We start from the raw sequence: 57671 nt of genomic DNA, 5'->3' as shown, positions 1-57671 counted from the left end.
ATATAAAGTTTAACAAAGTCCCTTAACTGCCCAGTTTGTGTTGCATAAAGAATTGCACCTGTATGAGAACCATTCACCACAGGAGCACTTGCACTTGGTGCAATTGGCACTGGAATCATACTGACATTTGTACCTGCTTTTGACATTTTATCGTACAGATCATACGTCACAGTATAAGGTACATTGGTATCATAAACCCCTTGAATGATCAGAATTGGTTTATTCAGTTTTTTCGTTGTTGGCTGGCTATAGTCGTTGAGGAACTTCTTCACAACCTCATCTGTTTCAAACTCTTCCCGATTAATTCCTGGATAGTCTATAACTTTCTTGTCTGGATTCGCTGCTATAAAGGCTTGAATATCTTTGCTGTATTCATCCTGGATTTCATCCAGACATTCAGTTTTTGCCAAATCGGCAATGGTCTTGGCTTTGGCACTACCAAACATATTCTGGTAATTGAATGTTGGTTCATAAGCTGTAATTCCAACCCCAGCCAATGCGGCATAAGACAACAATGTCGCATAGGTTTCAATCGCAACAGGCTGTGACAAGCCATTGATTGCAGCAGGTGCAACATTCAGGATAATTTCGCCTAAGCTTGATGCTGGTGCACCAGCAACCGCACCTTTATAGCTTGCGTCTGCATTGGCATATTCAGCAACACCCAATGAAGCCTGTCCGCCTTGTGACTGGCCTACAGACATCCACGCGCCATTCAGTTTGGTGCCATAGTGCTCTTTGGCTGCTTTTACTGCATAGATTGCAGATTTAGCCTCGCTCGGCAGGTGCAGGTAAGGATGTTCACCCTCTCCTCCCAAGCCCTCATAGTCAGGCGCCACGATTACATAACCCTGACCCAATAGCTCCTTGGCAATATAGTCATTGAATCGATCACCCAATCCTGCATTGCTTGGTGCACATTTATCAGCTCCACCCAATGTGCCATGCGTCCATACGATCACCCGATAACCATCTTTAGGTGGAGCAATCGTTGGAAAATAGACAAGCGCTGAGGTTTCAACAGTCTTACCCAAAACGTTTGGCATTTTATATTTAATGACTTTAACCGAACTCGCTTCAGCCACATCTTTCAAAGTGTCTGCTTCATTTACATACGCTGTTTCTGAAACATAAGATGATGGTGTAGAGGGTTGTGAATTATTATCACTACCGCCGCCGCCATTATTACATGCAGTTAAAAATAATGAAGCTGTTAACGTAGAAATTGCTAAAGTAATATTAGACCGTTTCATAAAATATCCTTTTAGTCCTTGTCTTTTTTATACATGACGCTACACGCCATTCTATTAATACATAAAAAAAGTGCCCTGCATAGGACACTTTTCTATTCATTCATTATTTCAGCTTATGAATTCTAAAAAAATTCCGATAAAAATAATCATTCCAACCCAACGATTGTGACGGAATGCCCAAAAACAGATTTGAGGGTTCCGATCTTTTGTTTTGAACGCCTGATAAATAAAATCTGCCGCAACCACAAGCAATGCAATCAGCCCAAAAGGAATTAGAATATTTTCCAGATAAAATGCCGTCCCAATCAATCCAAGACTAATTGCCTGTAACAAAGCAATAATCTGGATATCGTAACGGCCAAACAGAATGGCCGTCGATTTCACCCCAATTTTCAGGTCATATTCACGATCAGTAATCGCATATTGAGTATCATAGGCCACTGTCCACGCCAAATTGCCAAAATATAAAAACCAGCAGGTTAAATCAGGTGTTTGCCCTACTGCGGTATAGGCCATGGGAATTGACCATGAGAATGCAGCACCCAAAAATACCTGAGGTAAATGGGTATAGCGCTTCATAAAAGGATACATAAACGCCAAAAACAATGCACCAAATGACCAATAAAAAGTCTCTAAAGGCAAGAACAACAACAGACAGGCACTGGCCACAACCAATCCCAAAAATACAAAAACTGCCTCACGGGCACGAATAATCCCTGTGGCTAAAGGACGGGTTTTGGTGCGTTCTACATGAGCATCGACTTTACGGTCGGCAAAGTCATTAATGGCACAGCCTGCTGCACGCATAAAAATCACGCCCAGCGTCATTACCAGCAGGATTTTTAAATCAGGAATACCTTTAGATGCAATCCATAACGCCCACATGGTGGGCCAAAATACCAGTTCCGTACCAATCGGCTTATCAAAACGGCAGAGATAATAATAGGCTTGCAGACGTTGTCGCCATGTGGTGTGTTGCACTGTTTCCATGCTGATTCCTTAGAGTCAATGCTGACGAATAAACTGTTCAAACGCTGGCAGAAATGTTTCCTGCACAATAAATTTGCAGCCATGCCAAGTATAGCAACTTTGTCGTGTCCAGCCCTCTTCCAGATGAATCACACGTCTTTCGCAAGATGGATTGGTTCTTTGAAATAAAAACCAGCCAATCGGCTTATTACCAATATGTTGAAACAAACGGGCTTTTTTTTGCAGACTTAGAATTGGAAATATACTTTTAGCTTTTACCCATGCCTGTTCTTCACAACCATATAAATTGGTTTCTCGTACCCATGCAAGGTGATGGTATGGCATCTTCATCCATCGACTATCCGCAAGCGTTAAACGTTGGTACTGTTCTTTGATGCGTTCAACACGAAACTCACCACCTGCCAAATCTGTCAGTTGTTGAGTGAGTGAACCTGAGGCATACAACCATTTTTTTAATTCAGCATGAAGCTGTTGTTCCCTTGTTCTGTTTGGTCGTAAATTTCGCATGCTTGGCTCACTAAAAACATCGGGATTAGTTTACCTGAATTTTTTATTAAAAATGTATGAAATTCAAATTGAAACAGAAACATAAAAAAAGTCCGCCGAAGCGGACTTTTCTGATTTTGGATGTATTACAGGCTGTAGTACATATCAAATTCAACTGGGTGAGTCGTCGTATTAAGACGACGTACATCTTCAGTTTTAAGTTCGATGTAAGCATCTAACATTTCTTTAGTGAATACACCGCCTTTTAATAAGAACTCATGATCCGCTTTAAGAGCATCAATCGCCATTTCCAAGTTATGAGCAACTGTAGGGATTTTTGCTTCTTCTTCAGGAGGAAGGTCATACAAGTTCTTGTCAGCAGCTTCACCTGGATGGATCTTGTTTTGGATACCATCAAGACCAGCCATTAACAATGCAGCGAAACCTAAGTATGGGTTCATTAATGGATCTGGGAAACGTGCTTCGATACGCTTGCCTTTAGGGCTAGAAACGTAAGGAATACGGATAGAAGCAGAACGGTTACGTGCTGAGTAAGCAAGCATAATCGGAGCTTCGTAGTGTGGAACTAAACGCTTATAAGAGTTTGTACCAGGGTTGGTAATTGCATTTAATGCACGCGCGTGCTTGATGATACCACCAATGAAGAACAATGCCATTTCAGACAAACCAGCATATTCATCACCAGCAAACAGGTTCTTGCCATCTTTAGAGATAGACATATGAACGTGCATACCAGAACCGTTATCACCTACCATTGGCTTAGGCATGAATGTAGCAGTTTTACCATATTGATGCGCAACGTTCCAAACTGCATATTTGAACTGCTGAACTTCGTCCGCTTTACGAACCATGGTGTTGAAGCTCACACCAATTTCTAATTGGCAAGAAGCAACTTCGTGGTGATGTACTTCTACACGACCAGGGCCCATGATGTCTTCGATACGTGCACACATTTCAGCACGCATATCTTGATGAGAATCAACTGGAGGAACTGGGAAGTAACCGCCTTTCACACGTGGACGGTGACCAGAGTTACCAGCTTCATAATCTTTACCAGTCGACCATGCAGCTTCTTCAGCGATCAATGTGTGGCGTGCGCCAGACATGTCGATATCCCACTTCACTTCGTCAAAAACGAAGAATTCTGGTTCTGGACCAAAGAATGCAGTATCACCGATACCAGTAGATTTTAAATATTCTTCAGCACGACGAGCAATCGAACGTGGATCACGCTCGTAACCTTGGCCAGTAGATGGCTCGATTACGTCACAAGTTACAACAACTGTTGGCTCAGCAAAGAACGGGTCAAGAAAACCTGTTTCAGCATCTGGACGTAAGATCATGTCAGACGCTTCAATGCCTTTCCAACCAGCGATTGAAGAACCATCAAACATTTTACCGTCTTCAAAGGTATCTTCATCAATGGTGTCAGCTGGGTAAGTGACGTGCTGCTCTTTACCCTTAGTATCAGTAAAGCGAAAATCGACCCATTTTGCGCCACTTTCTTTGATGAGTTGAAGGACCTTGTTCGCCATGCTCATTTGCTCCAATGAAATTTTTGTGCACCTGTTAAGTGCGTGTTAGTTGTTGATATATAATTAGCAATTACCATACCAACAATTTTAAAGCATACCTAAAACATTGAAATTCTTTGCAGAAAAAATGCTTTAAGCTCCATGTCCCATGTCTACTATAATGTTTGCTTTCACAAATGCACCATATTTATACATTTCCACCTCAGCTCGTCTCCAAAACAGACACAATGAACCAAAACAGTGCAAAACATATAACAAAGAACCAATGTAGTGCCAATTACGCCATCTTTGGATGGTATAAATTGGCTTTTTATATCATTCTTTTCAGTTTGATTCCAATCAATTCAATTCGACTTTCAATTTAGGTATCCCATTTTTTACTAAACCCTTAAATTAAAAAAGTTTATTGTGCATTTTTCTGTCTTTTATTTACACATTTTTATCCTCATCCAAATCATCATTACTCGAAATATTCAGCATTGCCCATTTATTTTTTGCTATGATTATTTTCCTCTATCATGAGTGAATATTTTTATTCGTTATAGCGATTAAAAAATAAGACAAGCTGATAGATTTATTTAAGATCACAACACAATAAAGTGTACATTTTTCAAAAGGTTAAAGTCATGCTTCTGATGATCGACAACTACGATTCTTTTACCTACAACATCGTTCAGTATTTTGGCGAGTTGAAACAGGAAGTAAAAGTTGTTCGTAATGATCAAGTCACATTAGAGGATATCGAACGATGGCAGCCTAAATATCTGGTGATTGGTCCTGGCCCATGCTCCCCAACTGAAGCAGGAATTTCCATTCCAGCCATCAATCATTTTGCAGGAAAAATTCCCTTGCTGGGCGTTTGTCTAGGACATCAGGCGATTGGTCAGGCTTTTGGTGGCAATATTATCCGTGCCAAAACCGTGATGCATGGTCGTTTATCAGATATGCACCATAGCAATAAGGGTATTTTTAGCAATTTACCCTCGCCTTTTGCTGCGACACGTTACCATTCATTAGTGATTGAACAGGAAACACTGCCAGATTGTCTTGAAGTGACCTGCTGGACCAATCAGCCAGATGGCACGATTGAAGAAATTATGGGTGTAAAGCATAAAACGCTTGCTGTTGAGGGGGTTCAGTTTCATCCAGAGTCCATCCTGAGCCAGCATGGACACCAGATTTTTAAGAATTTTTTAGAGATTTATGCATAAATGAACATTCAACAGGCATTGAATCATATTACCAAAAACATTCATTTGACCCAGCCGCAAATGGAAGATGTCATGCGTAGCATTATGCAGGGTGAAGCCACCGACGCCCAGATTGGCGCGTTGATGATGGGTTTGCGCATGAAAGGCGAAAGTATTGATGAAATCACGGCGGCGGCACGGATTATGCGTGAGTTTGCCATCAAGATTGATGTCAGCGATATTCCCCATTTGGTTGATATTGTGGGAACAGGTGGTGATGGCCAAAACCTGTTTAATGTCTCCACTGCCTCAAGTTTCGTGATTGCTGCTGCGGGTGCGACTATCGCAAAGCATGGCAATCGAGGTGTGTCCAGTAAATCTGGTTCATCAGATGTATTGGAACAGATGGGTATTCAGCTTGATCTGGATATGCAACAGACTGAACGTTGCATTCGTGAAATGGGTGTGGGTTTCCTGTTTGCACCGAATCATCACAAGGCCATGCGTTATGCTGTGGCACCACGTCGTGAACTGGGTATTCGTAGTATCTTTAATTTATTGGGTCCTTTAACCAATCCTGCTGGTGTCAATCGTTTTGTCATTGGCGTGTTTTCAGATGAACTGTGTCTTCCAATCGCTGAGGTCTTAAAACAGTTGGGTGCGGTACACGTCATGGTGGTGCATTCCAGAGACGGTCTGGATGAAATCAGTCTGGCTGCACCTACCACAGTCGCTGAACTCAAAGATGGTGAAATTACTGAATGGACACTGACGCCTGATGAAGTTGGGATTCCATCACAGACACTGACGGGTTTGGTTGTGAACAGTTCACAAGAAAGCTTGCAGTTGATTAAGGATGCTTTGGGCCGTAACAAATCAGAAATCGGTGAAAAAGCAGCCAACATGATTGCACTGAATGCAGGTGCAGGTATTTATGTGGCAGGCATGACCAAGACCTATAAACAAGCCGTTGCGCTGGCGCAGGATATTCTCTATGGCGGACAGGCCCTGGAAAAAATGAGTATTCTGGGTGAATTTACCAAAACATTGAAACAATATCAGGCAGACTAAGGATTTCTCATGATCAATATTCAAAATACCATTTTAGGTAAAATTGTTGACCGCAAACATGAGGAACTGGCAGCACGCTTAAAACAACGTAGCTTGCAAGATGTTGAACAGTGGGCGAAAGAAGCAACACCAGTTCGTGGTTTTGCCAATGCATTACAGCATAAGCGTCCTGCTGTGATTGCTGAAATTAAGAAAGCGTCACCATCCAAAGGTGTGATTCGTGCAGACTTTAATCCTGCTGAAATTGCACAGCAGTATGAACAAGCTGAAGCAGCATGTTTATCTGTTTTAACTGATGTGGATTTCTTTCAGGGTGCCGATGAAAATATTGTGATCGCCCGTAACCATTGTGCCCTGCCCGCTTTACGCAAGGATTTTTTGATTGATCCTTATAATGTGGTTGAGGCACGAGCCTTACATGCAGATTGTATTTTATTGATCGTGGCGTGTTTGTCTGATCAACAGCTAGAAGAAATGTCTAAAACAGCATTTGAACATCAACTGGATGTATTAGTTGAGGTGCATGACGAAGATGAACTGGAACGTGCCTTAAGGCTGTCTGAACAATGCATTTTGGGTGTAAATAACCGTAATTTAAAAACCTTTGATGTGGATTTAAATACTTCATTGCGTTTAAAGAAATTGCTACCAGCTTCTCGTGTGTTGGTCACTGAAAGCGGTATTGCCACACCTGCTGATGTGGAAATGATGCAGGCCAATGATATTCACACTTTCCTTGTTGGTGAAAGTTTTATGAAACAGCCTCGTCCTGATTTAGCGTTTGGTGAATTGTTTGGAAAACCTGAGCAGATTTAAATCACTATATATTGAGAAAACTGAGTTAATATAACTAATATTAACTCAGTTCTTTTATTATTTACTCTGACCAGTTAAAACATAAAATTCAGTTAAACCCTTTCTATCAAATAAATCTGTTTGCTTTGTTGATGATACTAATAGATTATCAATATCGCCTTTAGGTTCATCCCATAATGGATGATTAAATAATCTATCTAAACATCCCTTAATCCTTTCTTTTTGATCATTACTCATAACTTCCCGATATAGTAATTTCTTACGTTCATCATGTGTTATAAAGTTAAAAGCCATACCTAGAATACTTTCCAAATAAGGAGACCAAGTTGATACAGAACCTTTATGCCAAATTCTACGAGCCTTTAATTCTACATTTGTTAAATCTTTTCCACGAATATTATGCACCCAATGATTTAGATAACCACAATCTACTAATAAAGAAGCTAGCTCCTTAAAGTTTTCAAGTTCTGAATCACGATAATCAGTAATAGATTTAAAGTTTGCTGAAGATGGTTCTAAAAATAATGTATTTGAAAAAATTGTTTTTTTAAGTAGATCAATTGACAAGGCATATGCAGCATCTTTTGATGCTTCAGCAATAAATAGCTTTAATGCGGAAAGTTCAATAGCATTATCCATAATAGCACTTTTTAGCATTTGTTTAGCATCAGTTTTACTCTGTTGTTTTTCGGCAACCAGAAACTTAATGAAATTTTCCTCAGAATGCTGCCCTACTGCTTTCATCTCTGTAAATTCATCTAACATTTCTTTATAAATGACAGATAAACGATCTAATAAAGTTGAAGTATAGAATGGTATTTGCTTATGTTTAGAATGAGCCTCAAGATTAGTCATCATCAGGTCATCAAAAAGTTTTTTTGCTTTTAAAGGATCATCTGGTGATACATAAACTTTAATATCAACTTCACTCATATTATTTAATACTTGTCCTGCAAGCTTATGCTGTCCATCAAATAACTTAAACTTATGATCAATTAACCTTGCAATAGAAGGAGCTAACTGTGGATGATCTTTCAAATGATTACGTAAAGAAATTAATCTTTTATAATCAATTACCCTAGGTTGCAACCCTTCTTGATCATCATTTTCGAGCCATTTTATTGGAATGCGCCCATAAAAATACCCAACTTTTAAAATTTCATCAAAAAGTAAAGTAAATGTCCTTTCATCAGTTCCATCATCTACTACAATCTGATTGTCTTTTTTAGAAAAGCAAATATTTTTGTGTGAAATATCTTTAAGTTCAAATATATCTTGTAACTTAATTTTATTTTTCTTGGCATTAAACAATTGCTCAAGTTTTAAGTTATCTCGAACTTCATACAATGTTTGATCAGATTTCCTCCGATTATAATATTTTTTCACAATTCGAATGTTTGATAAATCAGTTTCGCCTTGTTTTGCATAGGGTAATATATGATCATATTCAATATCATCAATATTTAATGTAATAATTTCACCCGAGATAAAACATCTTAATATTCCATTTTGATCACTTTGTTGCTTTTGAACTTGTAATTTTTCAGAATCTGATAATTGTCTTTTCATCATTGACCTATTTAAAACTCATCTTTTGTTCGTATGTTACTATAATTACAAGTAAAATTACATTGAATGCAATATAATGACGCAGACAAATTTAGATTTTTCGAGACCTATGAGTAACGATTCTTCCCTCTCCAAGTCACAGCAACAATTGTTAAAACAATTTAAAAAGCAAATTTCCAACCCTCAATCCAGCGCGGTTGCCAAACAGGCTGAGTCAAAAAAAACTCAGGTTGCTGTTGAAGAGCTGGAAGATACCGAGCTTTTTAAAAAAGCACTGGTCGGTGTAAAACCTATCGCCAATGATAATATTGCCAATACCAAAACCACCCGCAGCAAAAAAGTGGATGCCCAGACATTGGCAAAACGGGCCGCGGCTGAGGGTTCTGCCGAACAGGAACATACTGAGATTTCAGATACCCAGGCCATCCTGAATCCTGTTTCAAGCCAAGCTTCTTTAAGCTATCGGATTGCAACCTTGCAGCATAAAGTTTTTGAGGATTTAAAAGCAGGCAAAATGCGCTGGTTTGAGGCAGTCGATTTGCATGGCTGTACCGTTGAGCAGGCACGGTCAGCCGTTTTGCAAATTATCCAGATTGCAAAAGATGAAAATCAGAATGTCATTAAAATTGTACATGGCAAAGGTCCAGAAGCGATTTTAAAAACCTATGTCAATGGTTGGCTGAGACAACACCGTGACGTGCTGGCTTTTGTCAGCGCACCTGAAAATCAGGGTGGTACAGGTGCAGTTTTGGTGCTGCTGAAACGTGCTGAAAAAAATCCAAAGTACAATCAGTAATCGGCAATTGCATCAAAACTAAGTTTTTTAATCGTTTTCTGATACAATTGCCGTTTTGTTCAATCCACCTAAGTGAACATTGTTATGTCTATGCAGCAATCGTACGCAAATATCTTAACTGCCGTTGGTGAAGATTTAAATCGCCCAGGCCTAAAAGATACACCCATGCGTGCGGCTAAAGCTTTTTCTTTTTTAACTTCTGGCTATAGCAAAACGCTTGAGGAAGTGACCAATAGTGCGGTTTTCCCATCCGATAACCATGAAATGGTATTGGTCAAAAATATCGAGTTTTATTCATTGTGTGAACACCATCTGCTGCCTTTCTATGGCCGTGTGCACATTGCGTATTTACCTGAAGGTCAGGTGCTCGGTTTATCCAAGTTTGCCCGCATTACAGAAATGTTTGCCCGTCGTTTACAGATTCAGGAAAACTTGACCCAGCAAATCGCAGAAGCGGTTGCTGAAGTGACTCAGGCACGTGGTGTTGCTGTGGTGATTGATTCAGCGCATATGTGCATGATGATGCGTGGTGTTGGCAAGCAGGAATCCACCACCCGTACTGTTTCGTTTATTGGTGATTTTAAGACGGACAAGGAAACTCGCCGTGAGTTTTTAAGTGCGGTTCCTGAAAGTTATTGATCTGAGTATTTACCATGTCATCCATTTATCTCGCTGGTCAGGGACAGCTTACTCAGGGTGAAGCCAGTATTGACCACCCTCGTCCTGATCGCTTGGTTAAAGGCAACCCAGAACGCCTGACCTATAGCTTATATGAACATCCTCATATGAGTTGTGGAATTTGGCAATGTGAAGTGGGTGCATGGAATATTGTGTTTGCTGACAATAAACAGGAATTTTTTCAGGTGATTGAAGGTGTTGTACGTATCCATGATGCACAGACCAATACGTTTATTGAAGTGGCTGCTGGAAATGCAGGGATTATTCCACCTGCATTTATTGGCACATTTGAAGTGGTTGAAGCGGTTAAAAAGTATTATGTGATTGTGGATGTTTGATCAATTCTGCATGCCTTGATCAAATGCTTTTCAAGTCTTAGAAAAACCAGGGCGAATTCAAACATGAGGTGCGATAGTTTCAAAATCCTCAAGAATACATAAAGCATTGTTGACTAATGCAATCGCCAAGTCCCATCTTGATCACGTTTCCCCAATATCTTGAGCACCAGAACCAGACTCAGTAATAACAGTAAATACCAGGAACCCAGTTTCCCCCAGCCCACCATATGCCATGCATCAACCTGACTTGGATAAAGCCAGATTTTATAGAAAGTACTGATATTTTCAGCAATCCAGATCAGGAATGCGAGTATCAGCAAAATCGGCAGCATCGGAACCTTGAAACGATGTTGGGCGAGTTGAAAATACAGTTTTGTTTTCCAGAAAATCACCACACTCCAGATAAATAATCCCATACGAATATCAGGAATAAAGAATTTGGTCATGAAATTTAAATAAGACAAAACTGCCAGGCACAACATATTGCCAAACTGGGGGAGATTTTCAAAAGACACCTGATACAGGCGGAGTGACCTTGCAAAAAAGCTGCCGACCGCAGAATACATAAAACCCGCAAATAATGGCACCGTAAGCAACTTAAAGATGGCAGGCTGAGGATATTGCCATGATGCAATTGCAGGATGCGTCAGAAAAATCTCCATCCCCATCGCCATAATATGGAATAAGGCAATGACCTTGGCTTCATCCCAGGATTCAAGTTTTAAATACAGCAGGCAAATCTGGATCATCAGCGCATAAAACAACAAATAGTCATAACGGTAAAAACCGTAATATTCCTGGCTTCCCATCGGTGCAGTCATTGCAAAAGCAATTAAAAGCAGCAATCCAAATAAGGCAGCCGAAGCTGCCGTACTGATAAAATTTATTGGTAATACAATCAACTGCACAAAACTGATCCTAGCTGGTTTAGCCTTGAAATGCCTTTTAAATATCAGCCTAGATATTTCGCGCTATATTCATGTACGGTATCCACAAAAATCTTTGGTTGGGCTGGATCGACCCATTGGGTAATACCATGCCCTAAATTAGCAATATAACCTGTTTTTTCACCATTGCTGTAGGCATCATCCAGCATGGCTTTGACCGATTTTTCAATGGATGCCGTCGAACCATAAAGCGTAGCTGGGTCAATATTCCCCTGCAAGGCGGCTCGTTCTGCAACCACGTCTCTTGCAGTATAAAGTGGCGTTGTCCAGTCCAGTCCAAATGCATCTGCACCTGTTGTCAGCATGGCTTCCAGCCATTGTCCACCACCTTTGGTAAAGACAATAATCGGAATACGGTGGCCATCTTTTTCACGCTGAAGCCCAGCAATGATCTTGGTCATATAGTTCAATGAAAATTCAATATATTCCCGATGTGCCAGCGCGCCCCCCCAACTATCAAAAATCTGAATGGCCTGTGCGCCTGCATCAATCTGTGCATTGAGGTAATCAATCACTGAGTCGGCTAAATGATCAAGTAAGGCATGTAACACTTCTGGCTGTGCATACATCATATTCTTGATAAAGCGAAATTCCTTGCTGGAACCGCCTTCCACCATATAAGTGGCTAAAGTCCATGGGCTTCCAGAAAAACCGATTAAAGGCACTTGTCCGCTTAAAGCAGATCGAATGGCTGAAACGGCATTCATAACATAGGCCAGGTCAGACTTGGCATTGATTTTCGGCAGGTTGGCGACATCCTGTTCCGTACGTACTGTTTTATGAAACTTTGGCCCTTCCCCCGTCTCAAAATACAATCCCAATCCCAGCGCATCAGGCACGGTTAAAATATCAGAAAATAGAATTGCGGCATCCAGTTCATAACGGCGTAAAGGCTGCAAAGTAACTTCACAGGCAAATTCTGTATTTTTACATAGAGATAGGAAATCCCCTGCCTGTGCGCGAGTTTCTCGATATTCTGGTAAATAACGCCCTGCCTGACGCATCATCCATACAGGTGTGGTGTCTACAGGTTCACGTAATAAAGCTCGTAAAAAACGATCATTTTTCAACGTTGTCATGACCAATCTCTAAATTCTTTCATGTGGAACGCATCATAACAAAGTTAGCCTGGAATTTATAATTTCAATTCCATACAAACATTACACCTTTAAACAAAAATTTCGCTTTGACACAAAACTGCTACTGCAAGCGTAATTATTTTCTGTAATACTTGTAATATGTTAGGGTCTGTCAACATTTCAGCCATGCCTTGCGTTATAGGCTAAAACGACATAAACAAGGCATGAAACGCAGGCAATGGTGACTCCCTTGTCAAGTTTCATAACGCAGTTTAGGGAATTTTTAGCCATAACCCTGCGGGACAGGGACATTTTTTGCCGCTACTGCGTTATGCCTTATTCATTTAGAATAGCTAAATTTCATAAGTCATGCCTTGTACCGTCTAAAAAATGTCTTCTGTCGCAAGTATGTGTGAAACGTTGACAGACCCTCAATCTCAATATGAATAATTCTTAAGGTTAAATTGCATGTTTGTTCGCTCATTACTCGCTGTGAGTTTAAGTTCTATTCTGATTAATGTTGCTTTAGCTGCACCAACAACTGAGCAACCTTTAAATCCCAAAAAAATTTCGACCTCAGTTGAAGATCCAATTGATCCTTTAGCAATTAATGTTGCGTCATCTTCAAGTGCGGTTGCGCAGGCAGCCTCAGAACCACAGGCGGCTTCTGAACCACAACCCAATAATGCCGCCTCAACCGTTTCCCAGAATCTGGAAAAAGCCCCAGATTCAGCAGCAACATCCAAGTCAGTGTCTACAAGCTGGAACCTAGACTCGCTTAATAATGCCGAGTGGTCTGAGAATATGCCAAAAGGCCAATCTCCTGCTTATGCACGTGCCCATGTCATGCTGAACAATGCACATGCGTCACCAGGTGCGATTGATGGTGCCAATGGTAAAAACACGCTGAAAGCGATTGCGTCATTCCAGCAAATGAATGGCATCACCCCAACAGGTGAACTCACCAAGGAAACATGGGATGCACTGGTTTCCAAGCAAACCAAACCAGCCTATGTTGAATACACCACAACCGATGCTGATTTTAAGGGCCCTTATGCAGACTCAATCCCATCAGATTATGCGCTGCAAGCTAAAATGAAAGGCCTTTACTACACACGCGTGACAGAAATGCTCGGTGAAAAGTTTCATATGGATGAAAAATTCCTGAGACAGTTAAACCCAAACGCAACATTCAAAAAACCAGGTGAAAAAATCGTTGTTGCCAATGTGCGTAACGACTTGCCTGAAGACATCCATTTAATCGTGGCACATAAAGGCGCAAAACAGCTTTATCTGTTTAATAGCCGTAACCAAATGATTGCTTCATTTCCTGCGACAATTGGCAGTGCTGACACGCCTTCTCCAACAGGTACCTATAAAGTGGTCGGTGTTGCGAAAAACCCATACTATAGCTACTCACCATCCAACTTTGTTCAGGGGAAAAACCTTAAGCCACTGACCTTGCCACCTGGTCCCAACGCACCTGTGGGCAATATCTGGATTGGTTTAAGTAAAAAATCATTTGGTATTCATGGTACGCCAAACCCATCATTAATTTCCAAGACCGCCTCACATGGTTGTATCCGTTTAACCAACTGGGATGCCAATGACTTGGGGAATAAAGTCCGTTCAGGTGTAACCGTAAAATTCCTTGAATAATTTCAGGGTTATTCCAAGTAAATTAAAACCGAATATTGTTTACTAATATTCGGTTTTTTAATTGCCAAGTTTTATTCAACAATAGGCAATGGTTGATAGTAAATTTGATTACGGCCTAACTGCTTGGCCCGATATAATGCCTTGTCCGCAGTCTGAATCAGGAAATCCTGACTGATTTTAGGATTACCATTAAAAACCGTAATGCCCAAACTAATGGTGACATAATTAGAGACCAGTGATTTCTCATGTACAATCATTAATCGGTCAATGGCGCGGTAAATATTGGTTGCAACCGCATACGCACCTTGAGCAGAAGTTTCAGGCAACAGCACCACAAATTCCTCTCCCCCATAACGTGCAATAAAATCCATATGGCGAATCGAACTTTTTATGGTTTTTGCGACTTCAGAAATCACCTGATCCCCCATCTGATGACCATAAAAATCATTGTAGTTTTTAAAATAATCAATATCGATAAACAGCACAGATAACGACGTGCTTTCCTTACATGCCAGGTTATAGTAATGGGTAAACATTTCCTCAAAAGTACGACGATTCGACACATTGGTCAGTTCATCATGCTGACTTAGATGGAGCAGTTCGGAGGCCTGTAAGCGTAGAATTTTCTCATCAATCTCAGATATTTTTGATTTTATAAAAATCCGTTGCTCTTTAGAATTCAGCATTACACTGATGGAAAAACCCAGGAGCAGGCTTCCAATAAAGGTCCGACCTATCATCAAAAGGTCATAGGGAATATTTAAAAAATAAAGAAAAAACAGGCTAACAATTGCCGCGAAAGAACCGATCCACAACATATGCAAGGGTTTGATACCACTCAGGATAAAGCCCAGCATGTATAAGAAAGCAACCAGCACCATTGCCTGGTTCTGCAACACCACATTGGAGACCCCGATCATCAGCGATGAAGTCAGTACAATGGTAAAAAAAACAATCGTACAAGCGGCTGGATAAAAGAAAACTCTTAGGTTTCTAAAACGGGAAAAGGCCCAGAATAAAAACAGTGCGGCCCCCACAACAATTAAACTTAAAATGCTGTAGATAAAATCGAGAACAAAATGTGGACTTTCACGAAGAACAAAATAATTGGAGGGCAAGATCAACAGTACAAAAATGGTATAGGTAATCACACCCTGACCAAAAAACTGAATGGCATTGACACGTGTTCGGTCAATATTGAATGCCCAAAACTCATCTTCCAACTTTTTAGGGAGCAAGGTCTGCCGGTTATTTGATTTAAAATGCTGGGCAACAAGCTGCTCTAGATCCTCTTTTGACCTCCGTAATTGATCAAGATCATACTGGTTATCCATCCTCAATACTCTTTTTATAATGCACTATTCTTATGCCGCATAAAAATAACACAAAATCGCATTTTGTCATGTGCTTTGGTTAACCACTTATCCATAATTGTAGTTACCATTTTCACACTATATGCATTATTATTTGTATTATTTTTAAGTTTGAAGTACGCCTTGAATACTCTTACACTTTTACAACCAGACGATTGGCACGCACATTTGCGTGATGGTTTAGCCCTAAAACGCACTGTACCTGATTTGGCAAAACAATTTGCACGCGCGATTTGTATGCCGAACCTTGTTCCACCAGTCAAAACTGTAGAAGAAGCTTTGGCATACCGCGAGCGTATTCTTGCCCATGTGCCAGAGGGGCTCCATTTCGATCCACGTATGGTGCTGTATTTTACTGATCATACCCCTCCAGACGAAGTTCGTAAAATTAAAGACTCTGAATTTGTGAATGCCATCAAGCTTTATCCTGCTGGCGCCACCACAAATTCGGACAATGGTGTCAGCGATATCCGTAAGGTGTATGCAGTAATTGAACAGCTTGAAGAACATCAGGTGCCTTTACTATTACATGGTGAAGTAACACACAACCATGTTGATATTTTTGACCGTGAAAAACGTTTCCTTGATGAAATCCTCTCACCACTACTCAAACAGTTTCCAAAATTAAAGGTGGTATTGGAACACATCACCACCAGCGATGCAGCCAATTTTGTGCTTGAGCAGGATCGCAATGTTGCCGCGACCATCACTCCACAACATTTATTGTTTAACCGTAATGATATGTTGGTTGGTGGGGTCAAGCCACATTTTTACTGCCTGCCGATTTTAAAGCGTCAAACTCATCAAACCACATTACTGGAAGTTGCAACCAGCGGTAATCCAAAATTCTTCCTAGGGACAGACAGTGCACCTCATGCACAACATGCCAAGGAAAATGCCTGTGGTTGTGCAGGTTGCTATAGTGCACCGAATGCGATTGAATTGTATGCTCAGGCATTTGACCAAGTGGGTAAATTAGAGCGCCTAGAGGGTTTTGCTAGCATATTCGGTGCTGACTTCTATGGTTTGCCACGCAATACCTCTACCATCACGCTGGTCAAGGAAGAAAATACCGTAGCTGAATCATTTGACTATCTTGATGGTCAGAAAATTATTCCACTTCATGCAGGAAAAACACTGCAATGGAGAAAAGTGTGACACAAGCAGAAAGTAAAGCTCCTGTAATTGCCCAGCGTTTTCGTGGATTCCTACCTGTTGTTGTTGATGTGGAGACAGCAGGTTTTAATGCACAAACCGATGCACTTCTGGAAATCGCATGTATTCCAATTATCTATGATGAACAAGGGCAATTTATTCCTGGACCATCATTTCATGCCCATATCAATCCTTTTGAGGGAGCGAACCTTGACCGCCGTTCTTTAGATTTTATTGGGATTGATCCATTTAACCCCATGCGTGTGGCAATGGCAGAAGACGAACGTGGTGCATTGAAACGTATTTTCAAATCATTGAACGAGGTTCGCAAGGCTCAGCACTGTACCCATGCGGTTTTGGTCGGACACAATGCCCATTTTGATTTAGGTTTCTTGCAGGCGGCAATTGCCCGTACTGGAACAAAGAACCAGAATCCTTTTCATAGCTTCTCTGTGTTTGATACCGTAACACTCAGTGCGGTCATGTTTGGCCAAACTGTGTTGGCGCGGGCGTGTATTCAGGCGGGGATTGAGTTTGATGGCAAGGAGGCACATTCCGCCCTATACGATACCCAAAAGACGGCTGAACTGTTTTGCTATATTTTGAACAAACTGTCTCCCCATCTTCTTGACACTTTGGTGACGGAACCCTAATATACATGCACCTCAAGAAGTCCCTATCGTCTAGAGGCCTAGGACATCGCCCTTTCACGGCGGTAACCGGGGTTCGAATCCCCGTAGGGACGCCATTTTTCCCACAGTGTTTTATGCTCGGTATCGAGCTCAGCCATAACCAAGCATAAAACATGTAGTGGTTCATATCCAATAAAATCAGCCATTTGCATAATCTGTGTAGTTGTTGGCTTTCTTCTTCCTGCCTTCCAGTGGCATATAACTGTTGGATCAATATCCAATCTTTCAGCTAATTTTTCATAGCTTCCAAATCGAATTTTATTCATCTCGATGATGTCTTTGAGCATTTCCTCACCTCTTGATTCTGACCAATTTGTCAGGTTTTGCAAAAAAGAAAAGGCTTGGCATTAGCCAAGCCTTTGGAGGTTTAAATGTTGAAGTCAGCCCTTACTTGTTCCAGATCAGGTGTTCGCTTATATCGAATCACTCGAAAACCTGCTTCTGCAACTAAAGCGTCTCTGTCTGCATCTTTATCCTCTTTGCCTTTGTGTGATGAATCATCCAGCTCAACAATTGCAACAATGTTGAACTGCTTGTCTAACACAACAAAGTCAGCCACTTTTCGATTGAATAGATTACGTGTTGCATATCCGCTTGCTGTCATAAATGCACTAAATGCAACTTGTGCCAAGACAATGTGTTCAGGTAATGCCTCCCTCAATCTTAAAAATGTTGGCTGTTCATTCATTGTGATGATGCGTTTACCCTTGATTGGGCTGCGCTTCCCTCCTTTTTTGCCTTTGTTTGCACTGCCTAATAAAATGCCAACGATTGCGAATATAACGATTAAAACAATTATCCAAGTCATCAAAACTTCCCCATATCAAAAGACACATTGTAAGGGAAGTTTTTATAGAAATGTAAACAAGGGGCAAAGTTAGGACATCGCCCTTTCACGGCGGTAACCGGGGTTCGAATCCCCGTAGGGACGCCAAATATTAAAAGGCCACTGCATCAATGAGACAGTGGCTTTTTTTTTCGCTCAAAATAAAGGACTCCGAAGAGTCCTAAAATATTATGCTGATTTACGTGAATTCACCTGTCCTTTGATCACTGCCTTAATATTGCCTTTGGCGTAATTCAGGAACACGATTAAAGGCGATAATTTAGGATTTGGCTTTTTACCTTGCCCAATCGCCTTAAACTGTGCTGCATACCAGATAATTTCCATAATGGCCATTTTATCAACCATTGGGATGCCTGTTTTAATCTGGTTTACGGCATAACGCACATCATTGCCCGCAATTAAACGATCTGTTAAATCAGTTTCAACTGCCAATGGACGGGCAATACCAATAAAGTCACATGCGCCACTTACAAGTGCAGCATTCATGCCTGCAACGGTACGGAAGCCACCTGTTACCATCAACTTACACGATACATGCTGGCGAATCTTTTCAGCAAACTCAAGGAAATAAGCCTCACGTGCAATGGTGCTAGCTTTACGTGATTCAGCTTTTGCGCCTGCCATTGCAGGCGCTTCGTAGGTTCCACCTGAGATTTCAATCAGGTCAATCCCTGCGGCATCAATTGCCTTGAATACGGTGATGACATCCTCTTCAGTAATGCCGCCACGCTGGAAATCAGCCGAGTTGAGTTTGACTGAAATAATGAAGTTTTCTGAAGTCGCAGCACGTACTGCCTTATAAATTTCTAATAAGAAACGGCTGCGATTTTCGATTGAACCGCCCCATTGATCAGTACGTTTATTGGTCAATGGGGATAAAAATTGACTGATCAGATAACCATGCGCACCGTGTAGTTGCACGCCCTCAAAACCTGCTTTTTCACAAATGGCTGCTGCTGTGGCAAAACGCTGGATAATATCCAGAATTTCTTCATGTTTTAGTTCACGAGGCGTACCAAACATGGTGGCCAGCATTGGGCTAAATGGCACAGCCGAAGGTGCAACCGTTTCCTTATTCAAACCTTTTGGACATTGACGACCTGGATGTGACAATTGAATCAATTGTACCATCCCGTATTTTTTACCCACTGCCGCCCACTGCTGTAATTTTGCCAAATCACGTTCAGTTTCAATTACAACCACACCAGGTTCATTCTTGGCAGCGATACTCACCATCACATTGCCTGTAATGGCACAACCTAAACCACCCTTTGCCCAAGCCTCATATAAACCGATATGCAAATCATTCGGTTGTCCATCATGGTTGGCAAGTGCTTCACTCATGGCACCTTTGATAATACGGTTTTTAAATGTGGTATTACGAATCTGGATACTGTCTGCAATCTGACTCATGGTCATCCTCTGCTACAATTAGAGTATTTACTCCAATTTAATCTGATTATTGTTGATGTCAAGCTATCTTCCGATAAATTGACAATATCATATGTCAGTTTAATTACAAGATGCTCCGTACTGGCTGGCTGTGATCAACTGTTGTGTATATTCAGTTTGAGGCTGGTTAAACAGAAGTGCTGTTGCTTGATATTCCACAACTTTGGCTTGGCGCATGACCATGATCTTTTGGCAGAGCGCTTGAATGACTTGTAAGTCATGACTGATAAAGATGTAACTGATCTGGTCTTGCTGCTGTAATCGGCGTAACAATTGAATCATGGCACGCTGTGTACTGCGATCCAGTGCTGAGGTGGGTTCATCCAATATAATAAGTTTGGGTTGTAACACCAAAGCCCTTGCCAATGCCACTCTTTGCCGTTGCCCACCAGACAGTTGATGTGGATATGAATGCTTAGACTCTATTGATAATTCAACTTTACTCAGTACTTCTTCAATTTTATTTGTAATCAATATTTTGGAAATTGATCTAAGCTTTAAGCCCTCCCCAATGATCTGTTCAACTGTCATACGTGGATTTAAGCTGCTCAAAGGGTCTTGAAATACGATCTGAAAATCACTTCGTAAAGGTCTAAGTTGTTTTTGATTCAATTGGTTTAAATTTTTGCCCTGAAAAATAATGTCTCCCTCACTGGCAATCAGACGTGCAATCGCCAGGGCCAAAGAAGATTTTCCCGAACCACTCTCCCCGACGATGCCTAATGCCTCACCCTGCATTAATTCCAGATTAATCGCTTCGGCTGCTACTTTATCGTACTTAATCTGGTTGAATAAGCCGTGTTTAATTGGATATTTTACCGTGACATATTCAAGCCTTAATAACGTTTCTGCTGATTCCAATACCAAAGCCTGTCCAAAATCGTGATTGAGTAAATTTCGGGTACATTCCGTTTTTGGCTGGTCAAAAATTTCAGCAATTGTACCTTGCTCTTCGACTTTGCCTTTATTCAAAACCAGCACATGATCAGCATAACGTTTGACCAGATTGAGGTCATGGCTAATCAAAATCATCGCCATGTTGCGTTGCTGTTGCAGCTTTTTAAGTAATTCCAAAATCTGTGCCTGCAACATCACATCTAAAGCGGTGGTGGGTTCATCGGCAATTAAAATATCAGGTTCTAAAGCCAGCGCCATTGCAATCATGACACGCTGTCGTTGCCCACCCGAAAGCTGATGTGGATAGCATTTTAGAATCTGCTGTGCATCCTCAATGCCCACATCATGTAGTAAATTGATCACTTTTTGCTGAGCTTCTGCTTTGGACAGACCTTGCAAAATCAGATTTTCACCAACGATCTTTTCCACCTTATGTAATGGATTGAGTGCGGTCATGGGTTCCTGAAAAATCATGGCAATACCTTTGCCACGAAGCTGCTGTAATTGTTGCTGGCTAAGCTTTAATAGATCATCATTTTTAAATTGCACCACACCTTGCACAATTAAAGTTTCAGGCAATAAACCCAATAATCCCAAAGCACTGATGGATTTACCCGAACCACTTTCGCCCACCATTGCCAACGTCTGAGCTGGATAGAGCCCGAAATTTAAATCATCCAGCAAGGCCTGCCCTGTTTCATTGACAATGCAAAGCTGCTGTACTTTTAACAACGGCTTAACGTCTTGGGTCAAATGCGTCACGGGCCGCCTCCCCAATATAAATCAACATGGACAACACAATCGCCAAAGTAAAAAAGCCAGATAACACCAGCCACGGTGCCTCCAGATTATTTTTGCCTTGTAACAAGAGTTCACCTAACGACGCGGCATCAGGCGGTAGACCATAACCCAAGAAGTCTAGCGCAGTTAAGGCAATGATATTGGCAGTCAGCATAAAGGGAATCTGCGACAGACTGGAACTCATGGCATTGGGTAAAATATGCTTGAAAATAATCTGACTATCACTCACGCCCAACGCTTGCGCAGCCCTCACATAATCAAAATTTCGGGCACGTAAAAATTCAGCACGCACCAATCCCACCAGTTCTGTCCAGCCAAACAGTAGCATAATCAGAAAAAGCCAATACACGCTAGGGCTAAACATACTCACCAGAATCATCACGATAAACAGCATGGGCAAACCACCCCACACTTCCAAAATGCGTTGTCCAATCAGATCAATCCAGCCTCCATAATAGCCTTGTATTGCGCCAACCATAATACCAATCACAGCCGAACATACAGTCAAAGCCAATCCAAACAATAAGGAAATCCGCAACCCATACAAGATTCGGGCAAATACATCTCGCCCCTGATCATCAGTTCCGAGCCAGTTTTGTAAGCTTGGTTTTGAGGGTACCGGCACGGCAAGAGATAAATTGGGTGATTGATAGGAAAATGGCACAGGCGGAGAAATCATCCAGCCTTGTTGCTGAATCAACTGTTTGACTGCTGGGTCTTGATAATCGGTTGCAGTTTCAAATTGCCCACCGAAAGTCGTTTCTGGATAATCTTTTAAAATTGGAAAATAAAATGTCTGCTGATAACGCACCAATAAAGGACGATCATTGGCAAGCCATTCCGCACATAAAGACAGGATAAAAATAATCAGAAATACGATTAAACAGCGAAAACCCAATTTATTTTGTCGAAAACGATGGAAACGCTGCTGCATTAAAGGCGACATTATTTACCACCTCTTGCTTCAAAATCAATCCGAGGATCAATCACTTGATAAAGCAAATCGCCAATTAAACGCAGGATCATGCCAAACAAGCTGAATAAAAATAAGGTGCCGAAAATCACTGGATAATCACGTTGAGTAATCGCCTCAAACCCTAATAAACCAATGCCATCAAGATTAAAAATAATCTCGATAAATAAATTACCGACAAAGAAAATCCCGACCAATGCTTCAGGTAAAGCTGCCACAATCACCAAGCTTGCATTACGAAAGACATGACCATAGAGCACCTGACGATCACTTAAACCTTTAGACCGTGCGGTCAGCACATAAGGTTTTTGCAATTCTTCCACAAATGAATATTTAGTCAGATAGGTCAAGGCTGCAAAACTGCCTAACACCATACTCAAAATCGGCAAGCACATATGCCAGAGATAATCTTTAATTTTTTCCAATAGACTGAGTTGGGCAAAATTTTCTGAAACCAGACCTTGTAATGGAAACCATTGCAAATAACTGCCACCTGCAAAAAATACAATCAACACAATGGCAAACACAAACGATGGAATGGCATAACTGACAGCCAATAACAAGGAAGTCGATTGATCAAACACCAGACCATTTTTTTTGGCTTTCTTCATCCCCAATGGAATCGCAATCAGGTAAATCAGGAAAGTGCTCCACAAGCCTAGAGACAAAGTGACAGGCAGTTTTTCATAAAGCAGTTGCGTAACAGGTTTATCCTTAAAAAAGCTTGTACCAAAATCGAATGTTAAATATCCCTTGATCATCAACCAGAAACGTTCATACGCAGGACGATCAAAACCATATTGTGCTTTAATTTTATCAACCATTTCAGGACTGAGACCACGCGCGCCCTGATATTGCGCCAAGTTACTTAGGCTAGATGAAGCGCTTGTTCCTGTACCTAAACCCTGTGCATTTTGTATTTGTTGAATGGCTTGTTCGACAGGTCCACCTGGCGCAATCTGCACAATCATAAAGTTAATCAACACAATGAAAAATAATGTGGGAATCATCAATAACATTCTTTTCAGAATATAGTGAGACATTTAAATATCCTTGATTATTTTCATTGATGTTTTTGGATAGCTTGTTCTAGCTTGCTGGCTTTATCTGCATCCACCCACCAATACTCCCAACCTACTGAAAGCTTTGGTTTGATTTGAGGCTGTCGATAAATATCCCAATAGGCAAACCAGCGTTCAGGCTTGCCATAAGTCAGGATTTGATAATAGCCTGCCCGCAACAAACGATCCAGCACACGGGTATACAGCACTACTTCATCACGGCGTTTGGCAGCCACAATCTTGTCAATCATCTGGTCAATCGCAGGATTCTTAATTCCTGAATAATTATAGTTATTCGACTCATCTGCGGCAGCACTGCTCCAAAACTGCGCCTGTTCCTTACCTGGGGTTAAAGTCTGTGGCATTTTCATCACCATCATATCAAAGTCCTGACGGCGAATCCGTTCCATATACTGCGGCACATCCACTTGCCTCAGCTTGACCTGAATCCCTAAACGATTCAAATTACGTACAAAGGGCATCAACTCACGTTGTGGATTTTCCAGTTGCATGAGCAGTTCAATTTGAATCAGTTTGCCCTGCCGATCATATAACTTGCCATTGCGAATCATATAGCCCGCATCTTTTAGAATTTTTTGGGCAATCAATAAATTCTGACGGTTAAAACCGCTGCCATCCGATACAGGATAATGCCAATCGGCCAACACACCTTGTCGCATGACAGGATCAAGCCGTTTCAGAAAAGGCTGAATGATGTTTAATTCTGCTGTACTAGGCTTGCCTGTTGCAGCCAAATCCGTATTATCAAAATAGCTTTGTAAACGTCGGTTTTGATTAAAAAATAATGCTTTATTTTGCCATTCAAAATCGTAGGCATAGGTTAAAGCTTTACGCAGATGAATATCATTTAAAGGTGAACGGCGAATATTAAATACCAGACTTTGAATATCTAAGGGTGTACCTAGACGGGCTTTATACTTTTTGATCCAGCCCGATTGCATCGCTGGAAAATGGTAAGCGGTTATCCAGTTACGGATATTTTTTTCTTCGTATAAATAAAATTGTCGGGATTTAAAACCCTCAAAACTGACCTCTAAATTACGGTAATAGACATATTTCAGCCGATCAAAATTATAACGCCCTTTATTGACAGGCAAGTCTCTGGCCCAATAATTTGGACTACGTTTATAGCTTATACTCCGCCCTGCATCAATACGCTCCAGCATATAGGGACCAGAGCCAACGATGGGTTGGAGTGTGACCCGAGTAAAATCTTTATTGTTCCAGTCCTGCTTGGAATAGATGGGTAGGCTTGCCACAATCAGCGGCATTTCCACATTATTCCTGGATTTAAAAATAAATTTAACCTGATACCTGGAAATAACTTCTGTTTTTGCCAAATCGGACAAATACATTTGAAAACCCAGATTGGCTTTGGTCTGGTAGGTATCAAAAGTAAATTTAACATCGTCTGCGGTGACAGGCTGACCATTATTGAAACGGGCTTTAGGATTGAGGTGGAAAATTACAAATCGCAGGTCATCAGGATCATAACTGACTTTTTCGGCCAATAGGGGATACATCACCCGTGGCTCATCCAAAGAACGGTCCATCAGACTATCAAATAGATAATTCACGCCCTCTGTGGCACTGCCTTTACCATTCATGCTATTTAAATTGTCAAACGTTCCCAGACTGGATTGGCTAAGCACTCCACCTTTCGGTGCATTCGGATTGGCATAAGGCATGGCGTGTAATTGTGCGTATTTTGGGGTCACATGCATTGCCAAATAAGGCGTGGTATGTACGGCTGCAAATGAGAACTGAGCAAAAAGGCTTAGTCCATACAATAGACTAAGCCTCTTGCTAGCAAGCAACGCAATCATGCGCAATTACAGGTTCGGGACTTTAATCACATCACCAATACGCAATTGAGTTTTTGGGGTAAGATCATTCATCTCAGCCAGTGCATTAATTTCCATGCCATACTTACTCGCCAGACCAATCAAGGTATCACCACGTTTTACCTTATACTCTGTTACCGTTTTTGGAATGGAGATACTCTGACCACGTTGCAGGCTGGTAGTGGCTTTTAGATCATTCAACTCTGCCAGTTCACGTCCAGACATGCCTAAACGGCTGGCAATGCTGTTCAGTGACTCACCTGCTTTCACTGTATATTTTTCAGTGTTCTTGCTCGATACCGACTTGATGTTGGAAGCACTCTTGCCATTATATGCTTTGGCAGATTCAGCTTTTGGCACATCACCTGCCAGTTTAAGTTTTTGTCCAATACGAACATTACTGTCACGAGACAAGTTGTTTAAGGCAGCAACATCTTCAAGCTGTAAGGCATAGCGGTTCGCAATACTGGTTAAAGTATCTCCAGACTTCACTGTGTAAGTATCTGGCACACTGTCTTCTTTAGCTTTGGCATTAGCACTACTATTATTTGCTTTAGTTGGCGCATCACCCGTGAGTTTTAAACGCTGACCAACACGCACACCAGCCGTTCTCTCCAGTCCATTCAAGTCCGCAATATAGTTGACGGTCAGGTCATATTTGCTGGCAATTGCATTGAGGCTGTCGCCAGACTGAACCACATATTGCTCAGGAACAGTTGAACCTGCTGGAATCTTGATGGTCTGCCCTAGACGAACACCACTATTGGATTTCAGCTTATTTAACTCGGCCAATTCATTCAGGGTGATTTTTGATTTTGTCGCAATACTGGATAAGGTATCACCACGTTGAACCGTGTAGTTCTCAGTCTTGTAGCTGGTTGATGCGCTTACATTTTCATACTTAACCGTATTTTTAGGCTCGACATTATCCTCAGTTTGTGACACTTCATGCAGGGGCACATTAATTTTCTGCCCCACCAACAAGTTGCTACCCGATGTCAGTCCTGGCGTTAAATCAGCCAGCTCCTGATTCGACAAGGCATAGCGGTCCGCAATCAGTTTTAGATATTCACCACGTTTCACCGTATAGGACTTGGTCGCCACTTTTTGGGCTGTGGATGTCTTTGTCTCTGGCACACGTACTGTTTGTTGATTGTTACGCGTATTGGTTTTAGGCTCAACCAATGTGAGCTTTTGCCCTACAAACAAGCCGTCAGTTACAGAGAGATTATTATAGTCAGCCAATTGTTTGAGACTTAGATCAAAACGCGCCGCTAAATTGGTCAGACTATCACCTGACTGCACCACATAACTTTCTGGCTTCCTTTCCACCGCCTTGGAGGTGTCAGCTTGTGGTTTTGCATCATAGAGATACAGACTGGCCCCGACAAACAATTTACCTGCTGGGTCAATCTGGTTCCATTGGGCAATGTCACGCCAATTCACCCCATTCTTTTGGGCAATTGAGGCCAGCGTATCGCCAGACTGAACGGTATAGGTACTGCGCTTGCCTTTTGGTGCGACCACCACAACATCGGTATCGGTCTTGATGTAAGGCTTACCCTGATTACGTTTGGCCTCATCACTATTGGCAATTTCTGGGCTTTCAGCCAAGGTTTTTGGATAAGCAAAGCCCTTGCTGACTTCCTGACCTTTCTGATCGGCAACCGATTGGCTGGTCTGTATGGCGGTCAGCTTAATCTTGCCATCAAATGGATCAACAATTTCTGTACCCTGTGGAGCAATGGCCTTAATTTCAGCAACCACCTGATCTTTTTCAGCCTGTGTTGCCTGTGGTTGCAGAACTTGTGTTACCGTTTTTTTCTCACCCTCTTGCTTCACCGCAGCAACAATCTGCTCACGCTCCTGCACTGAAATTGGCCGTTCAATCCTAATAGGTTTAACATTTGGAGCTGGTGTAATCGCTACAGGAATACGCGGTGCACTCGGCACATCCGCCGCCGCCGCAAAAGAGGCCAAGGCATTTGACCCCATAGGAGTGGCTATCTTGGTCGGCGTTTTTGTTGTTGTGGTGGTAACGGGTACAGTATTGGTCTTCGTGGTTAATGGTGGCGGTGGTGTGGTGGATGGCTTAACGATTTGCCCCACATTGCCTATAGTTGAGGTGGTTGTGCGTACTGTGGTTGAGCTGGTTAATGGGTTCATTGCAGGTGGCGACGCACTACTTGCCCAGAATCCACCAGAACCTGCCTTGCCAGAACGTAATTTTCCATCAATCGATGGACTTAAATCCGCAGGAATCAGGATGCGCATTGGACTCATCGGGTCAACCATCTCACCACGGTAGGCTGGGTTCAATGTATACAGTTCGGCGCGGCTTAGCCCCGTAATTGAAGCAATCTGGTTTAACTCAAGCGGTGCAGATAAAGCAACTTCACGAAAGTGAGGTCGGTTGGCAATTGGAGGCAATGCCACACCATAAGCGCCGGGGTTTTTAATAATTTGTGCAACTGCCAGAAAACGGGGAACATAGTTCATGGTTTCCTGTGGCAATTTCAAGGACCAGTAGTCAGTTGGCAACCCAGCCGCCTTATTACGGTTAATTGCCTGCTGGATTCGACCTGGCCCTGCATTATAGGCAGCCAGTGCCAGTTCCCAAGAACCAAATTGATTATATAAGCTGCCTAAAAACTCATAAGCGGCACGCGTGGACTCAACCACATCACGGCGGCCATCATATAAACTGGTTTGCTGCAAACCGTAAATACGTCCCGTACTTGGAATAAACTGCCACAAACCCGCGGCTGCCGCACTACTGGTTGCCGCTGGGTCATAAGAGCTTTCAATTACGGGCAAAAGTGCCAATTCAGTCGGCATACCACGGCGTTCAGCCTCTTTTACAGTGTGGTATAAATAACGGCTGGCACGCGCACTTAAACGGTCCAGATAAGGTTGACGGGAAATAAACCAGCTACGCTGCGCCTCGATACGCGAGTCCCAATGGTTTAAGTCCATCTTGAAACCCACAGTCATCCGTTTCCAGACATCACCATGTTTTAAGACTAAAAGACGGTCGCCCTCCACCGCACGCATATCGGTTGCGGAAAGCAGGTCTTCCAGAGAATCCAGACTGTTTGCATCCAAAAGGCCTGAACCCACTTGTTTTGAAGATGAAACCTTGCTTGTCTGAGGGGTTGATGAACAACCTGTGGTCATTCCCAACGCGGCTAGAGCGGAAGTGAGTACAGTAATTTTGAATAATGATGTTGCAGATGTTTGCCACACCAATGTGCTCGATTTATACATAAAAACTTCCAGTCAACTCACGCTAGTTCTTTTTCAATTAGCCATTGTAGTAAAGCATGCCGCTTAGACAAGGCAATAATTTAGCGTGATGTGCATGGAAATGTTACAAGAAATTAAAAAATATGTATTTTGTAACGTTCAGGGCAAGAATTTCACCTTACAATACAAGAAATAGGATGGAAATGCTAAAATCTTCCATCCATATGGGCAAACTACAGTGTTATTCCAATTGCTCAAGGTCACAGCAGAATATTTGTTTAATACAATTTAGATGGCAATGCTGGAAACTTTTTATTCGATTTATGATTTAGGTTCAGATATGTCACAAACAATCACACTCTATGTTGATGGCGCATGCAAGGGCAACCCAGGTTTAGGGGGTTGGGGTGCATACATCATTACCGAACAGGGTGAACACAAGCTGTGTGGTGGCGAACCAGAAACAACCAACAACCGCATGGAACTGACTGCTGCAATTGAGGGAATTGCATTTTGCCCAACTGATGCACACCTCATCATCTGGACAGACTCCAATTATGTCAAGCAAGGCATCACTGAATGGATTCATGGCTGGAAAAAGAAGAACTGGAAAGATGTCAAAAACCCAGACCTCTGGAAAAAACTTGATGCAACCTGTGCCAACCGTGAGATTGAGTGGAACTGGATAAAAGGTCATGCAGGTCATGCGGGCAATGAAATGGCAGATCAACTGGCCAATTTGGGTGCGGAACAGACTGCCAAACAACTAAAATCCACAACACAGGCTAACGCTGATACAAAAAAGCCTGAACCAGATTGGCTTCTGGACGATCCTTTTGGTTTAGATATGATGGCGGATCAGGACGAAATTGAGGAAGAGCTTGAAATAGAAATAAATGTTCAGGACAATATGGCTGAAACAGAGATATTGCCCGACACCTCAGCAACACCAGCAAGCAGCCTACATCCACAAATTGTTGTGACTGAAGCCAAGTTAAATCTTCAGGGCCCGCGCCAGCTGATTCTGGATACCGAAACCACAGGTTTTTATTATCAGGATGGCGACCGCATTATTGAGGTGGGCGCGATTGAAATGATCAACCGCAAACTGACGGGCAGCTCGATTCATATTTATATCAACCCTGAAAAACCTGTTGGTGACTCAGAGGCCATCCACGGCATCACCGACGATTTTCTACAAGACAAGCCCAAATATGCAGAAATTGCCGATACGCTATTTGCCTACTTAAAAGGTGCCGAGATCATTGCACACAATGCAACTTTCGATATGAACTTCCTCGACATGGAGTTCAAGCGTGCTGGCCTGCCCTTACTTTCCGAAGTGTGTGAAGTGACCGACACATTGGCACTGGCAAAAAATAAGCATCCTGGCCAAAAAAATTCTTTGGATGCTTTGGTGAGGCGTTACGAAATTCCTGCGCGGGACCGTACTTTCCACGGTGCGTTACTGGATGCCGAGATTCTGGCAGATGTCTACCTTGCCATGACGGGTGGACAGGTTTCCTTTGATATAGATGCCCTGTCACAAACGGAACAAGGTCAAAATAAAAACACCCGTCAACGTGTGCAGATTGAGCTTCCTGTCATTTATGCATCAGGTGATGAATTGGCCCAACATGAGACATGGGTCAAACAATTTGAACAGAAACATGGAAAGCCTTGCTTTTTTGCAAAATAAATTTACTGATCAATGTTATTTTTTGTATTTCAAGCTTTGAAAGTTACGCTATATTAGCCTATAGAACATTTAAACCTCCTGTTGCGGGAGGTTCATGGATATAACAACTCAGGAAAGGTGTAGGTCATATGTCTTACCAAACCTCGATTCATTTCGACCCAACGGCATTACTAATAATAAAAAATGAAATCGACAATTCGATTAAATTGGTGGAGACAGCAGTTAATACGCTTGCTGAAGAACAAGCCTTACCTTTTGGTATTGATGACGCACTCAATCAGTTTGAGCAATGCACACAGGTGCTTGCCCTGATTGATATGCCGCATTTGTCACAGATCACCGAGTATTCGGCTGAGTTGATGCGCAAGATCATGGCTCAACCGCAGCAAATCAAGACCAGTGATGTGGTTACCCTCAGTGAAGGCACCACCATGCTGAAGCGCTATATCGAGTTTATCAGCCTGCGTGAAGTCAAGGTTCCCCAGTTCCTGCTGGATACCCTGAACCGTTTGGAAAAAGCGCTGGGCAAACCAATCACCAAAGAAGGCCAGACCATTCAGCCTTTGCTGGACTGCATCACACCAAACTTTAATCTGCCACAGGCGCCAAGTCTGGAAAAATCCCAATATATTCACCAGCTTTACAAGCTGTGCCTAAACAAGCTGATCAAGCAGGCAGAAACGCCTCTGGACTTGCAGGGCATCAAACTTGTTGGTGTCTACCTTGCGGGCATGGCTTCAAATCTTCCCAGTCAGCAATACTGGCAACTGGTCAATGTTGGTTTAAGCCATATTGAAGAACTGCTGATCACCGAAGCGCGTTTACGCACCCTGATTCAGGTTGAAACCAATATTGGCAAATTCCTGGCACAGCAGTCTGCCTACCAAAGCAACCTGAGCGATCTTGCTGATATTCTCAGCATCTGCATTAGTCAGGAAGATGATGTTTCCCAGCATATCCGTGAACAGCTCAACATTGGCGATGAGTTATTAAGCGATACCCAGTTGCAGGTGCTCAGCCGTCATTTGTATGGCCCTGACTATGAAACCATTCATACCATCAGCCAGTTGATGACCAATGAAATGGCGCAGATTCGTAATGAAATTGAATACAATCATCAGAATATGTCAACTGAGAAAACTCAGGAACTACAACTGAAGCTGAACCAGCTTGCGAATGTGTTCAAGGTGCTTAACCTGAACGAGGCGGCAAAAGAGCTGATCCAGCAGGCAGAGAAGCTTAGCCAATCCAACACTTTAACGGATGTGGCTTCAGTACAGCAGTTGATGAACAGTATTTTAGCGTCGATGAACTCAATCGGCATTTTGGAACGTAACTACACCTCTAGCCGTTTGCAGTTGCGTGTCAACAACATGCATATCTCACTAGACCGTTTAGATGAAGCACATATGGCGTTGTTGACTGAGACAAAAACACTGATTGAAACACTGACCCAGACCCTAAGCCTGTATGTTCAGGACCCAGCCGCACATAGTCTGGAGGCATTACCAGAATATCTTAAGGAGCTTGCTGGTGCTGCCGAGTTCCTTGGCAATTCTGCTCAACAGACAGCATTGTTGACTGCGGCAAATTTTGCCCAGAAGCGTCTGGACCAGAATCTGGCTTTGGATGCAGAGCAGGTGAACTGCATTTTAAATGTGGTTGCAGGTCTGGATTTACTGGTGGATAACCTTAAGAATAAACAACCTGTATTGCAATCCATGTTTGATGTGGCATTATCAAGCAGTCAGCAATTACAAAACATCGCCGCATAATGACTCAGCTCTCACTTGCTTATATTTTTCAACATCAAAAACTGTTAGTTGATGAAAACCTGCAACTGCCAAAGGTTGAAAAATTAGCAAGTGATTTACCCTTGAATCATAATGATCACGTTATTGCGCGTGATCTACTTGAAAATGAAGCCATTCCCGATGGCTATCAGCTCGTTCCAATCCGTGAACTGATTCAGTCATGGTCAACTACAGAATTTCTTCAAGCCAGTCGAGCAGTGCAACTATTAGAATGGCGACGTAATCATAAATTCTGTAGCCATTGCGGTCATATAACTGAAATTCACGCCAAAGAATACGCAATGGTTTGCCCAGCTTGTGGCTATCATCAATATCCTCGCGTTCAGCCTTGTATTATTACAATCATTACCAAAGGTGATGATGAAATCTTACTTGCGAAATCGGCGCATAATAAAAGTAATATGTACGGGCTAATTGCCGGATTTGTTGAAGTCGGAGAAACATTAGAAGAAGCTGTGCAACGAGAGGCTTTTGAAGAAGTCGGTTTAAAACTAAAAAATATTCGTTATATGTCGAGCCAACCGTGGCCATTTCCAAGTAATTTAATGATTGCTTTTCATGCTGAATATGATTCAGGTGATATTCAATTACAAGTGGAAGAAATTAGCGAGGCTCAATTCTTTAAGTTTGATCAACTACCTGAAATTCCATTTAAAGGTAGTATTGCACATGCAATGATTATGCAAATCGTTGAGAATAAAAAAGCATCTTAATCAAGATGCTTTTTATATTTAATCTTCTAAAGCTTCATCTAAGAAATGCAAAATCGTTCGCTTGGTTTTGAAGTAATGACTTACAAAACTGGCCAAAGTCGCCACAATGGTAATGTGTCTAGTCTTAGGAATAATCATCACATGGCTATGATTACCCTTTTCTCTCAATGCCTTATCAAGATCGAAACTATTATGATTACCAACCAACTGATCATTCTCAGCCATCAATAGATAATGTTTAATCTTATTCGGATTAATAAAATAATACGGCATCACTTGTTGGTACGATGTTTTTGGATCAAATGCATGTTCAGATAAAGGATCATCTTTATAGTCAAAATGATACGGGCCAGCCAAACCCACAATTGCCTTAATATTATCTGTATATTTAAATTGCTGAGGCTGAGCAGAATACACCACAGACATCACATTAAAGGCACCCGCAGAATGTCCCATCAGAATGATGTTTTTAGTTGAGATATTCAGCTTAACTTTATTTTGATTCAAATAATGAATCGCTTGCGCTAGATCATCAACAAATGCTGGAAAGATATTCTCTGGAGCAAGTTGATAATTAATCACAGCAACATCAAAGCCTTCTCGAGCAAAGGTTTCGCCAATGAATAAATAATCTCTCTTATTACCATGTTGCCATGATCCACCATGTACAAAAACAATCAAAGGTTTTTGTTTCTTTGGATTCTTGGTTCGATAAAGATCCAGTCGATTTCTGGCTTTTAACCCATAAGCAAGATGTTCTTCTTTTTCAAAAGTATCCTTTGGCGTCAAATAATTGATTGAATAGCTGGCAAAATCATACAGGCGAAATTCCTGATATAAGTTTTTCGCCCGTATCACGTTTTCTTGTACTTGCTGAATAAGTTGCTTCATAAATTAAGGTGCGGTTGGTGTCGTCGTCACGGGTTCATCTTGATCAGGATCAATTGCAACTGGTGTTTCAACTAAAGGCTGTGTTGTCGCTGCACCGACCATTGGCGTGGCAGCAGATGAGTTCATCGTCCCCGAAGATTGATCAATGTTGTCAATCAGCGTGACAATTTTACTCACATTGCCCACTTTTTGTAAGACATCATCCAAATCTTTCACTTCAGCGGTATTAAGGCGCCCCATCACATACAGCACACCGTTTTCAGTATGTACCAGTACTTTGCTGTCAGAAACCACAGGAGCTTTCATCAGTAGACCACGGGTGTTCGCCGTTACCGTTGCATCCTGCATGATGGTGCTATAGCTTACTTTATCGCCTACAGTGATGTAGTTGTGAACCGCCTTAACATCGCTCATGGCGCGCAGGTTATCTTCCGCCAACTGTTTTAAGTAAGGATCGGGAACCTGGCCAGTCAACAAAACATTACTGTGGAAACTTTCAATATTGATACGTGACTGCTTAAAGCGATGGTCTAGTTTGTATAGGTTGATATTTGCAGTACGCTTGATTGAAGAATCAATAAAAACCTGCCCTAAACTACGTTCACCACTGTTTGTACCAACAGGCGCCGATCCTGTTCCACCAGAAATAAAACTCGCACATCCCGATAGACTTGCAACGCAAACCAACGTCATCGTTAAACGTTTCAACACTTGGCAAGACTCCCTATCCACTAACTTATTCAATCTACTGCACTTGCCTTGAAATGACTCAACCGTATCTCAATCCAAAGTAAACGCATGTTTAATCCATTGCTGATCATACTGCAATTTTGAAAAATCTGGTTGTACTGTTTTTGCAAGTTTCTGTGGAAAATCAAAACAGATCACATCAAAACGACAGTCAAAATTGTAATAATTGGGGTATCTTTGTAAAAAGAACTGCGCCGTCTTAATAATCTTACGTTGCTGTGAATACGAAATCACTTCACAGGCCTCTGCATAACTGCCTGCGGAACGGGCTTTCACCTCCACAAAAACCAGCTCATTGTCACGTTTGACAATCAGGTCAATTTCCCCAAAACGTGAATGGTAGTTTTTATTGACATATTGATACTGCTGGGACTGTAAAAATAGCAATGCCGTTTGTTCTGCCCACTGTCCCAAGAGATGTTTCTGCTGTTCGATTGTGCCCATATCTTATTTTAAAATTTCAATGCTATTTTTTTGCTGTCTATAACAATAAGGCTGCCTAGAGATTTTATGGTCTTTTAGCTCAATTGCACCTGTGCGTCCAACAAAAGAGAACTGCACCTGTCCAGTTTGCTCAAGGAACTGTTGACTGATGCTCCATGCATCACCCCCAAAAGCCAGCAAACGTTGAAATGCCATATTTTCAGGCTGTTCCTTGTAGGCTTCAATTAAGTCTGCCCATTGACCATTATATAACGCGGGGACATCACAGAAACTCAATCCCAAAGGTATGGACTGCCCCTGTTCAATACTTAGGGGTGTCGCATAAATATTTTTCTCAGGTAATGATCCCAGTTGTTCCATCCATTGATGGTCACCCAATAGCAACACGCCCTCTTTTCTGGAGAGTTTTTTCGGTAACTGATTGACCATTGCAATATCTGAACCAAAATCAGCCATCAATGCCACTAAAAAAAGCTCAGTGGCTGACTCAGTTCCTGTCTGGCGTAAAACAAATAGTTTTTTCACCCCATCTTTTTTCAGCAGTTGGTTGAGGGCAACCGCATCATCCTGCTTGGCCAGACTATATTGCCAGACATTGGCTGACTGTGTGTTGACATCATTAAGGGCCAGTACAGGAATTTTGGGACTAAGCTGTATAACGTTTTCAACTTCAGGTCTTGCCAATGGCCCAACAATCAGTCTGGTCTTATGGGTGACTTTTTTCTTAAAAATTGAGTCGATGCTATTTTTTGCGGAATCTACAAAAATAATTTTTTCTTTGCTGCCAGATGCTGTATAAGCACTCAGGAAACCACGTTTGATGCTCTGGCCTGCTCGCGCCATCGTGCCAGATTCAGGTAAAATCACCAGTACGTCCGCATAGGCTGGACTCATACATGCTGCCAAACAGAGTAGCAGCCAATATTTTTTGTAAGACATGAGGGAGTTACCTTTTATGAGTGCTCAATTATTTGTTGTAGCAACCCCGATTGGGCACTTGGATGACATGACCTTTCGTGCAATTGATATTTTAAAGTCTGTATCGGTGGTTGCAGCAGAAGATACTCGTCAATCTGCTCAGTTATTTAAGCACTATAATATCTCAACTCCGTTAACAGCGTGTCATGATCACAACGAAAGTAACAAAATTGATCAACTTATTCAAAGAATGTTAAATGGTGAAAGTATTGCGCTGATTAGTGATGCGGGAACACCGTTAATTAGTGACCCTGGATTTAAGTTAGTACGCGCAGCACAAGAACGTGGCATTCGTGTAATCCCCGTCCCAGGTGCCTGTGCTGCAATTGCGGCATTAAGTGCAGTGGGCTTACCGAGTGACCGCTTTAGTTTTGAGGGTTTTTTACCATCGAAAGCATCGCAACGAATCAGCCAGCTTGAAAAGCTCAAAGATGAAACCCAAACCCTGATTTTCTATGAAGCGCCACATCGTATTTTAGACAGTATTAAAAATATGGCTGAGGTATTTGGTGAAGATCGTCCTGTCGGTTTTGCCCGTGAAATTACCAAGACTTTTGAAACCATCAAAAAAATGACCTTAAAAGAATTGGTCACGTTTATTGAAAATGATCACAACCAGGAAAAAGGTGAAATTGTGGTTGTGGTGGGTGGTGCATCTGCGGAAAAAGATGTGGAGCAGGATAAACTGGATGAGTTGTTAAAACGCTTATTGCAGGATTTATCGGTAAAAGCAGCGTCACAATTGGCCGCTGATTTAACGGGTATAAAAAAGAAAGTTGCTTATCAACGGGCTCTGGAACTCACCCAACAAGATCAATAAAACCTAAGGGGGGATTAAAAAAATCTCCCCTTATCATCTCAGCCAATGAAATTGCATAGTTAGCAGCATCACCTGCAAAATCCAGCGCATCGACCCATAACGATACAGAACGGGCATGTGAGCCACCAATAAAACCGTGATGCTTTTTTATGTCAATTCAGACTTAATCTTGATGCTCACCTGGCGGAACCTCAGTAATGCGTCCACCACGTGCAAGAAATGCAGCTAATTCGTCTTCCAAAGCCTGACGCTGCTTCTGTTTCGCAGTCACAGTTAGCGTTTCAGCTTCAGCTAGATCAGCATCATCAATCGTTGCTTCTTCGGTATTTGCACCGCTTTCTGCGGCTTTCGCTTCTTCATCGTCTACCGCAGAATCTTCAGTATTTTCGTCGTAATCATTCATTTCCGTCATATTACTCTCCCCACAATGACTCAACTCTCATCATCGCTATTTGGCCATCAGAACTTGATGAAATTTAACAAGCTCTTCTTATTTATCAAAGCAAAATATTCATCAAATTGTGCTTTTTATAACCAAATTCACTCTGATTTATAAATGATTGTTTAAAAAATATCTACTATTTTTTAGCAAGCATAACGCGTGTGCTGTAAAGCCCCTAATCCATTCGCTTGTCTCATAAAGCGATCTTTAAACCAATCCAATTGTTCAACTTGTTTTAGACCAAAGTTACGTGCCCAAACAAACGGAAATAATTCTGAACTTTCTAACCAACCAATCGCAGACATACTGTGCATCATGGCATCATTCTGGCCTTTACGTTGGTGTTCATAGCGCAATAAAGTTTGCTCATTGGCCCACACACCGCGTTTTAAATCATGCAATAAAACATCACATAAAACTGCTGCATCCAAGCAACCGATATTTACGCCCTGACCTGCCAAAGGATGGATGACATGTGCAGCATCACCAATTAATGCCAGACCCGATTTGATATAACGCTGAGCTGCTCTTGCTTTAAGTGGAAATTGTGCTCTGGAACGAACCTCAACTACTTCACCCAACATATTTAGGCTTTCTTGGGTCAGTAATTGCATAAACGCTTGATCGCTGAGTGCTGAATATTCATCGGCGTAATCATCTGGTAAAGTCCAGACAATCGACTGCCAATAGCAGTTCTCTTGTGGATCAAGACTCGCCATCGGCAAATAAGCCAATGGGCCTGTCGGTAGGAAAATTTGTCGTGCCACATAATGATTCGGCTGGGTGGTTTTAATCGCGCAACTGATGGCAGCCTGTTTGTAATCCAAAACATCTAGATCAATATACGCTTGTTCGCGGACAAAAGAATTTGCACCATCTGCACCAATAAGTAACTTGGTTTTTAGTGTTGTGCCATCCGCCAATTGAATTGACCAACCTTGTGGAATCTGCTCAATCCGAATCACTTTGACTTGAGTACGATAATCATTGAGCTGCTGTAGCATTTTTTGTTGAATCGCAACATTCAAGACACTTGGTTCAACCATTGAACCTAAAGCTTGATCTGCACGAGGTTGCTGTTCGGAAGCATGTCCAAAATTTATTTCACCATAACCATTTTTATTCCAGACCTGCATACCTGAATAAGGCATTTGGCGTGCTAAATCATTCCAGACATCCACTGTCTTTAGTAGATGAATCGTTGCTTGACTTAAAGCCAACACCCGTGGATTCATCACGGCTAAAGTTTTGTCTTGATCAAGCACTGGTGCAGCATCCAATACTGTTGCTTGCACCCCACCTTGAGCCAACAATAAAGCGGTTAATCCACCGACTAAACCACCGCCAACAATCACAACATCTAAGATTTCACTCATGCTTTTAGTCCCATCGCATAATTGGCAACCAAAGGCTTAACGCCTGGAATCACATCAAATGCAATCAGACCTGTATTGCGTAATAATTTGAGGATTGGATTTTGATTACTGAAACCACGCACCACTGAATCACAGAACTTAATCACACGCTGCTGATCTGTTAAGCGTGCTTGCTCATAAGCCAATAAATTATCAGGATGACCAATATCATCAGACTTCGCTAACTGCTCTAGTAAATAACGAACCAATACATCGGCATCTCGCAAACACAAGTTAAAGCCTTGCCCTGCAACAGGATGAATTGTGTGTGCTGCATTACCCATCAGAACTACACGACCAACTGCCTGCTTGTGAGCCAGAACTTGTGACAATGGATAACTAAAACGTTTACCCGTTTTTTCAAATTTACCCGCACGATCGCCATAAGTTTCTTGTAGGGCATCCAAGAAGTGTTGATCATTTTCTTCACCCAACCATTCAGCTTCAGTACCTTTTTTAACTGGCCAAACGACAGAACGACGATATTCACCAGGTAAAGGCAATAATGCCAATGGTCCTAATGCGCTAAACCGCTCAAAACCAACCTGTTGATGAGGTTTAGAGGTTTGAACCGTTGTAACAATCGCAACTTGGTCATAATCATGTTCATCCACGCCCACACCAATTGCTTGACGGCAGAAAGAATCACGACCATCTGCTGCGATCACCAACTTCGATTTCAAGGAATGGATATATTCACCATTACGCATGGCTTCAATGTGAACCTCATCTGCATCTTGTGTCAGTGATGTCACTTGTACCCCATCAATTAATTCAATCAGAGGCTGCTGACGAACCTGGGTGAGTAATACTCGACCTAACCACGCATTTTCAATGACTTGCCCAAAGCTTTCTACTTTTTCTTGTTCTGCGACTAATCGTGCTTTACCAAAGCTACCCTGCTCAGTGATATGTACTTGCAGAATTGGGGTGGCATGTTGCTGTAAGGCTTCCCACAAACCTAATTTTTGGTAAATCTGCACGCTATGGCGTGACAAAGCGGTGTTACGCGCATCAAAACTTGAGTGATAAGGAGCAACATTTTCATCATCATAATTTGGATATTTCACAGCTTCTAATAGCTTTACGGCAATATTAGATTTTGCCAACATTAAAGCAAGGCTGAGTCCAACCATACCTCCACCGACAATGATGACTTGTTGCTGCATAATATTATTCCTTATCAGTTTTTCATGACTTGATGTTAAGGGTCTGTTGATATTTCATCTATGGTTGCGTTATAGGCTAAAACAACTTAAACGAGGCATGAAACGTAGGCAATGGCAACTCCTTGTCAAGTTTCATAACAAAGTTTAAGGAAGTTTTAGCCATAACCCTGTGGGACAGGGATATTTTTTGTCGCTACTGCGTTATGGCTTATTTATTTAGAATGACTAAATTTCATAAGCCATGCCTTATATCACCTAAAAAATATCCACTGTCGCAAGCATTTATGAAATATCTACAGACCCTAGCCTATCTTACTCTAACTTAAATCGACAATGGAATTTGTACTTTGTTTGGTCTGTGTTTTATTTTAATTCGACAAATAAAAAAGGCTTATCCCAGAAAAAGCCTTTAGATCAATATTTCTGACTTAACTAGCCATTAATTGCTCAATTTCTTCAACAGTTTTCACTACATTTTTCGTCAAAACCAACGGTCCATTTTCAGTGACTAAAACATCATCTTCGATACGAATGCCGATACCCCGCCATTTTGCATCAACGGTTTCATCATCGGGTGCAATATACAAACCTGGTTCAACAGTGACTACCATACCCACTTCGTAAGAACGCCATTCTTCGCCCGTTTTATAGGCACCGACATCATGCACGTCCATACCGAGCCAATGCCCAGTTCCATGCATAAAGAATTGACGGAATGCTCCGCTCTCAACCAACTCATCTACATTACCGCTCAGTAAGCCGAGATCAACCAAACCTTGAGTTAAAATTTTTACAGCGACTTCATGTGGATATTTGTAGTGATTGCCGATACGGGTTGCATCAATCGCAGCTAGTTGTGCATCTAATACAATATTGTAAAGTGCTTTTTGCTCAGGACTGAACTTACCATTGACTGGGAAAGTGCGAGTGATATCAGATGCGTAGAATTCATATTCACAAGCAGCATCTATTAAAACCAAATCACCGTCTTTTAATGGTTTATTGTTTTCTACGTAATGCAAAATGCACGCATTCTCTCCACCACCGACAATACTATTGTAGGCTGGCACACAACCATTTTTACCAAAAATATAATTGAGTTCTGCTTCAAGTGCATACTCCATCATTTCTGGTTTTACGCTTTGCATGGCACGAGTATGGGCTTCAGCACTGATATTCGATGCGATCTGCATTAGCTCGATTTCTTGCGCTGATTTTTTCAAACGCATTTCATCAATAATTCGGTCTAACTGAATCATTTCAGCGGGTGCAGCACCACCACGACGCTGCTGTGCATCTGCTTTTTGAATCCATTGGCTGACACGTGCATCGAATTCCGCATTTTGACCAATACGATAATAAAAACGCTTTTTATTTAACAACTTGTCGATAATTTCTTCATCAAGCAGATCAATTGCATACGCTTCATCTGCATCATAGATTTCAATCGCACCATCAATCCCAGCACGATAACCATTCCAGATTTCCATCTCGCGATTACGTTCACGGCAGAACAAGCTATAGCTATATTCCTCGCCCTCTGCAAAGGTTTCGATTACCGCAACGGCTTCGGGTTCTGCAAACCCAGTCAGATAATAAAAACTACTGTCTGCACGATATTTATAATCCGCATCGCGATTACGATACATTTCTGCTCGCGTCGCAATAATGGCAATGCTGTTGCTGCCTATGTGTTGAGCAAGAAGATTACGGCGTTGTTTAAAATCGGCTTGACTTAATTTCATATTGTCCTTCTGATGAAGATGAATGATTGTAAGTATCTTTATTTATAAGAGCTTAAGGCACCGCCCGAGTTAACTCGGACGATGTGGGGTAAACATTTCAACGACATTTTGTGCATCGCCAATATCCCCCTGATTCTTACTTTTTGCATGAAAGTTTTGTAATAATGAGCTTTCGGCTACAGCAATCTTTTTACGGCCAATCGACAGACTCACAGGAATCAGGCGTACAAATTCATACAGTTCCTGATAGCTTTCCTCACCCTCTTCATCATTGTCCGAATCCTCAAACTCAACAGCTGCAACATCTTGTAAATGTTCAATCAGCTCTTGTTCTTCTGCACGAATATGACCAGAAGCCAAACCAAAACCAAGGACCACACCTGCACACCAATCCGCCAATGCCTGAACACGGTCTACAAGCAAATGAGTGTCGTCTGGCAACATCGGCAAATAATCTAACTCATCGTCAGACAAGGCATGAGAAACATCTTCGCTTTCGTCAGTTAAGCTTTCTAACGCCTCTTCCGATAATGCAGGAACATTTAAAGTATTTAAAATTTGTGACCATTCGTCTTTGGTTGGCGCTTGTGTGACACAAACTATACCTGTGAGTAATCCATGTAACTCACTTGGACTTGAAATTTCTTCAATCCCATCAAAATGAGCATTCCATTCCGTCCAACCTGAAATATCGTCTTGCATTCGTTTATCCAATCTCTATACTGCTGTATATATTACCTTTGATTGCAACTCTGTGCGACCTCGTTATGTTAGAACAATTACAGCGTCTACAAGCGCATATTGGTGTTTTAAAAACACGTTTACATCATTTAGAGCGAGAAAACACTTCGCTCACTGAGGCTAAAGCTTTAGCTGAAACTGATCATCATGCACAAGTTGTGCAGAAAAATAGCATCATCATGCAAAAGCAGGAAGAAGTTGATAACTTAACTGAACAACTGACTCAGTTACAAGATCAATTTAAACAACTGAATACTGATGCAACAACTTTGGCTGAACGTTATGGACGTTTAGAGAAAAGTACCACTGATCTTAAAAATCGCTTTCAGGAAATTCTGGCGGAACGTAATGATCTACGTGTCATCAAGGAAAAACTACAGGCACAGCAACGTCATAGCCAACAGGAAATTCAGGACTTGCAACAGGACCGTGATCGTTTGTTGCAGAAAAATGAGTTAGCAAAGTCTAAAGTTGAGGCGATTATCCACCGCCTAGCCGTTCTTGGTACAGCCGAGGATCAACATGCACAAGAGATTCAGCAACTCGCCCATCCAAATGCTGAACTACAAGAGGAAAACTGATCATGAGTGAACAAGTGACAGTAGAACTTCGTTTAATTGAACAGACTTTCCGTTTAAACACGACTGAAGATAAACGTGAAGAATTAGAGCGTGCAGCTGAACTACTGAACCAAAAGTTTCATGACATGCGCCGTAATGCTCCTCGTGTAGAACATAACAAACTTGTGATTATGGTGGCCCTGCAAATGGCTCAGGAAGTGTTTAGCCTGAATAAGTCTTTACAGGAATATGCCCATTGTGAACACCTGCTCCAGACCATTTTGGAAGATGTGGAACAGACTGTGTAGAAAAATACCTAAATGTTAAGATTATTTGCACAAAGCCCCATCAATTAATAATTATCTTTACAAGTAGCGATTGTCATCGTGTAAAGATCGGTTATACTAAAACTGTCTCTAGGGTGTTCGCCAGTACGTCCAGTCCCCTGCCGATACTTAAATTTATGGATGTGTTCTGTGTATTTTGAGTGTATGCCTGCCTCGAGTAGGAAACCCATTAAGTATACGTCACCTCCACCTTGAACTCATCGGGTTCAGGGTAACGACCATGCAGCGGCACCTCTGGAGCATTTTATTTTTAAAATCAATATAGGCAGAGTAAAACTTGAAGTGCGACATAAACCACCTAATTAATTTAAAGGGTTTATGGAGTATATAAAATTGTCATACTATCATCTTAGCTTTGAAGATCGTACTGCATTAATGCTTGAGTCAAGAAAAGAAAGCTTTTCAGCCAGAAAATTTGCTGAACTCATTAAAAGACATCCTGGTACGATCTAAAGATTCTATATTACAGGATATTAAAACTATTCATGAGCGCCCAACTGAAGTTCAAGAAAGAAAAATACCAGGTCATTGGGAAGCTAATTTAATTAAAGTTAAAGACAATAAAATTTCGATAGCAACACTTATTAAACGAAATACACGGCTCTGTATCTTGGCAACATTACCTGATGCAAAGGCAGAATCAGTGCGCAAGGCTTTAACTGAAGCTCTGAAATATTCACCTGCAGAACTGCGTAAAACGTTGACCTATGACCATAGAAAACATTACTCCAGAATTCAGTATATTTGATTGATATAAGTTCTCTATACCTAAAATAAAAAAGGCTTCATTATTGAAGCTCTTTTTATAGGAAATTAGCGCGCCAAGTTCTTAAACATATGTTTGAGAATTTCCATAGTTTTCTCAATCTGTAATGGTGTCAGACCATCAAAGGATTGCTCTAGAATAACGGAAGTGAGGTCATTGACCTTGGTGATCATTTCCTGACCTTTTTCGGTTAAATAAACGCGGGTAATTCGACCATCTTCTTTACAGGAATAAGTCTCAATAAATCCCTCATCCTTTAAGCGGTAAACAATTTTTGTTGTCGTCGACATTTTAGAAATGACCATATCTGAAAGCTCAGACACACTGGCATGAGGTTTTACATGTAATGCAATGAGAATGCGGCGGCGAGAGTTATCTAAACCATACTTTTTAAGTACGTTGTCAATGTTTTGAACATACTGGGCATTTACTTGAGAAATCCAGTAAAAAGGGAAGTCTTCCAAGTTAAATGAATCGGCTGTAGGTAAAAAACGCGCATATTTTTTAGGCATTACTTATTTCCTATGCTTTCTACATTGAGTTATATCGAATAACTCTAAGATTCCATGAAATGTCTACAATTTACCTGTTAGAAAAACCATGAAATCTGATTTTTCTATCATTCCATTTATAACAAATCTTCTTAAAGAAAGCTTTATACTCTCTTTATTATGAATAAGTAAACATCATATAAATCGTATTAAACTGTTATGAATGATGACCTTATAGCTAAATTCTAAAAATATTAGTACATGGAAACATCTGTAAAACCTGATTTCCTATGGTTTTAGATGTAATGATAAATTACGTATTCAGCTATAGTTACTCATTTTCTCCACTTGTGTTTTACAACTTCGCTATTTAGCTGATTTGTAGAACTGTTATATTGTAGAAAATAAATACAAATTATAACGTGACGTTTTTGCAAAAAATTCTGTCTAAAATGTCATAAATATACGAAATCAATATACTTATAAATAAATAACACTTGAAAAGTTTCTTTATTCAATCATTTGAATTGAACATTTGGTTAAAATATGGCATTTAAAAGACTCTATAAAAGTTGAATAAATACATTCTTTATCACATTCTTCGGGTAATTTTTGAGCTTTCATTTTTGAAAAAATAGGTAAGCGTCCGCTGAAGACACCTTATGAATTCGTCCTATAAGCCTTAATTTAGTCCGCACTTAAAAATAAGTGGGGACTTAAATTTATGGCTACAAATAACCAGACATCCATCGCATCTCTTGCGAAAAAACGAAGAACATATACTGCTGAATTTAAACGTCGGCGAAGATATCAGTGAAAAACTGAATTTCAGACCAGCACCGTTCTATAAGGAACAGCATGTACGTGGCAAATGGGTCCGTGATCAGTGTGACACCCTAACTCAGCAAGCGATGCCCGCTTATGTTATTGATAATCCGAACAAAATTAAAAAATAGCCATGGGGTTCAGCGGACGCTTACAGAAGAAATTATTTAGACCAATGATCAAAAACTTCATTGATGACTTTATTCTCGATAAAAATCATCTGCTACCACAGAGAGTCTATAAATAACAGTGCGTAAGTCCTATTTATTATCAATATTTAATTGTATTGGCAAAAAAACCTGCATTCTTAAAAGCAAGTCACACACATAGACCAAACGTAAAAGCAGCGCTGAATTTAGTTGAGAAGTATCCAAAATTAAGTTGATTTGTCTAACTAAAAGGCTCATTCCCGCATCCTGTGCCAACTGTCGTTGCTGCTGTAGTATTTCAACCTGCGAAGCACTCAGCAACATACGCCCTGAACAACTAAGACTGAGCAATACCTCCAAAATCGGTTCACACACTTTCTGGCTCAAGCTGATTTGAGTTGAAGCAAATTTAGCTTGCTGCTGTTTTTTCTTCGCCAACAGTTGCTCAATACGTCCAACGATACTTTCTTTTAAAGTTTTTTTTGGTTCAGCCAATTGGTCAAAATCAAGGTTAAACAGTCGACTCTTGCCATTTTGAGTGATCAATAAACTCATCGGTGATAGAACCAATTGATGCCCTTTAATTTGGCAGTATCCAAAAATAGAATGGACCTGTACCATTTGGGTACATAAGCGTTCAAGCTGACGAATTTTCTCTAAGTCTTGTGTTTTCCAGTCCAAACGCAAATGCAATGTTGATCGGTTTTGGTCATAAACTGTCCACCATAAGCATTGTTCAATCTCATCTACTTTTGGGCTGTCATAAGCAGAGATATTAAGAAGTATCGTTTGATTAATTCCGTCTATAGTCTGTAACTGTTGCTGCCAATGCTGCTGTAATGTCTGCCAGTCATCAAATCCGATCTGTTGGTAAAGACTAAAATCATCAATTTTACTTAGGCTATTTAAAGGCAAGGCACGACTTGTCCCTGCGGCAGATAACCGTCCATCTTCACCAAACCGAGGCTGTTGTAAACGTACTTTTTTCTGCATCAGTTGTTGAGCAGTTAACATCCAGACACTCTGCTGAGACCATGCAGTATGACGGGTAAAGTTGGGATCATTATTTTCAGCACGCGCCAAAGTGACTTCAAAAGTTTTAGGATTTTCCAATTCTGAAAAATACAGGCTCATCCCACGTGCTCCCCCAAGCGTCCGCCACCAACGTGCGCCTAAAGGTAAAAGCTGCAAATCAGCTTGTTCTTCATCAAGCTGATAATGCTGTCGCAGCTTCCCTCTCAATTTTAATAGCTGTTCACCTTGTGCATGTTGAAGTTGATAGAGATAAGCATTCATCTGCGCTAGATATAGCAGTGTATCCTGTTCTGAACTGTGCTCGTCACGATTTAATAGCCGATTTACCTGTCCACTGAGTTGCCTTAGCATTGCCGCCAGCCGTGGCAGTGATTCACTTCGTGCCGACATATTGAGTAAATGCAGTTGCCGTGCCGTGATTTCATTGACATGGGATAGGCCAAATTCAAGCAACTGTGCCAGATCATCTTTTAATTGAAAAATAAACTGACGTTCACTCTCGCTTAAAATTGCAGGATTTTCTGCTTCACTCAGTTCCAGTTCAGCCCATGATTTTCCCTGTAAACGCTGTACTTCACTTAAAGCCGCCAGATAATAGGCTGATTGATCTTTTTCCAGATTGGACAGCATGCCTGCAAAACCAGCTCCTGCAACATAAATGATGTCCTCAGCCAGACTTTTGATCTGAATCTTTAAGCGATACTGTTCTTCTAATAGTTCCGTTTGTTGCTCTTGCTGCCAAAGGCGAGCCAATTTAATCGCTTTTTGGGTTTGAGCTTTGCCTATTTTTTTGGCAAGTTGATTTAAATCAAATGCAAGAATCTCTTCAATAAGATTGGGTTTATTTAAACTTACTTGAGGCTGTTCGCTAGATGCAACAACCGAAATCTCAACCAATTCAGGTGTATCTTGTGTCTGATTTTCGATCTGTTGTTGAACTGGGTTTTGCAAATGTTGTTGTAAATACAGCACTGCGGCAACGATATGCTTACATACACCTATTGCAGGACAAGTACATGATGCGTTGACTAAACCTGTAGCCGATAAACAAACTTGTTGACCATCACTCTCAATCGTGATCTGTTCAGCTTGTTCATTCTGTAAAATAACCTTTTCCGCTTCAATATCCTTTAAGGCACGGCGTACCAGCCCCGCATTGGCATAGGTTGCAAGGCTATCTTGATCATAAGCCAAATATTGTTGTTGCCAGCTCATTGTATCACCTCTGCCATCCATTCAGCAAAATGTTCAGGTGTTAAAGCTGCCACAGACATGCCGCGTTCATTCAGTTTTTGTGCCATCTGAATGTCATACACTGGATTTGCCTGTTCATCCAAAGCGGCCAAGCCCAGTAATTTTACCTGCTGGCTTTGCAAGCGACTGATCGCATTAAGCAAATGCGCCACTGAACCGCCCTCTTCAAAATCACTAATCAAGGTAAAAATGGTCCGATTGGGTTGAGTCACAAAACGTTCACAATAATTCACTGCTTTGGCAATGTCTGTTCCACCGCCCAACTGCACCGTTAGCAATACCTCAACAGGGTCATGCGCCATATGCGACAAGTCCACAATATTGGTATCAAATAATACGAGATGAACTTTAACAGCAGGTAAGCTCGCCAAAATACTGGCACAAATCGCGCTATACATGACTGAGTTCATCATCGAACCACTTTGATCCACACATAACACCACCGTCCAGGGTAAATGACGCTGTACCCGTGCATTGAAGAATGGCTGTTGAATAATCAACTTATTTAGATCATAGTTATAATGTTTTAGATTTTCCCGAATGGTACGCCGCCAGTCAAAATTCTGACTATTGGCAATCAATGAACGACGAAAACGGTTACGACGACCATGAATCGCATTGATAAAATTCGGTTTTAAGCGTGCAACAATCTGCTCCACCACCGTTTTAATGATCTCTCGAACAGCATCTCGGGTTTGTGCATTCATTCGCCCACGCATGGTCAATAAAGCTTTTGCCAATTGCGGTGTTGGTTCCAGACTTTTTAAACTTTGTGGATCTTTAAGCAAGGCATCTAACTGATACCGCTCAACTGCCTGGGTCTGTACACGCTCAAAGGTACTTTGTGGAAATAGTTTGCGTGCCTGATTGAGCCAGTTAATTGCAGTAAGTTGTGAATCATCAAGTGAACCATGACGTGATTCTCCTGCTACATGTCCGCGCTGTTCATACTCTCGGTTGTATAAATAATCAAGGGTTCGTTCCAAGCGAAGTTGTTCTGCATCGAGTTGTACCTGATTTAATGCTCGATCGCTATAACGACCTAAAATTAAACGCCAACGGGCTGCAAGGTCTTTAGAATTTGAATCACCCATTACGCTAACCAACCTTGTAAATTTTGATCGACTAAAAACTGCTGTAGCTGTTGATTCAACTGCACACCTTGCAACATTTCAGCCTGTGATACCTCACTCATATATTGAGAAATATCCAGACTTGAAACATCATTCAACTGTGCAATTTGTTCCGCAAAAGCTGCGGTTTCTTTTGGTTTAAAATAGGTAAATGCTTGGCGTAGATCAGGCAGAATCGCGACAAAAGTAGCTTCATCCCACTGCAATAAAAGCTGATTAAGTAACTTTGCCATAGCAGGATAACGCAATAATAATTCAGGGGCGCTTTGCATCATGCCAGATAGATAGGCCACTGCATGTTCAGGGCTTGCACCGATGCCAAAATGCTGCTGAATCGATTGTTGTAGGTTTTGTTCGGTCAAATCACCATCAATAAAACGTAAGGCATCCACTGCACCTGCCAATATATCTAGCTTTTGCCAATCGGTATGTAAACGCGCCAGGGTTTCATAGAACTGTGTCAACCAATCCGCTTCACCCTCCACTACGCGCTGAATCTGTTTAGACAAATTGCGTAACTGCAACACTTGATTGAGAATCTGCTGCTGTTGATCTGCGGGCGGCGTTGCCAATTGTGAAAGCAAAAACAAGGCACTTGGAATCACCTGTTCTAACAACCCTTTTAGTTCAGGCTGCTGTTGAAAAGCCAAAAAATCCTTACCTGTCCATAAATTTAATAGTTTTTGCCCGCATTGAATGACCGAGTCCAGATCAGGATCATTGGGTAAATATTGTTGAATTTCGGCAAAAAGAATTGGAATTTGTTTATGTAATCCCATCAATGCTGCACGAATTAAAAGCTGTACTGCAAGATGAGAAGATCGCCCTTGTCCAGACTGAGAAAAAGTCTCTTTGAGTTGCAGTAACTTCTGTACTGCGATGGTATTGAGATCACTTCCTAATTCTGACAATCCAATCAATTGCGCTTCAACATGCGGAGTCCATGCATAGTCCCATTCTTCAAACAGCAAATGTAAACGTCCACCGCCCAAAAAGTCAGGGCCACTAACTGATTTGGCAAAACCGACTTGTAAAAATTCCAGCAAATGTAAAAATCGACTGCGCAAACGATGTTTCTGATTACGGAATACATCCAGTTTCGCGCGTTTGCTGGTGGTTTCATCCAGTTTAAAACGATGGATTTTGGCCAACTCATAAACTTGTGCCAAGAGTGGCGGCGTTTGAGTAGATTGAACCACCTGCCCTAAACGAGCCCCACTTAAAATCTGGTGAAGTAAATGCTGAAAGGCTTGCTGCCCCTCATCCAGACTACCTTTGACAAAACTGCTTTGGCAGGCATCAATCAAATCAAAACGGCTAATGAGATGATGCTCTCTTAAACTGGCTAACCTCATCGCCTGTTCAGTGGCATTTTTAATGGTAATAAAACTACTGTCCAGAATCTGCTGCTCACGCAATTGTCTTGAAAAGTCAGAAAGCAACTCAACAGTTAAGGCTTGCCGTTGTTCAACATCATTTGCAGAGTCATCCATCATTTGCTGCCAACAACGCTGATAAAAAGCGGGCGATGGCATACCTGAAGCATAACCATTTAAGGCATCAAGGCGATCAAAACTATAACGAATCAGCCAAGCTTGATCATTCTGATCAGCTGACTTTATTTTTTTGATCTTTTTTGGTTTTTCAGATAACAGTTGTTTAGCTAATTCCTCAATTAAAGCTAAAGTGTGGAAACCACCTGTAATAACACAGATTGTGCCCTTATTATTCTCATAGCACTCTAAAATGCTCTGCAACATACATTGTTCACGAACCAGAGAGGCATCAGCTTCCAAGACACTGTCTTCATAGTCCAGACGAGACATAGCACACCAGACAAAAACTTCATGGAAAAAGTTTTGCCAGTCATTCATCTCTTTTTTGGACTTTAGCTCAAATAGATGATCCCAAAGTTCATCATGGTTACGGCAATGCAACTTATGCGCTAAGGCTTGTAAATACTGGCTATGCCCTAAATAACGTTCTTGTTGTAAGCTTCGGCTTTGCCATGTTTGTTCAGCAAAGGTTTGTAATTCATGCTCAACCTGACTGCTCCATGCCAAATCAATAAACTCAACCTGGGCATTAATTTCTGGCGCATAACGCAGCGCTGCCCATTCAGGTGAATAATCACAAAATGGATAATAGGCCGTACGGGTTTGTTTCTGCTCAACGGTTTCCCCATTTACAGCATCAACATTCTGTTCAATGATTTCGGTTTGACACAACACAGCCAATGGTGGCTGACTTTCTGGATGCTGTAAATCTGCAATTAAACGATTAAACGAACGTGGTGCCTCAATCAACACATGCGTAGCCTGCAACTGCTGTAAGGCTTGTAAAGTAGCGTAGGCACACGCTGGACTATGATGGCGAATTGGTAAAAAATGAATCCCCCTTTCAGCCAAAGCCTTTTGCCATGCTAGGGCGTGTTGTAAGCGTTGAGGTATGGTCATTGCCAAAACGTCTTCCCAGCATCAAAAAAAGCTTTCCAGGTAGCATCCAGTTTCGCCCGTTCACGTGCCACATTATCCATATAAAAACGCATCCGTTTGGCATCATCCGCATTATCTTTGAGCACCACACCGATCAACTGACGGGCAATCGCGGCCCCACTCAAGGATTGATCACCCAGATAATAGCCCTCTAAAGCAGCAGCATAGGCAATATTCACTGCTTCCGCTGTCGACATCACCGCGTCAGGCGTTTTAATCGACGTACCATCTTTGGTTGTGCCTTGGCGTAACTCTTGGAAAACTGTAACCAGTAGATCGACCACAGATTCAGACATTTGAATCTGATCAGATAAATCGCCTAACTCACGTTTTAACTGAGTCAATACTAATTCACGCTCAAACACAGGATCGGCAATCGGGCGAACGGTTTCAAAATTAAAACGACGTTTCAATGCCGAGGACATCTCATGCACACCACGATCCCGCAAGTTGGCAGTGGCAATAATATTAAATCCTGCTTTGGCATAAACACGACCTTGCTCACCTAACTCAGGAATCATCATGGTCTTTTCAGACATCAGTGAAACCAGCACGTCCTGAATTTCAGGTGGACAACGGGTGATTTCCTCAAAACGAATAATCTTGCCTTGTTGCATGGCTTGATATACAGGCGATGACACCAAAGATTTTTCATTTGGACCCTCTGCAAGTAATAAGGCATAGTTCCATGAGTATTTTAAATGGTCTTCGGTTGTACCCGCTGTCCCCTGAATGGTCAGTCCAGAATCACCGCTAATCGCAGCTGCTAACAACTCAGAAAGCATGGATTTTGCTGTACCGGGCTCACCCACTAACATCAAACCTTGTTTTCCCAATAAAGTGACAATAGCTCGATCTACCAAGGCATCATCACCATAAAATTTACGGCTGATGGCAAGTTTTTCATCACCAAGAATAAATTGGCGTACTGCACGTGGTGAACGTAACCAACCTTGTGGCTTGGGTGCATGGTCATGCTCAGTTAATGTTGCCAGTTCTTCTGCAAAACGTTGTTCGGCACTGAGTTTAATAATGTCTTGTTGATTCATATTTTTACCATTTTCTACCACGGCGTTTTCTTCTGCCATTCAGGATCAAAACCAGAACATGCCTCAGCAACTTTTAAATAATCTGCATAGGTCTCAGCCAACAACACAGGCGGAACATCTGCCAGATTCATCCCACTGTCACGCCACGAATGCACATTTTTTTTCTCAAAACTCAGGTCATATAAAACGGCTGCAAGATTTTCTTCAGGCACATAGCTACCACTAAAACGAATCACCGCAGATAAACCGATTTGACTAAATGGCTTAAAGTAACTATCAAAGGAGCCGCCATCTTCAATCGAGGCACGTTGATAGCCCAGCTTAGTGATCACACCACGCAAGGTAAAGGTATCGGTTAACCAACCTTTACGATCTTCAATGATTTCAGCCTGTGCTTCAAAAACAGGAAGCTGGTGTGTCATTTGTTCAAACAGAAACTTCACTTTATAGTCTTTAAAGTGCGCTTGCCATGCCTCAGCATCCTCAGCACTAATCAAAACCACATGCGCAATTTTAATCTGGCTATCTGCCGACAATTCAATTTCATCATCTTCCAGATTTAACAGACTGCCATCATCACTCGGACGGAAACTGTGTAGAATCTCACCCTCTGTAGAAATTTCCAACCAAACCAAACGTTGAATCAAACGCTTCATAATCGGATGTGCAAACAGGTATTCTTGCCAGTCTGCACTGCTCCATACACGTTCACTACACATCGCCTCATATAGACGCTGTGTCTGTAAATCAATGACCTGTTTAAATTCTTTCTTACTGCTGCTGAACAATGATTTCGCTTCCTTGATTAGGCTTTCATCATCGCCTTGTCGTGCAGCAGGTAGGCTTTTGATGATCTTGCCATCTTCATTTTTCAGTACAAATTTATCTTTTTCATCCACATAAGCAGTTAGAATTCGTGAACCATATTCTAAACTCAGTACACCCGCATCGTCCAAACCAGCGGTCGGGATGGTACGATCTGCCAACTCATCACTGCTCCATTGATTACGCTCAGCAATTTGCTCAACCAGTTGTTTTGCCAGAGTTTGAACTGATGCAGTACGATAACGACGTGAAAGACTGAGCAGCAATTGAATCATGAGTGGATCATCACTGACTGAAAAACCACTCAACATTGCTTCAATTTGCGCACGACGTTGATAGTGTTGCTTCATATAATCCTGCAACAATTTCACCGCAATACTGCCCTGTGTTTTAAAGGTGAGTGCCAGCATGCCCTTACTTTTGATGGCAGAGCCTAAATAAATTGCCAGACGTTCACGTTTAATTTCCTCAACCACTTCTTCTAACGTGATGTGCTCATAACGCCCATAAAATTCAGGGTACTTTTGTCCCCAACGCTTAAATGAATCTTGATAAGATGCTAAACGACTTGGCGCTTCTTTAGTTGCAACCTCCATCGCCTCTTCTAAAGTTGGATTACGTGTATCCTGATAAATAAAGCTTTTTAGTAAATGTAGCGAAAGTGTCTGTTGACTCTTTTCATTCAACAGCCCCATATAACGCTGTAACAAGGCATTTGGAATCGGATCTTTTAATTTATCCGCTAAAATTACCCACCACTGAATAATTTTGGGATCAACTGTCGTTCCATCCTGCCATTGGGCTTGAGGTAAATGCTGTAAATCAAACCAGATAAAGCTACTGGCAATTTTACCTTTTAGTCCTTTTTCAGCATCTTTCAGCAAATTTTCAGGTGAAAGATAACGACTGATATCTTCCCCTAATTGCTCCAAAGCTGTCAGAATTGCAGCAATAACAACTTCTTTTTTCTCTTTTTCCAACAACGCATATAAGGCAGGCACAGCGGCTTGATGCTGTAAACGGGCCAACCATTCAATCGCGGTAATACGAATTTCCTGTTTACCATTTTCCAGCGCTTCAATCGCACGTAAATGGATATCAGGGAGTTTTCTCAATACTTCCTGAGCATCAAAACGTAAACGTTTTCCATCCCCCAGAGCAAACTCAAGTAAACGAGGAATAAACTGTTTTGGCAATTGTGGGAAACGTTGCAATACACCAATTGCATGTAAAGGCTCAAAACCATGGTAGCGTGATTCACTTTTATCAGGTGATAAACCCAACGCTTCAGCAATCAGATCAATATGCTCCATAAAAAATGGAACAACCTTGTCATCCTCTGCAATATAACTACTCAAGTTTTCATAGTAATAGTTCTCTAAATAACTCTCGGCAATCATACGCGCAGGTTTTTCAAAACCCAACTGTTTCATCAACTGTTCAAGCTGACGCAACTCAAGATTTTCATAATGATGTGGTTTTAGCAAACTATTGAAAAGTTCATTCCAGTTAATCCAGTTTCGTCCGTGATAACTTAAACGTAGCGCATGTTCCAGACCATACTCAGGCAGATTTTGCAGCTTATTCTGGTGGGTCAGGATATTATAATGATCACCGTGTATCTGGGTTCTTTTCTTGCCATTAATTGTGGAGAACAACTGCTGGCTGATCTGCTCTATTTTGAGTTTTTGCAGGTCTTTGTAATTACTTTGCGCCCAAGTGCTTTTATAAGAGGCTGTTTTATTATCTTCGATTTCTTGCTCAGCACGTAGTCTGGCTTTTTCCAGTAATGCTTGATAGTTTTCCACAATGATTGGGATAAAACTTTCTGGAATATCCTGCGTTTCAATAGCCTTAATTTCAGGTAAGGTATAATCAACCTCAACCACCTGCTGCAAGCTCTCAAGCCGTTGTAAAGCAGCAATAATCAGCACTTGTACTGATTTTAATTTTTCACTGTCTGCGGCTTGTTGCAAAATGTCTCGGTTTTGCTCACCCAGACGCGCCAGTAAATCCGCCGCAAAACTGCGCTGTTTGCTCTCACCATTCAACAGAAAATGTTGCAAATATTGCTGACTTTCTGTCTGATTAAGCTGCGACAACAATACGGTTGCCTGTTCACGAACAGTTTTACTTGAACTAAGCGCAAGCATAATCATCAGCTCAGTTTGTTGTTGCAATAAGTCTGAATGTTGAGCAATAAATTCTAAAAAAATCCCCTGTGCTGCGGCAGACAGCTTCGGTAAAATCTCCCGAACCTGTTGGGCATGTTCATTGAAAAATACGACACTATCGGAAAGTTTAAATAAAACGTTAAGCTGATCATGGTGATAATTATTAACCCCATCTCGCTCAAATAAGGTTGCAATAAAACCCTCAATATTATTTTCAGGCTCAGATAAATACAGTTGTTTGAGTACTGCCAGTGTCCAGAGATCACGATGTGACTTTTTCTGGCGATCATCAAAACTTTGATGGTTAAAACTACTTAATAAACCATCGACCAAAACGTAACCGAACCATACAGGGCTTTGTTTGGATAATTGAGAGTAATTTCGTTGTTGAGTGGCTGCTTCCAAAAACTTGCCATAACGGATAATCTGTTCGCTGCTGAGTTTTGAAAAAATATTGATATACAGCTTATAACGTGCGTTTTGGGAAGCTTTGCATAATTTCTCCTGAGCTTTAGTCAATTCTGAAGAGGGCCAAAACCAGCCATAAGTGCCAGGACTACCCAACAATGCACAGGCTTTATCTGTCGCTTGTTGTTGTAAGGTCATTAAAACCTCAGGATTTTGTCCATTTACAATATAGTTTAAAACCTGATTCGGCAATGCTGCATCCACCTGTGCCAAAGGTTCAACAATTGTGTTGATTAAAGCCAAGGTTTCTGAATCCAATGAATTTTGCCCTTGTGGGTTGATCAACTGATTCACTTTATTCTTAATACTTTCAAACATTGAATGGCCTCTTATTTTCCCCAATTATTTACTTAATCTTTAATGGCGGATTCAAGCGGCAAGTGCAACAGTATAAAAACCAGCCATAACTTCACTCGGTGTATACCAACCTAGGGTTTTTCTAGGACGATGGTTGAGTGCAAATTCTATCTGCTCTATTTGTTCCTTTGACACGTCATCAAACGATGATGATTTTGGCAGATATTGACGGATTAAACCATTCGTATTTTCATTTCTAGCTCGCTGAATAGACTTGTAAGGATCAGCAAAATACGTCTCTATGCCAGCATCAGTAATTCTTTTGTGTTCGGAAAATTCTTTGCCATTATCAAATGTCACACTATAAGCATGGCTCATTTGTAAACGATCTAGTGCACAAGTAATCGTTTGAGAGGATGCTCTCGTTGGCCCTAAATGAACAATATGTACATACAGGCTCTTTCGATCAACGAGAGTCAATAAAGCACCTTTATGATGTTTACCAATCACCGTGTCACCTTCGAAATCTCCTAAACGTTGTCGTTGATCAATGACCTGGTCTCGGCAGTGAATACTTGTTTTATCAATGATTTGACCCCTACGATCCGTGTTTTTGTAACCGCGTTTTCGATATTTCTTCTGATGCCTTAAGTGTAGATGAAGTTTACCACCTTTTGATTTATCTTGATAAATGTACTGGTAAATCCACTCATGTGAAGGTACATCCAGCCAACCGCGTTGTGTTAAAGCACCTGAAATTTGTTCGGGTGACCAGTCCAAACCAATCAAATAATCAATATAAGCGAAGGCAAATGCTGTCATTGATGATGAAGGACGGTACCGTCTTTGACTTGCAAATTTAGCTGCCTGTTGAGCTCTATATCCACGTTGCCCAGTATTTCTTTTTAATTCACGGTAGATGGTTGATCGTGAACGTCCTAACTCCCGAGCAAGGGTAGCGATTGAACTTTTACTTTTCAAAGTAGCATAAATTTCGTATCTTTCATCTTGAGAAAGTTGGGTGTATTTCTTCATTGTGTGCTTTCCAATTGCGAGTTGAAAAAGTCTAATGATTCTATGAATACACCTAACTTTTTCAACTAATTACAAATGTGTTGCACTTGGGATTTGAATCTGCGAATTTTAAAAAATATATATCTGGCTTTTATTAAAGATTCCTAATAACGCTATTCTACTCATCAATTATTATTCTTTATTTAATAAATTTAGGACTTACGCATTGACGGATTCAAAAAAGTATTAAAATACTTTATAAAGTATCTGTGATCAGACGAATTAAACATGCTTCTACAGCAACTTGTACATTACCCATTTATATGGGCTTTCTCATGACAGAACCGAACTCTATTAGCTGCACACAACTTGCCGAGA

The 57671-nt window shown here is 41.4% G+C and carries 45 protein-coding genes, 1 tRNA gene, 1 other RNA gene and 4 pseudogenes (1 of these 51 running past the window's edge); 19 read left to right on the top strand and 32 right to left on the bottom strand.

Annotation, left to right across the window (positions count from 1 at the left end):
* From F967_RS05320 to glnA, 4 genes are all read right to left on the bottom strand, one after another.
* A protein-coding gene (locus F967_RS05320) for an alpha/beta hydrolase family protein (protein WP_004798645.1) crosses the window boundary here: on the bottom strand, nt 1–1253 show its 5' portion. The gene continues 13 nt to the left of window position 1, outside the view; the window shows 1253 of its 1266 coding nt (coding positions 1–1253); the start codon lies at nt 1251–1253; its stop codon lies off the left edge, out of view.
* Nucleotides 1254–1361: 108 nt separating this feature from the next.
* Nucleotides 1362–2243: a 4-hydroxybenzoate octaprenyltransferase gene (gene ubiA, locus F967_RS05315; RefSeq protein ID WP_004678041.1), complete on the bottom strand. Its 882-nt coding sequence runs from the start codon at nt 2241–2243 to the stop codon at nt 1362–1364.
* A gap of 15 nt (nt 2244–2258) precedes the next feature.
* On the bottom strand, nt 2259–2750 hold the full coding sequence (locus F967_RS05310) for a chorismate--pyruvate lyase family protein (protein WP_004798643.1): 492 nt from the start codon (nt 2748–2750) through the stop codon (nt 2259–2261).
* Nucleotides 2751–2875: 125 nt separating this feature from the next.
* Nucleotides 2876–4291, bottom strand: coding sequence for a type I glutamate--ammonia ligase (glnA, locus tag F967_RS05305; RefSeq protein ID WP_171055689.1), 1416 nt, complete (start codon nt 4289–4291; stop codon nt 2876–2878).
* A 620-nt stretch (nt 4292–4911) separates the two neighbouring features.
* Between glnA and F967_RS05300 the strand changes: the two genes are divergently transcribed.
* Genes F967_RS05300 through trpC form a run of 3 tightly spaced genes read left to right on the top strand, consistent with a single transcriptional unit; the run spans nt 4912 to nt 7362 of the window.
* Nucleotides 4912–5496, top strand: coding sequence for an anthranilate synthase component II (locus F967_RS05300; RefSeq protein ID WP_004759656.1), 585 nt, complete (start codon nt 4912–4914; stop codon nt 5494–5496).
* Entirely contained in the window at nt 5497–6546 is a 1050-nt protein-coding gene (gene trpD, locus F967_RS05295) for an anthranilate phosphoribosyltransferase (RefSeq protein ID WP_004759655.1), read from the top strand.
* Nucleotides 6547–6555: 9 nt separating this feature from the next.
* Nucleotides 6556–7362 (top strand): indole-3-glycerol phosphate synthase TrpC, encoded by an 807-nt coding sequence (trpC, locus tag F967_RS05290; protein WP_004759654.1) that lies wholly within the window; start codon nt 6556–6558, stop codon nt 7360–7362.
* Nucleotides 7363–7419: 57 nt separating this feature from the next.
* Here trpC and F967_RS05285 read toward each other — a convergent pair whose 3' ends face one another.
* On the bottom strand, nt 7420–8931 hold the full coding sequence (locus F967_RS05285; protein WP_004798640.1) for an HNH endonuclease domain-containing protein: 1512 nt from the start codon (nt 8929–8931) through the stop codon (nt 7420–7422).
* A gap of 109 nt (nt 8932–9040) precedes the next feature.
* Here F967_RS05285 and F967_RS05280 point away from each other — a divergent pair, with 109 nt between their 5' ends.
* From F967_RS05280 to F967_RS05270, 3 genes are all read left to right on the top strand, one after another.
* Complete coding sequence (locus F967_RS05280) at nt 9041–9727, top strand: Smr/MutS family protein (RefSeq protein WP_034431054.1); 687 nt, start codon at nt 9041–9043, stop codon at nt 9725–9727.
* Between the two features lie 90 nt (nt 9728–9817).
* Complete coding sequence (folE, locus tag F967_RS05275; protein WP_171055691.1) at nt 9818–10366, top strand: GTP cyclohydrolase I FolE; 549 nt, start codon at nt 9818–9820, stop codon at nt 10364–10366.
* A 14-nt stretch (nt 10367–10380) separates the two neighbouring features.
* Entirely contained in the window at nt 10381–10743 is a 363-nt protein-coding gene (locus tag F967_RS05270) for a cupin domain-containing protein (protein ID WP_004759650.1), read from the top strand.
* Nucleotides 10744–10856: 113 nt separating this feature from the next.
* Here F967_RS05270 and F967_RS05265 read toward each other — a convergent pair whose 3' ends face one another.
* Together F967_RS05265 and hemE are read right to left on the bottom strand one after the other, a co-directional pair.
* Nucleotides 10857–11651: a DUF817 domain-containing protein gene (locus tag F967_RS05265; RefSeq protein WP_004759648.1), complete on the bottom strand. Its 795-nt coding sequence runs from the start codon at nt 11649–11651 to the stop codon at nt 10857–10859.
* 44 nt (nt 11652–11695) lie between these two features.
* Nucleotides 11696–12769 (bottom strand): uroporphyrinogen decarboxylase, encoded by a 1074-nt coding sequence (gene hemE / locus F967_RS05260; RefSeq protein ID WP_004759646.1) that lies wholly within the window; start codon nt 12767–12769, stop codon nt 11696–11698.
* A 468-nt stretch (nt 12770–13237) separates the two neighbouring features.
* Here hemE and F967_RS05255 point away from each other — a divergent pair, with 468 nt between their 5' ends.
* Nucleotides 13238–14428: a L,D-transpeptidase family protein gene (locus F967_RS05255; protein ID WP_004681248.1), complete on the top strand. Its 1191-nt coding sequence runs from the start codon at nt 13238–13240 to the stop codon at nt 14426–14428.
* A 71-nt stretch (nt 14429–14499) separates the two neighbouring features.
* On the opposite strand, the gene F967_RS05250 is transcribed toward F967_RS05255, so the two are convergent.
* Nucleotides 14500–15762, bottom strand: a complete 1263-nt coding sequence (locus F967_RS05250) for a diguanylate cyclase (RefSeq protein WP_004759642.1) — start codon at nt 15760–15762, stop codon at nt 14500–14502.
* Nucleotides 15763–15924: 162 nt separating this feature from the next.
* Here F967_RS05250 and pyrC point away from each other — a divergent pair, with 162 nt between their 5' ends.
* The 3 genes from pyrC to F967_RS05235 all read left to right on the top strand — a co-directional run bounded on the left by pyrC (nt 15925) and on the right by F967_RS05235 (nt 17704).
* On the top strand, nt 15925–16959 hold the full coding sequence (pyrC, locus tag F967_RS05245) for a dihydroorotase (RefSeq protein WP_034431051.1): 1035 nt from the start codon (nt 15925–15927) through the stop codon (nt 16957–16959).
* Nucleotides 16944–17609, top strand: a complete 666-nt coding sequence (gene rnt, locus F967_RS05240; protein ID WP_004681252.1) for a ribonuclease T — start codon at nt 16944–16946, stop codon at nt 17607–17609. Before pyrC ends, rnt begins: the two co-directional genes overlap by 16 nt.
* 19 nt (nt 17610–17628) lie before the next feature.
* Nucleotides 17629–17704: transfer RNA gene (locus F967_RS05235), tRNA-Glu, on the top strand.
* 314 nt (nt 17705–18018) lie between these two features.
* Here the strand turns inward: F967_RS05235 and F967_RS05230 are convergent.
* The 7 genes and pseudogenes from F967_RS05230 to F967_RS05200 all read right to left on the bottom strand — a co-directional run.
* A pseudogene (locus F967_RS05230) lies at nt 18019–18456 on the bottom strand (DUF2726 domain-containing protein); the annotation flags it as partial.
* 207 nt (nt 18457–18663) lie between these two features.
* The gene (locus tag F967_RS05225; RefSeq protein ID WP_004798635.1) at nt 18664–19908 is read right to left on the bottom strand and encodes an NADH:flavin oxidoreductase/NADH oxidase family protein; all 1245 of its coding nucleotides are present in this window, start codon (nt 19906–19908) and stop codon (nt 18664–18666) included.
* Between the two features lie 99 nt (nt 19909–20007).
* Nucleotides 20008–21606: a dipeptide ABC transporter ATP-binding protein gene (locus F967_RS05220; protein ID WP_004798634.1), complete on the bottom strand. Its 1599-nt coding sequence runs from the start codon at nt 21604–21606 to the stop codon at nt 20008–20010.
* A complete protein-coding gene (locus F967_RS05215; protein WP_004776817.1) occupies nt 21581–22591 on the bottom strand; it encodes an ABC transporter permease in 1011 nt (336 codons plus the stop codon). The genes F967_RS05220 and F967_RS05215 overlap by 26 nt, the downstream gene beginning before the upstream one ends.
* A complete protein-coding gene (gene yejB, locus F967_RS05210) occupies nt 22591–23661 on the bottom strand; it encodes a microcin C ABC transporter permease YejB (protein WP_004681260.1) in 1071 nt (356 codons plus the stop codon). The genes F967_RS05215 and yejB overlap by 1 nt, the downstream gene beginning before the upstream one ends.
* Before the next feature lie 20 nt (nt 23662–23681).
* A complete protein-coding gene (locus tag F967_RS05205) occupies nt 23682–25526 on the bottom strand; it encodes an extracellular solute-binding protein (RefSeq protein ID WP_004798632.1) in 1845 nt (614 codons plus the stop codon).
* Between the two features lie 6 nt (nt 25527–25532).
* Nucleotides 25533–28811 (bottom strand): LysM peptidoglycan-binding domain-containing protein, encoded by a 3279-nt coding sequence (locus F967_RS05200; protein WP_004798631.1) that lies wholly within the window; start codon nt 28809–28811, stop codon nt 25533–25535.
* A 319-nt stretch (nt 28812–29130) separates the two neighbouring features.
* Between F967_RS05200 and dnaQ the strand changes: the two genes are divergently transcribed.
* The 3 genes from dnaQ (at nt 29131) to nudC (ending at nt 33016) form a co-directional block, all read left to right on the top strand.
* Complete coding sequence (dnaQ, locus tag F967_RS05195; protein ID WP_034431196.1) at nt 29131–30489, top strand: DNA polymerase III subunit epsilon; 1359 nt, start codon at nt 29131–29133, stop codon at nt 30487–30489.
* 128 nt (nt 30490–30617) lie between these two features.
* The gene (locus F967_RS05190; protein WP_004798627.1) at nt 30618–32264 is read left to right on the top strand and encodes a hypothetical protein; all 1647 of its coding nucleotides are present in this window, start codon (nt 30618–30620) and stop codon (nt 32262–32264) included.
* Complete coding sequence (gene nudC, locus F967_RS05185; protein WP_004798626.1) at nt 32264–33016, top strand: NAD(+) diphosphatase; 753 nt, start codon at nt 32264–32266, stop codon at nt 33014–33016. The genes F967_RS05190 and nudC overlap by 1 nt, the downstream gene beginning before the upstream one ends.
* A gap of 18 nt (nt 33017–33034) precedes the next feature.
* On the opposite strand, the gene F967_RS05180 is transcribed toward nudC, so the two are convergent.
* The 4 genes from F967_RS05180 to F967_RS05165 form a co-directional block, all read right to left on the bottom strand.
* A complete protein-coding gene (locus F967_RS05180) occupies nt 33035–33907 on the bottom strand; it encodes an alpha/beta hydrolase (RefSeq protein ID WP_004798624.1) in 873 nt (290 codons plus the stop codon).
* A gap of 3 nt (nt 33908–33910) precedes the next feature.
* Nucleotides 33911–34600, bottom strand: a complete 690-nt coding sequence (locus tag F967_RS05175; protein ID WP_378251357.1) for a BON domain-containing protein — start codon at nt 34598–34600, stop codon at nt 33911–33913.
* Nucleotides 34601–34687: 87 nt separating this feature from the next.
* Nucleotides 34688–35101, bottom strand: coding sequence for a YraN family protein (locus tag F967_RS05170; RefSeq protein ID WP_004681272.1), 414 nt, complete (start codon nt 35099–35101; stop codon nt 34688–34690).
* A 3-nt stretch (nt 35102–35104) separates the two neighbouring features.
* Entirely contained in the window at nt 35105–36040 is a 936-nt protein-coding gene (locus F967_RS05165; RefSeq protein ID WP_004798621.1) for a penicillin-binding protein activator, read from the bottom strand.
* Between the two features lie 16 nt (nt 36041–36056).
* On the opposite strand from F967_RS05165, the gene rsmI reads away from it, so the two are divergent.
* Nucleotides 36057–36899 (top strand): 16S rRNA (cytidine(1402)-2'-O)-methyltransferase, encoded by an 843-nt coding sequence (rsmI, locus tag F967_RS05160; RefSeq protein ID WP_004759595.1) that lies wholly within the window; start codon nt 36057–36059, stop codon nt 36897–36899.
* Between the two features lie 43 nt (nt 36900–36942).
* Here rsmI and F967_RS14120 read toward each other — a convergent pair.
* The 6 genes and pseudogenes from F967_RS14120 to F967_RS05135 form a co-directional block, all read right to left on the bottom strand.
* Nucleotides 36943–37029 (bottom strand): annotated as a pseudogene (locus F967_RS14120) (cation transporter); the annotation flags it as partial.
* 33 nt (nt 37030–37062) lie between these two features.
* Nucleotides 37063–37311, bottom strand: a complete 249-nt coding sequence (locus F967_RS05155; protein ID WP_004776805.1) for a hypothetical protein — start codon at nt 37309–37311, stop codon at nt 37063–37065.
* A gap of 173 nt (nt 37312–37484) precedes the next feature.
* A complete protein-coding gene (locus F967_RS05150; RefSeq protein ID WP_004798619.1) occupies nt 37485–38717 on the bottom strand; it encodes an FAD-dependent monooxygenase in 1233 nt (410 codons plus the stop codon).
* Nucleotides 38714–39925, bottom strand: coding sequence for a 2-octaprenyl-6-methoxyphenyl hydroxylase (ubiH, locus tag F967_RS05145; RefSeq protein WP_004798617.1), 1212 nt, complete (start codon nt 39923–39925; stop codon nt 38714–38716). The genes F967_RS05150 and ubiH overlap by 4 nt, the downstream gene beginning before the upstream one ends.
* A 428-nt stretch (nt 39926–40353) precedes the next feature.
* Nucleotides 40354–41670 (bottom strand): aminopeptidase P N-terminal domain-containing protein, encoded by a 1317-nt coding sequence (locus tag F967_RS05140; protein WP_004798615.1) that lies wholly within the window; start codon nt 41668–41670, stop codon nt 40354–40356.
* Between the two features lie 69 nt (nt 41671–41739).
* On the bottom strand, nt 41740–42372 hold the full coding sequence (locus tag F967_RS05135) for a UPF0149 family protein (RefSeq protein ID WP_004681281.1): 633 nt from the start codon (nt 42370–42372) through the stop codon (nt 41740–41742).
* Between the two features lie 65 nt (nt 42373–42437).
* Between F967_RS05135 and F967_RS05130 the strand changes: the two genes are divergently transcribed.
* From F967_RS05130 to F967_RS05120, 4 genes and pseudogenes are all read left to right on the top strand, one after another.
* On the top strand, nt 42438–42992 hold the full coding sequence (locus tag F967_RS05130; RefSeq protein ID WP_004798613.1) for a hypothetical protein: 555 nt from the start codon (nt 42438–42440) through the stop codon (nt 42990–42992).
* Nucleotides 42993–42994: 2 nt separating this feature from the next.
* Nucleotides 42995–43279, top strand: coding sequence for a cell division protein ZapA (locus F967_RS05125; protein WP_004678103.1), 285 nt, complete (start codon nt 42995–42997; stop codon nt 43277–43279).
* A 102-nt stretch (nt 43280–43381) separates the two neighbouring features.
* Nucleotides 43382–43563: non-coding RNA, 6S RNA (ssrS, locus tag F967_RS13625), on the top strand.
* A gap of 206 nt (nt 43564–43769) precedes the next feature.
* Nucleotides 43770–44048 (top strand): annotated as a pseudogene (locus F967_RS05120) (IS30 family transposase); the annotation flags it as partial.
* An 83-nt stretch (nt 44049–44131) separates the two neighbouring features.
* Here F967_RS05120 and F967_RS05115 read toward each other — a convergent pair.
* The 7 genes from F967_RS05115 to F967_RS05080 all read right to left on the bottom strand — a co-directional run bounded on the left by F967_RS05115 (nt 44132) and on the right by F967_RS05080 (nt 57314).
* The gene (locus tag F967_RS05115; RefSeq protein ID WP_004678105.1) at nt 44132–44596 is read right to left on the bottom strand and encodes a MarR family winged helix-turn-helix transcriptional regulator; all 465 of its coding nucleotides are present in this window, start codon (nt 44594–44596) and stop codon (nt 44132–44134) included.
* Nucleotides 44597–45660: 1064 nt separating this feature from the next.
* The gene (locus tag F967_RS05105) at nt 45661–47799 is read right to left on the bottom strand and encodes an SWIM zinc finger family protein (protein WP_004798611.1); all 2139 of its coding nucleotides are present in this window, start codon (nt 47797–47799) and stop codon (nt 45661–45663) included.
* Nucleotides 47796–48932, bottom strand: coding sequence for a VWA domain-containing protein (locus tag F967_RS05100; protein WP_004798609.1), 1137 nt, complete (start codon nt 48930–48932; stop codon nt 47796–47798). Before F967_RS05100 ends, F967_RS05105 begins: the two co-directional genes overlap by 4 nt.
* Nucleotides 48932–51427 (bottom strand): DUF5682 family protein, encoded by a 2496-nt coding sequence (locus F967_RS05095; protein WP_004798608.1) that lies wholly within the window; start codon nt 51425–51427, stop codon nt 48932–48934. Before F967_RS05095 ends, F967_RS05100 begins: the two co-directional genes overlap by 1 nt.
* Nucleotides 51424–52515, bottom strand: a complete 1092-nt coding sequence (locus tag F967_RS05090; protein WP_034431195.1) for an ATP-binding protein — start codon at nt 52513–52515, stop codon at nt 51424–51426. Before F967_RS05090 ends, F967_RS05095 begins: the two co-directional genes overlap by 4 nt.
* A gap of 14 nt (nt 52516–52529) precedes the next feature.
* On the bottom strand, nt 52530–56300 hold the full coding sequence (locus tag F967_RS05085) for a DUF4132 domain-containing protein (RefSeq protein WP_004798604.1): 3771 nt from the start codon (nt 56298–56300) through the stop codon (nt 52530–52532).
* A 51-nt stretch (nt 56301–56351) separates the two neighbouring features.
* Entirely contained in the window at nt 56352–57314 is a 963-nt protein-coding gene (locus tag F967_RS05080) for an IS30 family transposase (RefSeq protein ID WP_004682288.1), read from the bottom strand.
* 248 nt (nt 57315–57562) lie between these two features.
* Between F967_RS05080 and F967_RS14110 the strand changes: the two are divergent.
* Nucleotides 57563–57671, top strand: a pseudogene (locus F967_RS14110) (IS701 family transposase); the annotation flags it as partial.

Source organism: Acinetobacter sp. CIP 102637, assembly GCF_000368425.1.
In the GTDB taxonomy this organism is placed as follows: Bacteria; Pseudomonadota; Gammaproteobacteria; order Pseudomonadales; family Moraxellaceae; genus Acinetobacter; species Acinetobacter parvus.
This window is presented reverse-complemented; position numbering and strand designations above follow the sequence as displayed.

Coding starts and splice junctions, on each gene's coding strand:
- F967_RS05270 (WP_004759650.1), top strand. CDS start 10,381: ATGTCATCCATTTATCTCGCTGGTCAGGGACAGCTTACTCAGGGTGAA.
- F967_RS05085 (WP_004798604.1), bottom strand. CDS start 56,300: ATGTTTGAAAGTATTAAGAATAAAGTGAATCAGTTGATCAACCCACAA.
- F967_RS05200 (WP_004798631.1), bottom strand. CDS start 28,811: ATGTATAAATCGAGCACATTGGTGTGGCAAACATCTGCAACATCATTA.
- F967_RS05280 (WP_034431054.1), top strand. CDS start 9,041: ATGAGTAACGATTCTTCCCTCTCCAAGTCACAGCAACAATTGTTAAAA.
- F967_RS05100 (WP_004798609.1), bottom strand. CDS start 48,932: ATGGGTGATTCAAATTCTAAAGACCTTGCAGCCCGTTGGCGTTTAATT.
- F967_RS05310 (WP_004798643.1), bottom strand. CDS start 2,750: ATGCGAAATTTACGACCAAACAGAACAAGGGAACAACAGCTTCATGCT.
- F967_RS05170 (WP_004681272.1), bottom strand. CDS start 35,101: ATGGGCACAATCGAACAGCAGAAACATCTCTTGGGACAGTGGGCAGAA.
- F967_RS05125 (WP_004678103.1), top strand. CDS start 42,995: ATGAGTGAACAAGTGACAGTAGAACTTCGTTTAATTGAACAGACTTTC.
- F967_RS05190 (WP_004798627.1), top strand. CDS start 30,618: ATGTCTTACCAAACCTCGATTCATTTCGACCCAACGGCATTACTAATA.
- F967_RS05105 (WP_004798611.1), bottom strand. CDS start 47,799: ATGAGCTGGCAACAACAATATTTGGCTTATGATCAAGATAGCCTTGCA.
- dnaQ (WP_034431196.1), top strand. CDS start 29,131: ATGTCACAAACAATCACACTCTATGTTGATGGCGCATGCAAGGGCAAC.
- F967_RS05300 (WP_004759656.1), top strand. CDS start 4,912: ATGCTTCTGATGATCGACAACTACGATTCTTTTACCTACAACATCGTT.
- F967_RS05285 (WP_004798640.1), bottom strand. CDS start 8,931: ATGAAAAGACAATTATCAGATTCTGAAAAATTACAAGTTCAAAAGCAA.
- rnt (WP_004681252.1), top strand. CDS start 16,944: ATGGAGAAAAGTGTGACACAAGCAGAAAGTAAAGCTCCTGTAATTGCC.
- F967_RS05080 (WP_004682288.1), bottom strand. CDS start 57,314: ATGAAGAAATACACCCAACTTTCTCAAGATGAAAGATACGAAATTTAT.
- glnA (WP_171055689.1), bottom strand. CDS start 4,291: ATGAGCATGGCGAACAAGGTCCTTCAACTCATCAAAGAAAGTGGCGCA.
- folE (WP_171055691.1), top strand. CDS start 9,818: ATGCAGCAATCGTACGCAAATATCTTAACTGCCGTTGGTGAAGATTTA.
- ubiA (WP_004678041.1), bottom strand. CDS start 2,243: ATGGAAACAGTGCAACACACCACATGGCGACAACGTCTGCAAGCCTAT.
- F967_RS05140 (WP_004798615.1), bottom strand. CDS start 41,670: ATGAAATTAAGTCAAGCCGATTTTAAACAACGCCGTAATCTTCTTGCT.
- ubiH (WP_004798617.1), bottom strand. CDS start 39,925: ATGCAGCAACAAGTCATCATTGTCGGTGGAGGTATGGTTGGACTCAGC.
- nudC (WP_004798626.1), top strand. CDS start 32,264: ATGACTCAGCTCTCACTTGCTTATATTTTTCAACATCAAAAACTGTTA.
- trpD (WP_004759655.1), top strand. CDS start 5,497: ATGAACATTCAACAGGCATTGAATCATATTACCAAAAACATTCATTTG.
- F967_RS05090 (WP_034431195.1), bottom strand. CDS start 52,515: ATGAATCAACAAGACATTATTAAACTCAGTGCCGAACAACGTTTTGCA.
- F967_RS05180 (WP_004798624.1), bottom strand. CDS start 33,907: ATGAAGCAACTTATTCAGCAAGTACAAGAAAACGTGATACGGGCGAAA.
- F967_RS05115 (WP_004678105.1), bottom strand. CDS start 44,596: ATGCCTAAAAAATATGCGCGTTTTTTACCTACAGCCGATTCATTTAAC.
- F967_RS05250 (WP_004759642.1), bottom strand. CDS start 15,762: ATGGATAACCAGTATGATCTTGATCAATTACGGAGGTCAAAAGAGGAT.
- F967_RS05205 (WP_004798632.1), bottom strand. CDS start 25,526: ATGATTGCGTTGCTTGCTAGCAAGAGGCTTAGTCTATTGTATGGACTA.
- F967_RS05225 (WP_004798635.1), bottom strand. CDS start 19,908: ATGAGTCAGATTGCAGACAGTATCCAGATTCGTAATACCACATTTAAA.
- F967_RS05175 (WP_378251357.1), bottom strand. CDS start 34,600: ATGACGTTGGTTTGCGTTGCAAGTCTATCGGGATGTGCGAGTTTTATT.
- F967_RS05095 (WP_004798608.1), bottom strand. CDS start 51,427: ATGACCATACCTCAACGCTTACAACACGCCCTAGCATGGCAAAAGGCT.
- F967_RS05130 (WP_004798613.1), top strand. CDS start 42,438: ATGTTAGAACAATTACAGCGTCTACAAGCGCATATTGGTGTTTTAAAA.
- F967_RS05135 (WP_004681281.1), bottom strand. CDS start 42,372: ATGCAAGACGATATTTCAGGTTGGACGGAATGGAATGCTCATTTTGAT.
- trpC (WP_004759654.1), top strand. CDS start 6,556: ATGATCAATATTCAAAATACCATTTTAGGTAAAATTGTTGACCGCAAA.
- F967_RS05255 (WP_004681248.1), top strand. CDS start 13,238: ATGTTTGTTCGCTCATTACTCGCTGTGAGTTTAAGTTCTATTCTGATT.
- rsmI (WP_004759595.1), top strand. CDS start 36,057: ATGAGTGCTCAATTATTTGTTGTAGCAACCCCGATTGGGCACTTGGAT.
- hemE (WP_004759646.1), bottom strand. CDS start 12,769: ATGACAACGTTGAAAAATGATCGTTTTTTACGAGCTTTATTACGTGAA.
- yejB (WP_004681260.1), bottom strand. CDS start 23,661: ATGTCTCACTATATTCTGAAAAGAATGTTATTGATGATTCCCACATTA.
- F967_RS05150 (WP_004798619.1), bottom strand. CDS start 38,717: ATGAGTGAAATCTTAGATGTTGTGATTGTTGGCGGTGGTTTAGTCGGT.
- F967_RS05155 (WP_004776805.1), bottom strand. CDS start 37,311: ATGACGGAAATGAATGATTACGACGAAAATACTGAAGATTCTGCGGTA.
- F967_RS05215 (WP_004776817.1), bottom strand. CDS start 22,591: ATGTCGCCTTTAATGCAGCAGCGTTTCCATCGTTTTCGACAAAATAAA.
- F967_RS05165 (WP_004798621.1), bottom strand. CDS start 36,040: ATGTCTTACAAAAAATATTGGCTGCTACTCTGTTTGGCAGCATGTATG.